This window comes from Kosakonia sp. MUSA4, assembly GCF_013085925.1.
Classification (GTDB): Bacteria; Pseudomonadota; Gammaproteobacteria; order Enterobacterales; family Enterobacteriaceae; genus Kosakonia; species Kosakonia sacchari_B.
Map to the genome: position 1 here is coordinate 1,794,781 of NZ_CP025697.1, position 56,421 is coordinate 1,851,201.

57 protein-coding genes and 1 pseudogene (1 of these 58 only partly in view) are annotated in these 56,421 nt (G+C 53.2%); 30 read left to right on the forward strand and 28 right to left on the reverse strand.

The annotated features are described in order from the left end of the window. From C0557_RS27650 to C0557_RS08430, 8 genes and pseudogenes are all read left to right on the forward strand, one after another. Positions 1–669, forward strand: a pseudogene (locus C0557_RS27650) (VENN motif pre-toxin domain-containing protein); the annotation flags it as partial. A 1,104-nt stretch (positions 670–1,773) separates the two neighbouring features. Next, positions 1,774–2,139, forward strand: a complete 366-nt coding sequence (gene cdiI / locus C0557_RS08400; protein ID WP_208658131.1) for a ribonuclease toxin immunity protein CdiI — start codon at positions 1,774–1,776, stop codon at positions 2,137–2,139. Between the two features lie 146 nt (positions 2,140–2,285). Continuing rightward, on the forward strand, positions 2,286–2,537 hold the full coding sequence (locus C0557_RS08405; RefSeq protein ID WP_253073797.1) for a hypothetical protein: 252 nt from the start codon (positions 2,286–2,288) through the stop codon (positions 2,535–2,537). 419 nt (positions 2,538–2,956) lie between these two features. Further along, positions 2,957–3,316 (forward strand): DUF596 domain-containing protein, encoded by a 360-nt coding sequence (locus tag C0557_RS08410; protein ID WP_208658133.1) that lies wholly within the window; start codon positions 2,957–2,959, stop codon positions 3,314–3,316. Between the two features lie 68 nt (positions 3,317–3,384). Further along, positions 3,385–4,143 carry a VENN motif pre-toxin domain-containing protein gene (locus tag C0557_RS08415; RefSeq protein WP_371813263.1) on the forward strand — a complete coding sequence of 253 codons (759 nt, stop codon included), beginning with the start codon at positions 3,385–3,387 and terminating at the stop codon, positions 4,141–4,143. Between the two features lie 298 nt (positions 4,144–4,441). Next, on the forward strand, positions 4,442–4,861 hold the full coding sequence (locus tag C0557_RS08420; protein WP_208658134.1) for a hypothetical protein: 420 nt from the start codon (positions 4,442–4,444) through the stop codon (positions 4,859–4,861). Beyond that, entirely contained in the window at positions 4,858–5,217 is a 360-nt protein-coding gene (locus tag C0557_RS08425) for an immunity 8 family protein (protein WP_208658135.1), read from the forward strand. Before C0557_RS08420 ends, C0557_RS08425 begins: the two co-directional genes overlap by 4 nt. Before the next feature lie 96 nt (positions 5,218–5,313). After that, positions 5,314–6,618, forward strand: coding sequence for a type II restriction endonuclease (locus tag C0557_RS08430; protein ID WP_208658136.1), 1,305 nt, complete (start codon positions 5,314–5,316; stop codon positions 6,616–6,618). Between the two features lie 105 nt (positions 6,619–6,723). Here the strand turns inward: C0557_RS08430 and C0557_RS08435 are convergent, their stop codons facing one another. Then, a complete protein-coding gene (locus tag C0557_RS08435; RefSeq protein WP_208658137.1) occupies positions 6,724–7,689 on the reverse strand; it encodes a PDR/VanB family oxidoreductase in 966 nt (321 codons plus the stop codon). A gap of 8 nt (positions 7,690–7,697) precedes the next feature. After that, positions 7,698–8,735 (reverse strand): aromatic ring-hydroxylating dioxygenase subunit alpha, encoded by a 1,038-nt coding sequence (hpxD, locus tag C0557_RS08440; protein WP_208662847.1) that lies wholly within the window; start codon positions 8,733–8,735, stop codon positions 7,698–7,700. A gap of 125 nt (positions 8,736–8,860) precedes the next feature. Here hpxD and hpxR point away from each other — a divergent pair, with 125 nt between their 5' ends. Further along, positions 8,861–9,781, forward strand: coding sequence for a LysR family transcriptional regulator (gene hpxR, locus C0557_RS08445; RefSeq protein ID WP_208658138.1), 921 nt, complete (start codon positions 8,861–8,863; stop codon positions 9,779–9,781). Here hpxR and hpxO read toward each other — a convergent pair. After that, the gene (gene hpxO / locus C0557_RS08450; protein ID WP_208658139.1) at positions 9,773–10,927 is read right to left on the reverse strand and encodes an FAD-dependent urate hydroxylase HpxO; all 1,155 of its coding nucleotides are present in this window, start codon (positions 10,925–10,927) and stop codon (positions 9,773–9,775) included. The genes hpxR and hpxO overlap by 9 nt on opposite strands. A gap of 268 nt (positions 10,928–11,195) precedes the next feature. Here hpxO and C0557_RS08455 point away from each other — a divergent pair, with 268 nt between their 5' ends. From C0557_RS08455 to uraH, 3 genes are read left to right on the forward strand one after another with little or no spacing between them, the layout of a single operon-like run. Further along, entirely contained in the window at positions 11,196–12,578 is a 1,383-nt protein-coding gene (locus tag C0557_RS08455) for a nucleobase:cation symporter-2 family protein (RefSeq protein WP_208658140.1), read from the forward strand. After that, positions 12,556–13,056: a 2-oxo-4-hydroxy-4-carboxy-5-ureidoimidazoline decarboxylase gene (gene uraD, locus C0557_RS08460; RefSeq protein WP_208658141.1), complete on the forward strand. Its 501-nt coding sequence runs from the start codon at positions 12,556–12,558 to the stop codon at positions 13,054–13,056. Before C0557_RS08455 ends, uraD begins: the two co-directional genes overlap by 23 nt. Continuing rightward, positions 13,053–13,376 (forward strand): hydroxyisourate hydrolase, encoded by a 324-nt coding sequence (gene uraH, locus C0557_RS08465; RefSeq protein ID WP_208658142.1) that lies wholly within the window; start codon positions 13,053–13,055, stop codon positions 13,374–13,376. Before uraD ends, uraH begins: the two co-directional genes overlap by 4 nt. On the opposite strand, the gene guaD is transcribed toward uraH, so the two are convergent. Next, positions 13,356–14,675 carry a guanine deaminase gene (guaD, locus tag C0557_RS08470; RefSeq protein ID WP_208658143.1) on the reverse strand — a complete coding sequence of 440 codons (1,320 nt, stop codon included), beginning with the start codon at positions 14,673–14,675 and terminating at the stop codon, positions 13,356–13,358. The genes uraH and guaD overlap by 21 nt on opposite strands. Positions 14,676–14,768: 93 nt before the next feature. Next, a complete protein-coding gene (locus tag C0557_RS08475; RefSeq protein WP_074775729.1) occupies positions 14,769–16,265 on the reverse strand; it encodes an NCS1 family nucleobase:cation symporter-1 in 1,497 nt (498 codons plus the stop codon). A gap of 145 nt (positions 16,266–16,410) precedes the next feature. Between C0557_RS08475 and C0557_RS08480 the strand changes: the two genes are divergently transcribed. From C0557_RS08480 to puuE, 3 genes are read left to right on the forward strand one after another with little or no spacing between them, the layout of a single operon-like run. Then, positions 16,411–17,127, forward strand: coding sequence for a GntR family transcriptional regulator (locus C0557_RS08480; protein ID WP_208658144.1), 717 nt, complete (start codon positions 16,411–16,413; stop codon positions 17,125–17,127). After that, the gene (hpxA, locus tag C0557_RS08485) at positions 17,127–17,867 is read left to right on the forward strand and encodes an aspartate/glutamate racemase family protein (RefSeq protein WP_208658145.1); all 741 of its coding nucleotides are present in this window, start codon (positions 17,127–17,129) and stop codon (positions 17,865–17,867) included. Before C0557_RS08480 ends, hpxA begins: the two co-directional genes overlap by 1 nt. A gap of 14 nt (positions 17,868–17,881) precedes the next feature. Continuing rightward, positions 17,882–18,814 carry an allantoinase PuuE gene (puuE, locus tag C0557_RS08490; RefSeq protein ID WP_208658146.1) on the forward strand — a complete coding sequence of 311 codons (933 nt, stop codon included), beginning with the start codon at positions 17,882–17,884 and terminating at the stop codon, positions 18,812–18,814. Positions 18,815–18,843: 29 nt separating this feature from the next. Here the strand turns inward: puuE and hpxZ are convergent, their stop codons facing one another. From hpxZ to hpxW, 4 genes are read right to left on the reverse strand one after another with little or no spacing between them, the layout of a single operon-like run. Continuing rightward, the gene (gene hpxZ / locus C0557_RS08495) at positions 18,844–19,230 is read right to left on the reverse strand and encodes an oxalurate catabolism protein HpxZ (RefSeq protein ID WP_090136427.1); all 387 of its coding nucleotides are present in this window, start codon (positions 19,228–19,230) and stop codon (positions 18,844–18,846) included. Then, positions 19,227–20,624 carry an AtzE family amidohydrolase gene (locus C0557_RS08500; RefSeq protein WP_208658147.1) on the reverse strand — a complete coding sequence of 466 codons (1,398 nt, stop codon included), beginning with the start codon at positions 20,622–20,624 and terminating at the stop codon, positions 19,227–19,229. The genes hpxZ and C0557_RS08500 overlap by 4 nt, the downstream gene beginning before the upstream one ends. Beyond that, a complete protein-coding gene (gene hpxX, locus C0557_RS08505) occupies positions 20,621–20,809 on the reverse strand; it encodes an oxalurate catabolism protein HpxX (protein ID WP_007374292.1) in 189 nt (62 codons plus the stop codon). The genes C0557_RS08500 and hpxX overlap by 4 nt, the downstream gene beginning before the upstream one ends. Positions 20,810–20,819: 10 nt before the next feature. Next, the gene (hpxW, locus tag C0557_RS08510; RefSeq protein ID WP_208658148.1) at positions 20,820–22,403 is read right to left on the reverse strand and encodes a gamma-glutamyltransferase family protein; all 1,584 of its coding nucleotides are present in this window, start codon (positions 22,401–22,403) and stop codon (positions 20,820–20,822) included. Positions 22,404–22,568: 165 nt separating this feature from the next. On the opposite strand from hpxW, the gene hpxU reads away from it, so the two are divergent. The 7 genes from hpxU to hpxK all read left to right on the forward strand — a co-directional run bounded on the left by hpxU (position 22,569) and on the right by hpxK (position 28,948). Next, on the forward strand, positions 22,569–23,408 hold the full coding sequence (gene hpxU, locus C0557_RS08515; RefSeq protein WP_208658149.1) for a MurR/RpiR family transcriptional regulator: 840 nt from the start codon (positions 22,569–22,571) through the stop codon (positions 23,406–23,408). 204 nt (positions 23,409–23,612) lie between these two features. Then, entirely contained in the window at positions 23,613–24,398 is a 786-nt protein-coding gene (locus C0557_RS08520) for a transporter substrate-binding domain-containing protein (protein ID WP_074775749.1), read from the forward strand. Positions 24,399–24,407: 9 nt separating this feature from the next. Beyond that, the gene (locus C0557_RS08525; protein WP_064567380.1) at positions 24,408–25,073 is read left to right on the forward strand and encodes an amino acid ABC transporter permease; all 666 of its coding nucleotides are present in this window, start codon (positions 24,408–24,410) and stop codon (positions 25,071–25,073) included. Next, positions 25,073–25,729 carry an amino acid ABC transporter permease gene (locus C0557_RS08530; RefSeq protein ID WP_208662850.1) on the forward strand — a complete coding sequence of 219 codons (657 nt, stop codon included), beginning with the start codon at positions 25,073–25,075 and terminating at the stop codon, positions 25,727–25,729. The genes C0557_RS08525 and C0557_RS08530 overlap by 1 nt, the downstream gene beginning before the upstream one ends. Then, on the forward strand, positions 25,710–26,447 hold the full coding sequence (locus tag C0557_RS08535) for an amino acid ABC transporter ATP-binding protein (RefSeq protein WP_035886236.1): 738 nt from the start codon (positions 25,710–25,712) through the stop codon (positions 26,445–26,447). Before C0557_RS08530 ends, C0557_RS08535 begins: the two co-directional genes overlap by 20 nt. Before the next feature lie 15 nt (positions 26,448–26,462). Beyond that, positions 26,463–27,701: an alanine--glyoxylate aminotransferase family protein gene (locus tag C0557_RS08540; protein ID WP_074775751.1), complete on the forward strand. Its 1,239-nt coding sequence runs from the start codon at positions 26,463–26,465 to the stop codon at positions 27,699–27,701. Further along, positions 27,701–28,948, forward strand: coding sequence for an allantoate amidohydrolase (gene hpxK, locus C0557_RS08545; RefSeq protein WP_208658150.1), 1,248 nt, complete (start codon positions 27,701–27,703; stop codon positions 28,946–28,948). The genes C0557_RS08540 and hpxK overlap by 1 nt, the downstream gene beginning before the upstream one ends. A 61-nt stretch (positions 28,949–29,009) precedes the next feature. Here hpxK and C0557_RS08550 read toward each other — a convergent pair whose 3' ends face one another. The 7 genes from C0557_RS08550 to C0557_RS08580 form a co-directional block, all read right to left on the reverse strand. Beyond that, a complete protein-coding gene (locus tag C0557_RS08550; RefSeq protein WP_074775753.1) occupies positions 29,010–29,492 on the reverse strand; it encodes a hypothetical protein in 483 nt (160 codons plus the stop codon). Continuing rightward, entirely contained in the window at positions 29,485–30,396 is a 912-nt protein-coding gene (locus C0557_RS08555) for a transcriptional regulator (RefSeq protein ID WP_208658151.1), read from the reverse strand. Before C0557_RS08555 ends, C0557_RS08550 begins: the two co-directional genes overlap by 8 nt. 296 nt (positions 30,397–30,692) lie before the next feature. Then, entirely contained in the window at positions 30,693–31,370 is a 678-nt protein-coding gene (locus C0557_RS08560) for a molecular chaperone (protein ID WP_208658152.1), read from the reverse strand. Continuing rightward, entirely contained in the window at positions 31,360–33,003 is a 1,644-nt protein-coding gene (locus C0557_RS08565) for a hypothetical protein (protein WP_208658153.1), read from the reverse strand. Before C0557_RS08565 ends, C0557_RS08560 begins: the two co-directional genes overlap by 11 nt. Beyond that, a complete protein-coding gene (locus tag C0557_RS08570) occupies positions 32,993–35,500 on the reverse strand; it encodes a CS1-pili formation C-terminal domain-containing protein (RefSeq protein ID WP_371813264.1) in 2,508 nt (835 codons plus the stop codon). The genes C0557_RS08565 and C0557_RS08570 overlap by 11 nt, the downstream gene beginning before the upstream one ends. A gap of 36 nt (positions 35,501–35,536) precedes the next feature. Continuing rightward, positions 35,537–36,205, reverse strand: coding sequence for a hypothetical protein (locus C0557_RS08575; protein WP_208658154.1), 669 nt, complete (start codon positions 36,203–36,205; stop codon positions 35,537–35,539). Between the two features lie 57 nt (positions 36,206–36,262). After that, the gene (locus tag C0557_RS08580) at positions 36,263–36,838 is read right to left on the reverse strand and encodes a common pilus major fimbrillin subunit EcpA (RefSeq protein ID WP_208658155.1); all 576 of its coding nucleotides are present in this window, start codon (positions 36,836–36,838) and stop codon (positions 36,263–36,265) included. 1,200 nt (positions 36,839–38,038) lie between these two features. Here C0557_RS08580 and C0557_RS08585 point away from each other — a divergent pair. Both C0557_RS08585 and C0557_RS08590 read left to right on the forward strand, forming a co-directional pair. Continuing rightward, positions 38,039–40,774, forward strand: coding sequence for a filamentous hemagglutinin N-terminal domain-containing protein (locus tag C0557_RS08585; protein WP_208658156.1), 2,736 nt, complete (start codon positions 38,039–38,041; stop codon positions 40,772–40,774). 103 nt (positions 40,775–40,877) lie between these two features. Further along, positions 40,878–41,633 carry an SDR family NAD(P)-dependent oxidoreductase gene (locus C0557_RS08590; RefSeq protein WP_208658157.1) on the forward strand — a complete coding sequence of 252 codons (756 nt, stop codon included), beginning with the start codon at positions 40,878–40,880 and terminating at the stop codon, positions 41,631–41,633. Positions 41,634–42,369: 736 nt separating this feature from the next. Here the strand turns inward: C0557_RS08590 and C0557_RS08595 are convergent. Continuing rightward, the gene (locus C0557_RS08595) at positions 42,370–42,954 is read right to left on the reverse strand and encodes a hypothetical protein (protein WP_208658158.1); all 585 of its coding nucleotides are present in this window, start codon (positions 42,952–42,954) and stop codon (positions 42,370–42,372) included. Between the two features lie 415 nt (positions 42,955–43,369). Between C0557_RS08595 and C0557_RS08600 the strand changes: the two genes are divergently transcribed. Continuing rightward, entirely contained in the window at positions 43,370–44,752 is a 1,383-nt protein-coding gene (locus tag C0557_RS08600) for a diguanylate cyclase (protein WP_208662855.1), read from the forward strand. 1 nt (position 44,753) lies between these two features. On the opposite strand, the gene C0557_RS08605 is transcribed toward C0557_RS08600, so the two are convergent. Next, positions 44,754–45,647 (reverse strand): AraC family transcriptional regulator, encoded by an 894-nt coding sequence (locus C0557_RS08605; RefSeq protein WP_208658159.1) that lies wholly within the window; start codon positions 45,645–45,647, stop codon positions 44,754–44,756. 162 nt (positions 45,648–45,809) lie between these two features. Between C0557_RS08605 and C0557_RS08610 the strand changes: the two genes are divergently transcribed. Together C0557_RS08610 and C0557_RS08615 are read left to right on the forward strand one after the other, a co-directional pair. Further along, positions 45,810–46,526 carry an SDR family oxidoreductase gene (locus C0557_RS08610; protein ID WP_208658160.1) on the forward strand — a complete coding sequence of 239 codons (717 nt, stop codon included), beginning with the start codon at positions 45,810–45,812 and terminating at the stop codon, positions 46,524–46,526. A gap of 10 nt (positions 46,527–46,536) precedes the next feature. Further along, positions 46,537–47,373 (forward strand): SDR family oxidoreductase, encoded by an 837-nt coding sequence (locus C0557_RS08615; protein ID WP_208658161.1) that lies wholly within the window; start codon positions 46,537–46,539, stop codon positions 47,371–47,373. Between the two features lie 147 nt (positions 47,374–47,520). On the opposite strand, the gene C0557_RS08620 is transcribed toward C0557_RS08615, so the two are convergent. Together C0557_RS08620 and C0557_RS08625 are read right to left on the reverse strand one after the other, a co-directional pair. After that, positions 47,521–48,303 (reverse strand): SDR family oxidoreductase, encoded by a 783-nt coding sequence (locus tag C0557_RS08620; RefSeq protein ID WP_208658162.1) that lies wholly within the window; start codon positions 48,301–48,303, stop codon positions 47,521–47,523. A 126-nt stretch (positions 48,304–48,429) separates the two neighbouring features. Further along, complete coding sequence (locus C0557_RS08625) at positions 48,430–48,879, reverse strand: helix-turn-helix domain-containing protein (protein ID WP_208658163.1); 450 nt, start codon at positions 48,877–48,879, stop codon at positions 48,430–48,432. 154 nt (positions 48,880–49,033) lie between these two features. On the opposite strand from C0557_RS08625, the gene agp reads away from it, so the two are divergent. Beyond that, positions 49,034–50,272 (forward strand): bifunctional glucose-1-phosphatase/inositol phosphatase, encoded by a 1,239-nt coding sequence (gene agp / locus C0557_RS08630; RefSeq protein WP_208658164.1) that lies wholly within the window; start codon positions 49,034–49,036, stop codon positions 50,270–50,272. 34 nt (positions 50,273–50,306) lie between these two features. Here agp and C0557_RS08635 read toward each other — a convergent pair whose 3' ends face one another. Both C0557_RS08635 and wrbA read right to left on the reverse strand, forming a co-directional pair. Next, positions 50,307–50,534 (reverse strand): YccJ family protein, encoded by a 228-nt coding sequence (locus tag C0557_RS08635; protein ID WP_007374322.1) that lies wholly within the window; start codon positions 50,532–50,534, stop codon positions 50,307–50,309. A gap of 20 nt (positions 50,535–50,554) precedes the next feature. Further along, positions 50,555–51,151, reverse strand: coding sequence for an NAD(P)H:quinone oxidoreductase (wrbA, locus tag C0557_RS08640; protein WP_208658165.1), 597 nt, complete (start codon positions 51,149–51,151; stop codon positions 50,555–50,557). 394 nt (positions 51,152–51,545) lie between these two features. Here wrbA and C0557_RS08645 point away from each other — a divergent pair, with 394 nt between their 5' ends. Beyond that, positions 51,546–51,719 (forward strand): general stress protein, encoded by a 174-nt coding sequence (locus tag C0557_RS08645; protein ID WP_071532050.1) that lies wholly within the window; start codon positions 51,546–51,548, stop codon positions 51,717–51,719. 128 nt (positions 51,720–51,847) lie between these two features. Continuing rightward, complete coding sequence (locus C0557_RS08650) at positions 51,848–52,771, forward strand: DMT family transporter (protein WP_208658166.1); 924 nt, start codon at positions 51,848–51,850, stop codon at positions 52,769–52,771. On the opposite strand, the gene rutF is transcribed toward C0557_RS08650, so the two are convergent. The 6 genes in view from rutF to rutA are tightly spaced (at most 11 nt apart) and all read right to left on the reverse strand, a layout consistent with a single transcriptional unit that may run on beyond the window. Beyond that, positions 52,752–53,249, reverse strand: a complete 498-nt coding sequence (gene rutF / locus C0557_RS08655) for an NADH-dependent FMN reductase RutF (RefSeq protein WP_208658167.1) — start codon at positions 53,247–53,249, stop codon at positions 52,752–52,754. The genes C0557_RS08650 and rutF overlap by 20 nt on opposite strands. Before the next feature lie 10 nt (positions 53,250–53,259). Beyond that, positions 53,260–53,850 (reverse strand): malonic semialdehyde reductase, encoded by a 591-nt coding sequence (locus C0557_RS08660; protein WP_208658168.1) that lies wholly within the window; start codon positions 53,848–53,850, stop codon positions 53,260–53,262. Further along, on the reverse strand, positions 53,847–54,659 hold the full coding sequence (gene rutD, locus C0557_RS08665) for a pyrimidine utilization protein D (protein WP_208658169.1): 813 nt from the start codon (positions 54,657–54,659) through the stop codon (positions 53,847–53,849). Before rutD ends, C0557_RS08660 begins: the two co-directional genes overlap by 4 nt. Before the next feature lie 7 nt (positions 54,660–54,666). Next, positions 54,667–55,053: a pyrimidine utilization protein C gene (gene rutC / locus C0557_RS08670; RefSeq protein WP_007374329.1), complete on the reverse strand. Its 387-nt coding sequence runs from the start codon at positions 55,051–55,053 to the stop codon at positions 54,667–54,669. Between the two features lie 11 nt (positions 55,054–55,064). Then, positions 55,065–55,757 carry a pyrimidine utilization protein B gene (gene rutB, locus C0557_RS08675; protein ID WP_074775784.1) on the reverse strand — a complete coding sequence of 231 codons (693 nt, stop codon included), beginning with the start codon at positions 55,755–55,757 and terminating at the stop codon, positions 55,065–55,067. Continuing rightward, a protein-coding gene (gene rutA / locus C0557_RS08680) for a pyrimidine utilization protein A (protein WP_208658170.1) crosses the window boundary here: on the reverse strand, positions 55,757–56,421 show its 3' portion. The gene runs 427 nt beyond the window's last position; only the last 665 of its 1,092 coding nucleotides appear in the window; the start codon falls outside the window, past its right edge; its stop codon occupies positions 55,757–55,759. Before rutA ends, rutB begins: the two co-directional genes overlap by 1 nt.

A 56,421-nucleotide genomic window follows, 5' to 3' on the forward strand; every position in this document is an offset into this window, starting at 1 on the left:
ATTTTCGACAAGGAGAAAGAACAACGCCGCCTGCAAACCGCGCAGATGATTAGCGAGATTGGCACGCAGGTGGCGGATATTGCCCGCACGGAAGGTGATATAGCTAAAGCGAAAGCTGTGAGCGATCCGGCGGCACTGGCGGCGGCAAAAGAAACGCTGATCGGCAAAGGGAATCTCAATCCTACGCAAGAGGAAATTAGCGATCAGGCGGGCCGGACAGCAGAAGCAAACTTTGGGACGGGAAGCACACTCCAGCGTGCCATCACCGCAGCCACCGCCGCGATACAGGCACTGGCGAGCGGCGATATCAAATCTGCACTGGCCGGGGCTGCCGCGCCGTATATTGCAAACGAAATTGCCGCGCAAATCCCGGAAACCGATCCTGCCGGGCGGGTTCTGGCGCACGCAGTAGTCAACGCCGCGCTGGCCGCAGCCAGCGGAAAAGATGCAGCCAGTGCGGCGGCAGGGGCGGCTACGGGTGAACTGACCGGGATAATAGCCCAGGAAGCATGGGGTATAAAAGATGTCAGTCAACTGAGTGAGGAACAGAAACAGACCGTTTCGGCACTGGCGGCTTTAGCGTCCGGGCTGGCGGGTGCGCTGGTGGGAGACAGTGGTGCCAATGCCATTGCAGCAGCACAGGCCGGGAAAACGACGGTTGAGAATAACTATCTGAGCAAGCAACAATTTACTCAGCGGGATAAAGAGTTTGAGGCATGTAAAGGAAGCATCACCTGCCAGATTCAGGTGGGCGCTAAATGGGATGCTATCAATATAGGCCAAGAGGCTGCCTATGGTGCTGGAATGTTGGTTGGTATTCCTCAGGGACTCAGCGACTCTGTTGAGAACTTATCAAAATCCATCACAAATCCTGTCGCAACTTTTGATGCCATCAAACAACTCTTAGAGAGCGACGCCATCTTTAGCACAATGACAGATGCTGTTAAGCAAAACTACATTGATCGTCTTGAACTGATGGAGTCTGAATATCAGAAAGCTGGTGCAACTGGGGCGTACAATGCAGGTGTCGAAGCTGGTAAACTGATATCAGATCTCGTTACCGCAATTGCTGGTGGTGTTGGTGTTGCGAAAACGGGTGGGATGCTTACTGAAAAAATTATTGCAAAAGTCACCTCTAAAGCAGAGGTAATTTTCCCTGACACACCGTCATTGACATGGACGGCAGGTGAAGGTGCATATTCAGGAATATCGAGCAAAGGTACTACAAATGTTGAATTTCCGAACGGGCAGTATGACGGAAATTCGTTGCCTTATGCGGTCAGTAAAGATAATGGTGTCACAACTGTCACTTACCCTGATGGGATCAGTTTCAGGATCGATCTGCCGGATCACTTGGCGACTGTTGATGGGTTCACACAGAAATATGGAATTTCAGGTGGTCATAATGCCAATGCATTTTATGACGCGGTTAAGGAATACAATGTGAAAATTGTCAGTGAAACACCCACAGGAGTTAATGGCATCACTGAAGTGAAGTATTTAGTACCAACTAAAGATCGGACAGGGAATCTTACCGGAGATTACAAATTACAACCGGAAACAAAAACCATCTATGATCCTAAGATATTTAGTGATCAGAAAATATTAGAACTTGGGCAACAGGCTGCAGTTAAAGGCTATAAAGAAGCAATGGCTAGCCCGAGTGGAACTGCCAATGTTGTCTCCGGTGGAATTAGCTTCAGGATATATGTTGATAAGTCCACGGGAATAGTAAAAAATTTCCATCCAAATTAATATGCTGGATAAGTGAATATGACTAAGAATTTATTTGAAATGTCAGACGTCAATGCAGGGCTAAATGAAATTGTTGTTAGTTATTTCAATATAATGGCATCTGGTAGAAATTTTTTAGAAGTAATTGAATGTATTATAGGGAGAATTGGGTTTAATACTGATGGCGCTTATTGTAATTTTCCTGACATGGATAGCTATGATGAAAGTGAACATTTTGAAGGGGTTGAGTTTGCAGTCGGTTATCCACCATCTGAAGCCGATACAGTGATTGTCAGTGAAAAAAACTGTTATCACTATGTTCGATTAGCCTGTGAGAAATACCTTAAGCTACATCCTGAAGATATGGAAAAAGTTAATGAGTTACTGGCTAAAATCCCATTATAAACAGCAAATCCCAGCCCTTAGCGGCTGAGATTTTAGAATTATGAGGTAGTTATGGGGTCTTTTTTTCGGTAGGCTTAAAACCTGAAGGTAAAAATAGTGGCGTGAGAAATTTGGATGTCGGCCTTAATCGACAGGCTTCTAATCTCATGGAAGCGTTATTTGATGAGGCCTTACAGGAAGCGTATCCGTCCATCCACGAAAAAATCATGGAAACGTTGCCGCTGGATCAAATCAATTTCGATGAGCTCTCACCCACCGATTTTAATATAGCAATCCATGCCATTCGCAATTGTCTGGCTCGCAGAACAGCGCCTAAAGATTGGCAGGAGTGGCAGAAAGAACTTTGGGAGCAGAATTTTGAACCCTTAGTCAGGCAAGATTTTCGTTATCAAGGATGAACCACGCTGAGGAATCAGCTACAACATCCCGTATCGGTGCTACGCCTGTTACAGGCATATCTGGCCGATGCCTGCGTATGTTAAAAAATGGAATGCGGAGTTCTGATTGTACGAGCTCTGGATATTATTTGTCCCACTCCTTTTTAAGAAAGAAATAATTAAATAGCTTTCTCTTCCGCCAACACCCCAACGGCCACCTCACGCAACCACTTTTGCGCATTGATGCCATCAGTGTGTCGATACCAGCAGCAGGATGTTGGCGCACTGAGTCGCGACACAGGGCACGCCAACGACAGTATCTCAGGTTTTCGATAAGCAAAAAGAACGGCGGCTGGAGACCGTACAGATGATCGGCGAGATCGGCACGCAGCAGGGGCGGCTATCGCATATAAATACAAAGATGTGGAGATAAAGTTTAAATGATGAAATCCCTTACTGAAGAACAGTTCACCGAATTATGTCTGGCTGCGCAAGGTCGTAATTTAGGTGCTGTATTTTCTTACTGTGAGCCAGAAGAACCACCACCTCCTAATTTTTCCTTTGATGATAGAAAAAATATTTTTTTTGATGTCCTGTCCCGCCTTCTGAAGGAAGGGCATATCAAACTTGCCAGGCACGGTAATTTCCTTGAAGGAAGTGTTGAGGAGCAGGTTGAACATTTCAGGCGGGCGTTCCCTCTGACAGAACCAGAGATGGAGGATGGTACCTGGTTCTTTGATGAGGCATGTCCGGGTGGGGCAGTTTGGGTACTCGAGGATGGTTCACTGGAGTGGACTTAAATGTTATTGCCTTCATGGCAATTGCATCGGCATGAATAATCACCACTGCAACAGCCTCGATACAGGCACTGGCGGCTTTAGCGTCCGGGCTGGCGGGTGCACTGGTGGGAGACAGTGGTGCCAGTGCGGTTGCAGCAGCACAGGCCGGGAAAACGACAGTTGAGAATAATGCACTCAGCCTGCCAGCCGGGATGATGAATTATGGCCAGGCTGTAGCCTCCTGGAATCAGTATGCACAGGACAATAATCTGACGCCTGAGCAAACTCAGACCGGGCTGGATAAACTGGCGAAAGGCTATTTGCCTGAAGGTGCCAATATCACTAAAGCTATTGTTGAAGGTTATCAGGATGGCGTGATGATTGCGGGTGCCTGGTATCTGGGACCTGCAGCATCAGTTGGTAAGGTGATTAGTGGTGGAGTTATTGCAGAAATTGCCAACGGAAGTTACCAGTGGTTTGACCTGAGCCGTCCGGGCAATGAAAACAAAACCTGGGATTACAAGAGCAGTATCAGCTCAGGGATTTCGGGGATGCTTGCCCCGGGAAGAACAGTATGGCAGAACGTTGGAATAGCGGCTGGCAGCGCATTTTTTACTGATGGACCTGATATTGGGTCTATTGGTGGGGCTGCTGCTGGAGCATGGGCCGGTGGAATGTTTGGGGAATATGCGCCAGGCATTGTAAATTCATTAACCGGCAAAGAAGTGCCTGGATTTATACTTGACGCGACAGGTTCCTTTGGTAGTGAAATTTTAGGTGGATACGTAAAAGATGCAGTAAATGGTCCACAACCATCTTCCGAAAGAAATAAAAAGGGGGGAGAATGATTTCCTGTATTAAGTTGCTTATATATTCATGTATCTTTTGCATTGTACTAGGTTTCCTCCTTATTGGTGGGGGAGCATTGTTTATCTATCTAACAAAAGGATACTTTTTTTTCCCTGTCTACCATGTGGAAAGGATTTTTGTTTTTGGGTGTATAGCTGGATCTGCGATTACACTGGCCACAATAGTATTTAATCTGATAGATAAGTTTAACGCTCGAAAAAAGCCACCTTCGGCCCCTGACTGAGTTCAACAACAATCCCAGCCGCAACGGTTGCGATTGTTGTTGAAAACAACGAGATGAGTAAGGCTGAATATGGTGGGGCCGGTTCTGGGACACCTGGAGGCTGGGGGCCAGAGGATGAAGAGAATACACGGAATACAGAGTCTCAACCAAATAAATCCGATATCAGTAATATCTCTTCCCTTCCTGTTGAAGAGCAGATTGGTATATTGAGAGATGCGGCAAAAGGAAATAAAGGTAATTTTGGTTTAGGTCAGGCAACTGCCAAGGATGCTAACGCATTGGGTGAAGCATGGGTAGGGCCCGGATATCGAGTATCTAGTGATGGCACTTCTTGGGTAAGTTCTGATGGGTTGAGAGTTTCATCTAAACCAAATAGTCCTTACGCCACAACGGGAGTTCAGGCTAATTTTGAACAAAAACTGACGCCAACGGGAAGACCTATTAGCAATGGGCATCTGGATATAACAAAATGAATATTGAATTGAAAGGCCTAAGATCGCTGGAACTGGAAGACAGTTTAATAAACTATTGGCCAACTGACCCTGTCAACTTCAGTTGTTGGGTTAGAGCAATGATAGGACCTAAAGATCAAGACGGTGCAGAAGCTTTTGATATGCTGGTATGTACGCCAATCTGGCTCCAACAAGAGCTGGCATCAAATAAGGCCCTGTCTGGTAAGGGAATGATCATTGTAAAAGTATATGATTATGATGAGATAGTTTCTTACTTAGAAAAAAAGATCATCGCCTGTAATGATAGGGATTGGTCAAAAGCTGCAATAAAATTGAGTAGATTCAGTTTCTGGGAATATGAAGATTATCAGCCATAATGCCCTTCCGGTTCGAGATGACATTGCTATGATGGCTATGAGGCCGGTATGCGGCTCGCACCGCTCTTCGATAATTAAAACACTCTGGTTATGGTCATGGAAAATGCTGTTCCGCCGCTTCAGTCAGTACATTCAGATCGCGTTCGTCGTTTAATTCAGCGTTGGCGCAACGATGCCGAAGCCACTTATCAGACGTGGTTTTTATGGGAGCAGAGGCTGAAAAACTTTCGCTCGATCCGCAGCGGTATTGCGGTCGTGGTGGATGAAATTGAGCAGGAAAAATTTGGCGTTGCTTACCGTGGTTCCTCGCTGGAGACGATTGTTCACTCCATTGCCGAGCAGAAGCAGATCTTCAAAGGTGCCGATCACGCTTTTCTGTGGAAACCGAAGCTGCGCATTCCGGATATTTATGAAAACAGCGCCAATCAGAAGGCCTTTGCCCGGCTGCTGCATCACTGCTCCTGTGCGGCGCGCGCGGATGAAATTGTGGAATATATCAATGCTATTGATGCGTTGAAAATTAAAGGGCTTGGCCCGGCGGTTGCGAATCTGCTCTATTTTCTTCATCCCACGCACATTCCCCCGTTTAATACCGCCATTGTAAATGGCTATAACGCTCTTACCGGCGCGAAAGTTAAGCTCGGCAACTGGCCGCATTTTCTCGCCATGCGTCAGGGGATCCTGAATTTGAATGCGCAGTACCGCGAATTACTGTCAAACGATTTGGGGGCGATTGGCGGGCTGCTTTTTGATATCGGTTCGGGTCGCTATCCTGCGCCGCCGCTGGAAAATTCCGCTGCTGCCGACGCAGACTGGAATGCGTATCTGGAGGCGGCTCGTCCGCCAGTGGCGCAAAATAAAGCGCAAATCCAGGACGGGGAAAATGAGCGTACGCACACGGAAATCCAGGCCTGGCTGCGCGATATCGGCAAAGCGCTCGGTTACGACGTATGGATTGCCGCCAACGACCGCAGCCGTCTGCATCAGGGCGTGGCGCTGTCGCATGGCTGTCTGAAAGCGCTGCCGGAACATATCCTGTCGGTAAACGGTTCTGAAGCGACGCGTCTGATCGATGTCCTGTGGCTGAAACCAGAAGGTGGCCAGGTGGCGGCGGCATTTGAAGTTGAGCATTCAACGTCCATCTACTCCGGGATCTGCCGGATGCTGGATCTGGCGCTCAACGGCAATGATTTGTCCGCGTCAACCGAGCTTTTTCTGGTGGCGCCGGACAGCCGCGAAAATGATGTCAGAAGCCAGCTGCAGCGCCCGGCCTTCAGCCGCATCACCGATCTCAATATGGCCTGGCTGCCCTACAGCGAGCTGGAAAAGCACCGCGACGCCATTATGCGTTTTGGCTCGGATCTGAAAGCCATCAAAGAGATTTCCCACGCCCTGTTGTAGCGCCTGCCGGATAAAGAGATGTGCTAAACGTGGTGTTGACGGTGAAAAATGGCGGGTGGCCGAAGCGTCCGGCTTCGGCCACGGAACCATGTGCCGTCACGGCCGCTACAGATCAATCACCAGATCCCGCGAGTGGCTGCGTGAACAACATAGCGCGATATGCTGTGTGGCGGCGGTTTTCTCCGCTGCCGATTGCACCGTATCGCGATGATCGACCACGCCATCAAGCACCGGCGTCAGACAGGCACCGCAAATTCCCATCTCGCAGGAAAGCGGCACCGCCACGCCATTATCCTGAAGCACCTGCGCAATGCTTTTATTTGCCGGAACGGGCCATTTTTCCCCACTGGAGGCCAGCGTAATGGTAAAGGTCTCTTCCTGTTGCGATGCCACAACGGGCGCGGCAGGCACAAATGCCTCGCTGTGGATCTGCGCGTCCGCCCAGCCTTTTGCCGCCGCAACTTCTCTTACCGCCGCCATAAAACCCGCCGGGCCGCAGGTATAAATGCGCTCCCCGTCGCCGGGCGCGGGAATCGTTGCCGCCAGCGTCTGACGCGGGCTTTTGCCTTCCGAGGAGCAGTGAATGAGACAAACGCCGTGCGTCAGCGAGCGGGAGAGTTCGCGTGCAAATGCCGCCTCTTCTCGCCGTTTAACGAAATAGTGCAGCGTAAACGGCGCGGCTTCCGCCTCCCGTTGCAGCAGCATCGCATAGAGTGGCGTAATGCCAATTCCGGCGGCCAGCAGCAGCACCGGGCCGTCATCACGTAGTGCAAACAGGTTGCGCGGTGATGAGATCATCAGCGTCTGGCCGGGACGTAGCGTCTGATGGATATAGCGTGAGCCGCCGCGCGACGCGCTTTCCTGCGCCACGCAGATCAAGTAGCTTTCCGTCGTGCTTTCCCCGGTCAGCGAATACTGGCGGATCAGGCCGCAGGGCAGATGCACATCAATGTGCGCGCCGGGCTGCCAGCCGGGAAGCGGTTCGCCACTGGCAGCGATCAGCCGCACGGCGAGGTTTTTATCGCCCTGGCGCCACAAGCCATCAACCACCACATTCAGCACCTCACTCATCGCGCACCTCACACCAGAAAGAACTCGCCAAAGCCCATTTTTTTCAGGCCACGGCGATAGGCAATCGAACTTCTGTCCGCCGGAATATGGGCTTCCAGCGTCAGATCCAGCGGCAGCCTTTCCGGCCGTTGTGTCTCCACCATCAGACGATCTTCTTCAAATACGCGCAGGTTGAAGGCGTGCACCTCTTCGATCGGGATATGCAGATCGAAATTGCGCGCGATCGGCGCAAACATGCGGGTAATGCGCGAGGAGACCGGCGACGCGGCATTCATGATCACCAGCCGCGCCTCGCCGGGAAAATGGATCGTCAGCGTGGCGGTAAACGGCAGGTGCATCTCGAAATGGCGCAGCCACTGAAAACCTTCCGGCGCGCGATAGTCAGAACTCGCCGGATAATTGCCGACCGAACTCCAGTAATCAGCAATAAAGCCAAACGCGGTCTCCTGCGGGCTGTAATCCGGGACGAACTGGTTATTGGCATCGGCAAAGGTGTCAGTGTGGATCCACGCAAAGTGGGCGACATCAAGAAAGCCTTCCACCTGGCGGCCAGCAAAGCCGTTCACCTCAAAGGCCGGGCAGTTGATCTGCTGAAAACCCTCATCATCCCAGTGCGGCATCGTCGGGAGCGGCTGCGGGTTTTCCGCGTCAAACGCCAGGCAGGTCCAGATCAGGCCGAAGCGCTCTTCAACGGCAAACGTCAACAGGTTGAGTTTTGCCGGTACCGGCTGATCGGGGCTGGAAGGAATGCGGTTACAGCGGCCATCTTCACCGAAACGTAGCCCGTGGTAGGGGCAGACGATGCCCTCTTCATCGTGGAAACCGAGCGTCAGCGGCACGCCGCGGTGCGGGCAGACATCGCGGGCGACCACCACCTGGCCCTTCACGCGATAAATCACCAGTTGTTCATCAAGCAGCGTGGCTTTCACCGGCGCGGCGCCAATATCGCAGGCGCGGGCGACGGGATGCCAGCATTTTGCCAGACGTAACCAGTCCTCCGGCTCGAAGGTGCAATGGGCGGGTGGGGTGGGGAGTGCTGTTTTCATGGTCGTCATAGGCTCACATAAAAGTAATTGTTTAATTGTTGTAACTTTATTGTTGTCATATTAGGGTGTTCACATCCATCGCCATTAATTCACTGTGGCGTTGCAAAAAAGTGTACAGGTGCAGCATGAGTCCATTTTCCCGTTTCGCCCTCTATTTCGCTGAAGTTGCCCGCAGCGGCAGCCTGCGCCGCGCCGCAGAAAAACTGCATATCTCCGCATCGGCGATTAACCGGCAGATTTTGCAGGCGGAGGAGGAGTTTGGTACGCCGCTGTTTGAGCGCTTGCCGGAAGGTTTACGCATGACCACGGCGGGAGAGTTGCTGTATGACAACCTGCTGCGCTGGCAAAAAGAGTTTCAGCTTACGCGGCAAAAATTTGATGAGCTGCAAGGGCTGAAACGCGGCACCGTCAGTGTGGGAATGGTGCAGGCGCTGGCGGAGGGGAGCTTTGCCAGCGCGCTGGCCGACATTATCACCGGGCAACCGTGGCTGGAGCTGGAACTTCAGGTGGCGGACAGCCATACCGTCAGCCAGAAAGTGCGGCAGGCCGATCTCGACTTCGGTTTGATCCTCGATCCAGAGGGGCAATCAGGGCTGAATGTGCTGGCCTTCGCCGAGCTGGAGATGGGCGTGGTGATGCGTCCGGATCACCACATGGCAAGCGCTCCGGCGTTATCGCTGGGCGAGCTGAGCGAGGCGCGGCATATTCTGCCCGGCGCGCCGCTGATTGTGCATGAACGTGTCGGCATGCTTTATCGCCACTACGATCTCGCCCCGTCGAATACCATCAATTGTAATGACATCCGGCTGATTAAATCGCTGGTGCTGAAGGGGAGCGGCATCACGGTGCTGAGCCTGCTGGATGTGCTGGATGAAGTGAAAAGCGGGCAACTGGCGTTTGTGCCGCTGCGCAACAAACTGCTGCGCCCGCTGACGCTGGCGCTCTGTACCGCGCCATCGCGCCAGCTTTCCCGCCCGGCGCAAATGGCGATCCAGAAGCTGACCCAGGTGCTGGAAGCGATGCAGAGCGTTGGCGCATCAGCCTAACGGCCCGCCCTGAATGGTCTCGCACAGGCCATTGATAATGCGCTCGCCGGTCTCCTCTTTCAGTTCCTGATACCACGCCTGCGTCAGCGCCATATCCTTGCCGTGAGTGATATCGCAGCGTTTGCGCGCCTTGAGCACCAGATCGCGCACCCGGTCGCAGCGTAGCGCTTCATACTGACGCAGCACGTTTTCGATGTCGCTCTGCTCGCGGAAAAGGTTTCCCAGCACCACCGCGTCTTCCATCGCCGCGCAGCCGCCCTGGCCGATATCCGGCGTGGTGCTGTGTCCGGCATCGCCCAGCAGCGCCACTTTACCGCGCACCAGCGTGTTGAACGGTTCGATATCATGGATCTCGATGCGGTTCGTGGTTTGCGGATCCAGCGCGGCAATCAGCCGTTGCACCGGCGGCGCCCAGCCGCTGAAGTAGCGCGTCAGATCGTCGCGCAGCGTGCCGCGATCTTCGGCCAGCCCGGCGGGCAGCGGCACGTCAAAAAAGAAGTAGAAGCGTCCGTCGGAGACGGGCATCAGCGACACCCGTTTACCTTCGCCCACGAACGTTGTCCACTGCTCGGCGGGCGCAATGGCTTCATCGATTTTCACCAGGCCATTCCAGTTAACGTAACCTGCATAGCGACGCTCCGGCGTATAGCCCAGCACATACGGGCGCAGCGCCGAGTGGCTGCCGTCGGCGGCAATCAGAAAATCACCGTGGGCGCAGGTGCCATCGGTGAACCACGCGGTCACGCCGTCGGCATGCTCTTCCGCTTCGTTGACCCGCTTGCCAAACTGTACCCGGTCGTGTCCCCAGTGATTGAGCATTTCGCGCTGCAACTCCGCCCGCGATACCGGGCACGGGCGTCCGCCCACCCGCTCGACCAGCGGCGCGAGGCTAAACTGCGTCATCGTTTCGCCATTGCGGTAATCCTTATAGGCCATAGAGCGCATTGGGCCGCCGTAGGTCTCCATCATCTCGCCCATGCCCAGATGGTTCATGCACTTCACGCCGTTGGGCCAGATGGAGATCGCCGCGCCGACCGGCTTGATCTCTTTCACCGCTTCGAATACCTGACACGCAATGCCTGCCTTCTGTAACGCCACCGCCGCACTCAGGCCGCCGATACCTGCGCCAATCACCAATGCTTTCATTCTGTTCTCCTTTTACTTGCGTGTGACAGATGGAGCAATTTGCGTACCAGAATGACGATAGGCGCTGGTGCGGGAGAAAGCGGGCGTTGCGAGGTTATGTTGCACTTTTGTAGTGCGTATTTGTATTAACGTTGCCTTTTTGTGAATCAAAAATTTCCAAATATGGTGCAAGGAATCTAAAGTTTCACAGCGCTGGCGCGGGAGTGGCGACTCTGGCCTGCTTTGTGCATCAGGGCGTTGACGTGAATTGACAACAGGATGGAACGCCATGTCTGATGAAAAGAACAGCAGCTTATTGTACGGGCTGGAGCAGCGGATCCCGCCGCTTCCGGCTTTCTTCAGCGCCTTACAGCACGTGCTGGCCGGGTTAGTCGGCATCATTACGCCGCCGCTGATCATTGGTGCGACGCTGGGGCTGGGCGAGTGGATGCCGTGGTTGATCAGCATGTCGCTGCTGGCCTCTGGGATTGGCACCTTTTTACAGTCTAACCGCGTGTGGGGCGTTGGCGCGGGCATGATCTGCATGCAGGGTACCAGCTTTGCCTTTCTCGGTGTCGCCATTGCGGGCGGGATGTGGGTGAAAGGACAGGGCGGCACGGCGCAGGATGTGATGGCGATGCTGTTTGGCGTCAATTTCGTGGCCGCGCTGGTGCCGATTATCGTCAGCCGCTTTATTGAGCCGCTGAAGCGCATTTTTACGCCGATCATCACCGGCAGCGTGATTGCCCTGATCGGCATCAGCCTGATTAAAGTCAGCGTGAATAACTGGTGTGGCGGCGTGCAGGCGAAAGATTTTGGCAGCATGAGCAACATCGGCCTCGGTGCAGGCACGCTGGCGGTGATTGTGTTACTGAGTTGCGCGAAAAACCGCTGGCTGCGTCTCTCCTCCGTGGTGGTCGGCATCGCGCTGGGTTGCATCGTCGCAGCCCTTATCGGTAAGTTTCACTTCAGCGGTCTCGGTGATATCGGGTTCCGTTTACCGGCGCTGTTCCCGTTTGGTTTCCAGTTTAATAGCGCCATCTTTCTGCCCGTGGCGCTGGTGTCGCTGGTATGTATTCTGGAGGCAGTCGGCGATCTCACCGCCAACTGCCTGATCTCGCATCAGCCCATCGATAACAGCGCGTTTCGTTCCCGGCTGAAGGGCGGCATTCTTGCTGACGGCATCAGTTGCATGATTGCGGCGATGCTGGGCGCCTTTCCCAATACTACCTTTGCGCAAAACAATGGCGTTATCCAGATGACGGGCGTCGCCAGCCGCTTTGTTGGCCGCTATATTGGCGTGATCCTTATCCTGCTGGGGGTGTTCCCGCCGTTTGGCGAGATATTACGCCAGATCCCGCTGCCGGTGCTGGGCGGCGCAACGATGGTGATGTTTGGCTGCGTGGTGGCGGCCGGGATCCGCATCATTACCCAGAATCCGTTGACCCGCCGCGACATGCTGATTGTCGGGCTGGCGTTTGGTTTTGGTATGGGCGTCGAAGCGGTACCGGCTTTTCTCGCCCATTTTCCGCCCATTATCGGTAATCTGTTTGGTTCGGCGGCGACCTGCGGCGGCTTAGTGGCGATTGTCCTGAACCTGATTATTCCCGAAGAAAAAACGGCCATCGCCGCTGACGCAAGGAGCAAGGATGATCGCGCTGAATCACTTTAATCAGCTACCGGGCGACGAAGCGGCTGCACTGTTGCAGCCGTGCGTGGCGATCCCCGGCTGGACGGCAGCGCTGGTGGCCGCGCGTCCGTTTGCCTCGCTCGCGGCGCTACACCAAACCGCGGGTGACATCGCCGGAGCCTGGGGACGTGCTGAGCTGGAGCAGGCGCTCAGCGCGCACCCACGCATTGGCGAAAAGCCTGCGGGTTCGCAGGCGCATGCCGCGTTATCGCGCCAGGAGCAGTCGGCGGTGGACGATCGCGACGCGCAACTGGCCGCGGCGCTGCGCGAGGGAAATGCGCGCTATGAAGCGCGTTTTGGCCGCGTTTTTTTGATCCGCGCCAAAGGCCGTAGCGGAGAAGAGATTCTGCACGCGCTGGAACAGCGGCTGACCCACAGCGACGCCGAAGAGATCGCGGCGGCGCTGGAGCAGTTACGGGAAATCACCTTATTACGACTGGAAGGAGCGATTGGCGAATGAACAGCCTCAGTACCCATATTCTGGATATTTCCAGCGGTAAACCCGCACAGGGGGTGACGGTTTCTCTGTTACTCGGCGAACAGACGGTGGCGAGCGGCGTCACCGATGCGAACGGGCGAATCGGTGCGTTTTCCTCTTCATTGACGCCGGGGCATTACCGGCTGGTGGCGCAAACGGGAGAATGGTTTGCACAGCGCGGCGTGGCGACACTGTTTCCCTGCGCGCAAATTGACTTTGTGATTACGCAAACGGCAGAGGAACATTTTCATCTGCCGTTCTTAATTGCTCCCGGCGGCTGGTCAACTTACCGCGGCAGTTGACCATGCGCACTGACCGTTAATCCACGTCTCGCTGATATTGCGCTCGTCGCCGAGGGTCATCAGCACAAACAGCTGCTCGTAGATGTCCTTGCAGCGCGTATTACGCAGGCGTTGCAAGGGCGTCACCGCCGGGTCAATGACCACAAAATCGGCCTCTTTACCGGGCGCAAAATTACCAATTTTATCGTCCAGACGCAGGGCATGCGCGCCGCCGAGCGTGGCGTGGTAGAACGCTTCGCTGGCCCGCAGGCGATAGCTTTGCAACTGGCCCACTTTGTAGGCTTCACCCAGCGTGCGCAGCATGCTGAAGGTGGTGCCTGCGCCCACATCGGTGCCAATGCCCATGCGTACTTTGTTCTGCCAGCAGGCGGGCAGGCGAAACAGCCCGCTGCCGAGGAACAGGTTCGAGGTGGGGCAAAACGCCACCGCCGAACCGGTATCGTGCAGGCACTGCCACTCTTCATCATGCAGGTGAATGCCGTGGGCAAACACGCTGCGCTCGCCGGTCAGTTGATAGTGGTGGTAAACATCGAGATAACGTTGATGTTCCGGCCAGAGATCGTTGACCCACGCCACTTCATTCGGGTTTTCGCTTAAATGCGTCTGCAGCCAGGTCTGTGGAAACTCTTCGCGTAAACGGCGTACCGCCTCAAGCAGCTCCGGCGAGGAGGTGGGCGCAAAGCGCGGCGTAATGGCATAACCCAGCCGCCCCTGATGCTGCCAGCGCTGGATCAGTTCACGCGTTTGCTGGTAGCTCTGTTCAGCGGTTTCGCTCAGGTACTCCGGCGCATGGCGATCCATCATCACCTTACCGGCAATCAGCCGCATATTCAGGCGCAGCGCTTCGCTAAACAGCGCGTTGACGGATTCCGGGTGCAGCGTACAAAACACCAGCGCGGTGGTGGTGCCGTGGCTCAGTAACTGGCCGATAAAGAATTCGGCAATCTCTGCGGCGTAGGCTTCATCCGCAAACTGGCTTTCAACCGGAAAAGTGTACGTGGTCAGCCACTCCAGCAGTTGTTCACCAAACGCGCCAATCATTTCGGTTTGCGGATAGTGCACGTGGGCATCGATAAAACCGGGGAGCAGCAGTTTGCCGCGCCGGTCGGTGTAGCCTTTGTGTGCATCGAGATATTGCTCGCCCTCCAGCCATGTCATTCGCGCCTGAATTTTGCCGTCGCGAATAAACAGCAGACCGTCTTCAATGAAACGTGCGTGGTGGGCGATATCGTCGGCGTTGTCGCAGACGTCGGCAATGTCAAACAGCGCGCCGCGGATCGCGGCATGATAATCAATCATCGTTCCTGCCCTGGTCGTTTCCATGATGGGTGAAGTATTGAAGCAAAATGAGTGCCAGCCGCGACGAGAAACGCCGCGGCCTGAGGTGAAGGGTTACTCTTTTTGTGCCGCGACGTTGGCGTTGAAATGTGATGTCGTAACAACAACGCGCTCTTCGCGCGCCAGCCAGCGATAGGTAACGCCGCCCAGCAGGACGCCGATAAACCAGCTAAAGTTAGCGACTTCATGCAGCGCCGGAATAAAGCTGATGATCAACCCGACGGCCACCGACGGCACCAGCGCGCCAATCGCTTTCGGGTTAAAGCCGTTGCGATACCAGTATTTGCCTTTTGGCGTATCATCAAACAGGTCATCGACAAACACCTGCCCGCGTTTGATCAGATAGAAATCCGCAATCAGGATGCCGAACAGCGGGCCGATAAAGGCGCCCAGCACGTCGAGGGTGTAGTGGATCAGTTCCGGCGAGTTAAACAGGTTCCACGGCGTCAGCAGAATCGAGCCGACCGCGGCGATCATACCGCCGGTGCGGAAGCTGATTTTCTGCGGTGAGCAGTTGGAGAAGTCAAACGCCGGCGAGACGAAGTTAGCAACAATGTTGATGCCAATAGTGGCGGTGATCATGGTCAGCAGGCCAATTGCCACCGCCAGATCGCTGCCGACGCGGCTGACGGTTTCAATCGGATCGGTGATCATGCGGCCAAACAGCGACTGGGTACCGGAGACAATCACCACGGTGACGATCGAGAACAGCAGGAAGTTGAACGGTAAGCCCCAGCGGTTGCCGCGACGAATTTCGCCCATGCTTTTGCCATAACGCGAGAAATCACCAAAGTTGAGCAGCGGCCCGGAAAAATAGGAGACCACCAACGCAGTCGCGGTGATCATCTGCCAGGTTTGTTCACCGGCGCTGAGTGACTTGCTGGCGAGGGTAAACGAGATCCCGTCGAAACCGGTTTTGTATACAATCCAGCCCGCCAGCGCCAGCATCACCACATACACCGCCGGACCGGCAATATCGATAAAGCGCTTAATCGCGCTCATCCCGTGCCAGAACACCATTGCCTGCAGGATCCACATCGTGGCGAAGCACAGCCAGCCAAGGTGCGACAGGCCGAACAGCGATCCCTGCGTTAAAGAAGAGAGCGACGGCCAGAACTTCAGCAGCACCAGCATTAAGGCATTCGCCGCCAGATAGGTCTGAATACCGTACCAGGCGAAGGCGATAAGACCACGGATCACCGCCGGAATGTTGGCGCCGAAGACGCCAAATGCCTGGCGGCAGATAACGGCATAGGGCACGCCTGCCATCTGGCTCGGTTTCGCTACCAGGTTAGCGCAGAGCTGCACGATGCAAATGCCCACCAGCAGGCAGAGCAACACCTGCCAGCTTGCCAGCCCGAGCGTAAAGAAACTCGCGGCGACGACGTAGCCGCCCATACTGTGTACATCCGACATCCAGAACGAAAAGATGTTGTACCAGCTCCAGTTCTGATCGCGCGTCGGCGCCAGATCCTCATTGCAAAGCCGTGGGCTGTATACCGCTCCGGAATCAGCGGCCTTAACCTGATGAGTGTTTTGTGTATTTGGCATGAAACCTGCTCCTGTCAATAAAAGCCCGTGAAAAGGGAGTGCTGAGGTTGTTGCAGGATCCAGGCCAAAATGATTAATCTTGTATCCAACAATTTAATTTTATGTATACGATCCGATATCGAAAAGTAAAAAAGCGGAGTGGTTAATGAGTAATGAAAACAGTCTGCAAGCCGCAACTGCCTTGCAGGACAAGGATGAAACCATCTACCAGTCGCTGATGACCGCGATTGTCGAACATCAGTTGCTCCCGGGGAGCAAATTACCGGAAGAGGCGCTGGCGGAGGTGTTTGGCGTCAGCCGCACCGGGATCAGAAAAGTGCTGCAACGACTCAATGCTGTGCAAATGGTCACCTTAACGCCCAAACGTGGTGCACACGTCGCCAGCCCAACGGTAGAAGAGGCGCAGGCGATCTTCCGTACCCGCACGCTGCTGGAAGTGGCCAACCTGCCTGACGTGCTGGCGCACTGCCAGCCGCCGCATCTGGCGGCGCTGGAAGCGATTATCCGCCAGGAGCAGCAGGCGCACGAAGCCTATGACGGCCCGGCGGCCATCCGCTACTCCGCTGAATTTCACATTCAGCTTCAGGCTATTTCCGGCAACCCGGTGTTGACAGAGATGGTCATCGGCCTGAGCCAGCGCTCTTCACTGGTGATCGCCGCCTGGGGATCGCCGTGGCGTCAGGGGTGTCGCTGTAACGATCATGAACAACTGGTTGATTTGTTGCGTAAAAAGGATCTGCAGACGCTAAGCGCGGCGCTGACGCACCATTTTGAACATATCGTCGACAGCCTCTGTTTCGAGCGGGCTGGCGTTTGTCTGCCGGATTTCGCCCGGCTGTTTGCCGGTCACAAGGAGGCGTAATGTCTGCCGTTTGTATACAAGTTATCAACCCGAATACCAGCCTGGCGATGACCGAAACCATTGGCGCGGCGGCACGGGCGGTGGCAGCGCCTGGCACCGAAATTGTGGCGGTGTGCCCGCGTGAAGGCGTGCCGTCGATCGAAGGGCATTTTGATGAAGCGATAGCCGCCATCGGCGTGCTTGAACAGGTGAAAGCCGGGCGTGAGCAGGGCGTTGATGGCCATGTGATTGCCTGCTTTGGCGATCCGGGATTGCTGGCGGCGCGCGAGCTGGCGCAGGGGCCGGTGGTCGGCATCGCCGAAGCCGCGATGCATATGGCGACGCTGGTGGCGACCCGTTTTTCCATCGTCACCACTTTGCCGCGCACGCTGATTATTGCCCGCCATCTGTTGCAGCAGTACGGTTTTCAGGAGCACTGCGCGGCGCTGCACGCCATTGATTTACCGGTGCTGGCGCTGGAGGACGGCAGCGGTCTGGCGCAGGAAAAAGTGCGCGCGCGCTGTATTCAGGCGTTAAAAGAAGATGGCTGCGGCGCGATTGTGCTCGGCTGCGGCGGCATGGCGCAGCTTGCGCAGGAGTTGACGCGTGAACTGCATATGCCGGTTATTGATGGCGTCAGTGCGGCGGTAAAAATGGTGGAATCGCTGGTGGCGCTGGGCTTATCGACCAGCAAGCGTGGCGATCTGGCTTTTCCGGAAAATAAAGCGTTGAGCGGTAAATTTCAGGCATTAATGCCGTAGCGAGTGGAGGGAGAATGGCACTTTTCGATGACAACTATCCGCGCGATTTGCGTGGTTACGCAGGGAAACCGCCGCACGCGCAGTGGCCGCAGCAGGCGCGCATCGCCGTGCAGTTTGTCCTGAATTTTGAAGAGGGCGCAGAGAATCATGTGCTGCATGGCGATGCCGGATCGGAGCAATTTCTCTCCGATATTATCGGCGCGGCCAGCTACCCGGATCGGCATATGTCGATGGATTCACTGTATGAATATGGCAGTCGCGCCGGGTTCTGGCGCATTCACCAGGAGTTCAGCAAACGCAGCTTGCCGCTGACGGTGTTTGGCGTGGCGATGGCGCTGGCGCGGCAGCCGGAGATCGTTGCGGCCATTAAAGCGGCGAATTATGACGTGGTCAGCCACGGCTGGCGCTGGATCCACTATCAGAACATGGATATCAATGAAGAGCGTGAACACCTGCAAAAAGCGGTGCAGGTGCTGCGCGATCTGTTTGGTAAAGCGCCCACCGGCTGGTACACCGGGCGCGACAGCCCCAATACCCGCCAGTTGGTGGTTGAGCATGGCGGGTTTGACTACGACAGCGATTACTATGGCGACGATTTGCCGTTCTGGAGCGAAGTCACCTGCCACGACGGCACGCGCAAACCTCACCTGATTGTGCCGTACACGCTGGATGCCAACGATATGCGCTTCGCTACCGCTCAGGGGTTTAATACCGCCGAGCAATTTTACACCTATCTGAAAGACAGCTTTGATGTGCTCTATGCCGAGGGCGAAAGCGCACCGAAGATGATGTCCATCGGCATGCACTGCCGCCTGTTGGGGCGTCCAGGTCGTTTTCGCGCGCTGCAACGCTTTCTCGATTATCTCCAGCAGCACGATCGCGTCTGGGTCTGTACCCGCCAGCAAATCGCCGATCACTGGCGGCAGGTTCATCCCTACGCGCAATAAAAAACGCCCGGAAAATCCGGGCGTTTTTATTAACTCATCAAACTGACCTGGGCGGCAACGATGCGCCAGCCGTAGGGGAAGCGCACCCAGCTTTGCTGCTGGCGGCCAATGCGATCGCTGCCTTCACGGGTGAATTCGGTGCTGCAAACGGCGTAATCTTCGCCGAAAGTGGTGATCACCGTATGGCGCAGCTCGCGCTGTAACCCGGCGGCCGGGCGCGCGGCGCGAAAGGCGCGGATCTCCTCAATGCCATAGAGATTCTCGCCTGCGCCGAGACGCACGGTGCTGGCATTGTGCCAGAACAGCTCATCAAGCACCGCAATATCGTTGCCGACCAGCGCGTCTTCATAGCGGTAAAACGCGGCTGTGACCTCCGCCAGTACCCACGGGCGGTTAATGTCGTCCTGATGCATCATACTGTTATCTCCGCAGGGCGGGCATCGGTGATGCCCTGTTCTTCCAGCACGCGGGCGGCGCGCAGGCAGGCTTGTTCATTAAACGGTGCAGCAATCAGTTGCAGGCCAATTGGCTTTCCGGACGTGGTACGCAGCGGCACGGTCACGACTGGCAGGCCTAAAAACGAAATCGGCTGCGTCAGCATGCCCATGCTGGCACGGATCGGCAGCGGCTGGCCGTTTATCTCCATCGTTTGCTCGCCGATTTGTGTAGCGCTGCGCGGCGTAGCCGGGGCGATCAGCACATCCGCATGGGCAAACAGCGCGCGGCTTTGCTGCTGCGCGTGGCGGCGAAAACGCTGCGCCTGTAAATACCACGCCGCCGGGATCATCGCGCCCGCCAGCAGACGTTCGCGCGAGTGCGGTTCAAAACGCTGTGGTTCGCGGCGCAGCGCGGGTAAATACTGATTACCGCCTTCCGAGGCGCTGATAATGAACGCCGCCGAACGCGAGAGTTCCGCTTCGGGAAAGAACACTTCTTCGCGCGCATCGAGAGCGTGCGCGACACGGTTGAGCGCGGCTCTGGCATCGTCGTCGCACCAGGTGGTGAAGTAACCGCCCAGCACCGCGCAGCGTAACCCCTCCATCCCGCGTGACAGCAGCGGTTGCGCCGCTTCACTGGCGGTTTCCGCCTGAAAAGCATCCTGCGGATCGCGCCCCTGTAAGGCGTCATAAACCGCAGCCAGATCGCTGACCCGGCGGGCGAACGGCCCAATATGATCGAGGCTGGCGACAAACGGGTGCGTTCCGGACCGCGACAGACGACCAAATGTCGGTTTAAGCCCGAAGATGCCGCACAGCGAGGCGGGCACGCGGATGGAGCCGTTAGTGTCGCTGCCGAGCGAGAAATGCACCAGCCCTGCGGCGACCGCCGCCGCTGAACCGCCAGAAGAACCGCCGGCAATACGTGCCAGATCGTGCGGATTGCGCGTCGCGCCGTAGTGGCTGTTTTCGGTGGTAAAACCGTAGGCGTAAGCGTCCATATTGACCATGCCCGACAGCAGCCCGCCAGCCTGCTGTAACTGACGTACGGCGCGGCTATCTTCTGTGGCGGCGGGGCGCTGGCTGAATAACTCCGCGCCCGCAAGCGTGGTGTGCCCGGCAACATCAAACAGGTTTTTCACCGCGTAAGGAATGCCTGCCAGCGGCGGCAGCAGTTGACCATTCTGGCGCAGGGTGTCGATGCGCTGCGCTTCGTCGAGCATGCGTGCTGCGGTTACCGTCGTCCAGGCGTTGATCTGTGGGTTGATTTGCTCGATCGCCGCCAGCGTCTGGCGGGCAATATCGCTCGCGCTCAACTCCCCTGCGGCCAGTGATTGTTGGATGTCGGCAATACTCATCTCATGCAGTTTCATGCTTTGTACACTCCGGCGATTTCCAGACGATCGTCCAGCGGCAGTGCCATCAGCGGTTCAGCCATCGCGGCAATGCGGCGAAACTGTAGCAGCAGCTCGGCGCGCCGCTCATCCGTCAGTTCCACACCATGAATGCGGATCATGGCGTCAAGATAGACATCCCATTCGGGTTGTGAATTGTTCATGGTTCTCTCCTCAAAAACCGGCGGCGGAGCCGTTACTGCGGGGATCGAATGCCCCTTCAAACAGGCCGTCAGGATGGCGGACAATCGCGCCTGCGTGGCCCATCGCTTCGGTGAAATCCGCCAGCACATCAACGTCATGGCCTGACGCGCGCAGGCGGGCGACGGTCTCGGGCGAGAAGCGACCCTCCAGTTTCAGTGAATCCGAAGTTTGCCCCCAGGTGCGCCCCAGCAGCCAGCGCGGGCGGCTGATTGACGCTTGCAGCGGTACGCCTTGCATCACGTAGCGGGTAAAAAGCGCTGCCTGGGTTTGCGGCTGGCCGTCGCCGCCCATCGAGCCGTAGACCATCACGCGGCCATCATGCAGCCGTGCCGCCGCCGGGTTGAGGGTATGAAACGGTTGTTTGCCTGGTGCAAGCGCCAGCAGGTGATCGGGGTTGAGGCTGAACGACGCGCCACGGTTTTGCCAGACGATGCCGGTGTCCGGCAGCACCACGCCGCTGCCAAACTCATGATAAATGCTCTGAATAAATGACACCGCGAGACCGCTGTTATCCATAACGCCCATCCAGACGGTATCCCCCGGCCCTTTGCCTGCGCCCCACGGCGCGGCCTGTTGATCATCCACACAGTTAGCTAGCGCCTGAAGTTCACTTGCGGTCAGCAGGCTTTGTATGTCGGTTTTCAGGTGGCGCGGATCGGTGATGTGGGCGTCGCGCAGGCCGAAGGCGAGTTTGGTGGCCTCTACAATACGGTGCACGGTGGCGGCATCGTCCGCGTTTTCCATCGCCAGACGGTCGGTAATCCCGAGGATCGCCAGTGAGACCAGCCCCTGAGTCGGCGGCGCAAGGTTCCATACGTCACCCTGCGAATGCTGCAAGTGCAGCGGCGTGGTGCGGCGCGCATGGTGCTGCTGAAGATCCTCCAGCGTCACAGGCAGGCCATATTGCGCCATGCCGCGCGCCAGGCTCTCTGCCAGCGGGCCGCGATAAAAACTCTCCAGCCCCTCTTCAGCAAGGCGTTGCAGCGTGGCGGCGAGCGCCGGTTGACGGAAACGGCTGCCCGCTTTTGGCGGCTGACCGTTGTGCAGATAAGTATCGGCAAAGCCAGGCAGATCGCGCAGCTCTGCCAGTTTATCGGCGGTGGCGGTGGCCTGGGAAAGTGTCACCGGCGTGCCGTGCCGGGCGTAATCTATCGCATCCGCCAGCAGACGCGACAGCGGCAGCGCTTTGCCGGTTATTTCGTGCGAGACCTGCAACGCTTCATCCCAGCCGCTGACGGTACCCGCGACAGTGAGCGCGGCGCGCGGGCCGCGATGTGGAATCGTCGGCAGATCGCTGTAGGCCGCCAGCGTCGCCAGCGAACCGGCAGCGCCGCTGGCGTCTATGGCAATCGGTTCGCCTTCCGGCGGCACAATCAGCCAGAAACCGTCGCCGCCGAGGCTGTTCATATGGGGATACACCACCGCAATTGTCGCCGCAGCAGCAACCATCGCCTCGATGGCGCTGCCGCCTTCGCGCAGGACAGACAGCGCACTTTGGCTGGCCAGATGATGGGGGGCGACCGCCATCCCGTGGGTGGAGACATTACTTTGCATTCGCTGTCCTCGTAAGCCGAAAAGTAGCCTGAAGTTGCAAAAGCCGTTCCATTTCTGAATAAAAAGTTTCATAGCGAGGGTAAGTGTCATTTTTTTGCCGGGCTGGCATGCATTGTGAAAGGGGAAATCGGTATAGTGCGATGAAACGAAAGTTACAGAGGTCTTATGGAACAGCTTGATGAACGTCTGAAAGGGCAATATGCCTCGTTATCGCCCCAGGAGCAGCGGGTGGCCGATTTTATCTTCGATCACTTTGATGACCTCATAAGCTACAACAGCGCGGAGCTGGCGCAGCTCAGCGGGGTGTCGAAGGCGACCGTCAGCCGCCTGTTCAAGCGTCTGGGGTATGAGAAATACAAAGAGATGCGCGATGAACTGCGTACGCTGCGACAAAGCGGGATGCCGCTGACGGATAACCGCGATGCGGTACAGGGCAATACGCTGCTGGCGCGCCACTATAAGCAGGAGATGGCGAACCTGACGCAGTGGGTTAACGCGCTGGATGCGCAGCAGTTTGCCGGTGCGCTGGAGGCAATAGTGAAGGCGCAACGCATCATTATTATTGGTATGCGCAACTCCTGGCCGGTGGCTTTGCACCTGCGCCAGCAGCTATTGCAGGCGCGCGGACACGTGCAGGTGCTGCCGCAGCCGGGGCAGAGCCTGAGTGAAGAGCTGGTGGATTTAACGCCGGACGATCTGGTGGTGATGGTGGCGTTTCGCCGTCGCCCGCGCATTATCCGCCCGCTGATGCAGCAGCTCCAGAACGCGAACATTCCGCTGCTGCTGCTGTGCGAGCCGCAGGCACACAACCTTTTCCCGCTGGCGAGCTGGCACCTTTGCGCACCGCTGGACAGCGTTTCCGCCTATGACAGCTATGCATCGGTCAATAGTCTGATCAACCTGCTGGCGAATGCGTTTCTGCATGAAATTCTCGATAGAGGTCGCCCGCGTATTCATGACATCGCCACGCTGTATCAGAAGCTGGATGAACTGGAACAGCGATAATGGGGCACCAACGTGGTGATTTTGCATTGTTTTGGTGCATCTGATTATCACAAAACGTTCCGGATTCAGGCGTCTTTTCTTTGTTTTCTCTGCGATAAATGCCGATTTCACCGTCGGCATTTTTATTGTGCATCGCTGGCACATTAGTTGCAGATATACATTTAAGGAATCTTTTGTTTCATGTTAACGTAACGGGTAATCACCATGAGAAAACTTTTGATCGCACTGGCCGGGGCCGCTTGTCTGTTCACCTATGCTGCGGCTGCGCAGGCCGACCAATTACAGGATATTGAAAAGCGCGGCGTGATCCGCATTGCCGTCCCGCAGGATTTCCCGCCGTTTGGCTCGGTAGGCACGGATCTGCAACCGCAGGGCTATGACATCGATATGGCGCGTTACCTCGCCAAACAGATGAAACTCAAACTGCAACTGGTGCCGGTCACCAGCGCTAACCGCGTGCCTTATCTGCAAACCGATAAAGTGGATTTGGTGATCTCCAGCCTCGGTAAAAACGCCGAGCGCGAAAAGGTGATTGATTTCAGCCGCGCCTATGCGCCGTTCTTCCTTGGCGTGTTCGGGCCGAAAGGGGCGGAACTGAAAGATGCCGCGGCGCTGAGCGGCAAAAGCATTGGGGTAACGCGCGGCGCGGTTGAAGACATGGTACTGACCAGCCTCGCACCGAAAGATGCCGATGTGAAACGCTACGAAGATAACAACACCACGCTCTCGGCGTATCTCTCCGGGCAGGTGCAGTATGTCGCGACCGGTAACCTTGTGGTGGCGGCGATTGCCCGACAGAACGCGGATAAAGCCCCGGTGCCGAGCTTTATGCTGAAAGATTCTCCGTGCTTTATCGGCCTGAAAAAGGACGAACCGGCGCTGAAAGAGAAGGTGAATGCGCTGATTGAGCAAGGGATTAAGGACGGTACGCTGAACAGCCTCTCTGAGCAGTGGCTGAAAGCGCCGCTGCCGGCAAACCTTGGCGCATAAGGCGTGTGAATGACGGAACAACTTCATTTTTCTGCACTCTGGCCGCACTGGCCAGAGTTGCTGGCGGGGATGTGGGTCACCGTGCAGTTGACGGTCATGGCGACGGTAGGCGGCCTGGCAATTGGCATTTTCGGCGCGGCGATTCGTAGCGGTCGGCCGACGTGGTTCAGCCGGATCTGGGGCGGTTATGTGGAGCTGATCCGTAACACGCCGTTTGTGGTGCAGCTCTTTTTTATCGTCTTTGGTCTGCCGAATATCGGTTTCAAGATGACGGCAGGCGAAGCGGCGCTACTGGCGATGATCGTCAACCTGGGCGCTTACAGCACAGAGATCGTGCGCGCCGGGATCCAGGTGACGCCAAAAGGGCAATGGGAAGCCGGGCGCGTGCTGGGGTTGAGCCGAAGCCAGACGTTTATCCGCGTGGTACTTCCCCCGGCGTTGCAGCGCATTTATCCGGCGCTGGTCAGCCAGTGCATTATTGTCATGCTGGGATCGTCCGTGGTGTCGCAGGTCTCTTATGAAGAGCTGACCTTCGCCGCCAACCTGATTCAGTCGCGGACATTCCTCAGCTTTGAGGTCTATCTGGTGACCACCGGCATTTATCTGCTGCTCTCGATCGCCATGCGTCAGTTGATGATGGCGGCGGGACGGAAATGGTTGGGGGTACAGGCATGATGACCACATTTACCGACTGGGACATTATCCGCAACCTGCTACTGGCCGGGCGCTGGACGGTGTTGTTGTCGCTGGTGGCGTTTGTGGGCGGTGCGCTGGTAACGCTGCCGCTGTTGCTGCTGCGACTCACTGGCGGGCGTCAGGTGAAACGCCTGATCCGCGCGTATATCGAACTGTTTCAGGGCACGCCGCTGTTGATGCAGTTGTTCCTCGCCTTTTTCGGTGTGGCGCTCTTTGGCATTGATGTGTCGCCCTGGACGGCGGCCTCGCTGGCGCTGACGTTCTATACCAGCGCGTTTTTACTTGATATCGGCTATGGCAGCATTCGCGCGCTGCCGAAAGGGCAGTGGGAAGCCTCGCGCTGCCTGGGGCTGAGCTTTGGCCAGACGTTATTCCGCGTGGTGGCGCCGCAGGCATTGCGCATCGCCATTGCGCCAACGGTCGGTTTTGCTGTGCAGGTGATAAAAGGCACCGCGCTTTCGTCAATCATCGGTTTTGTTGAATTGACCAAGGCCGGCACGATGCTGACCAACGTCACTTATCAGCCATTTAAAGTCTTTGCGCTGGTGGCGCTGGGCTACTTCATTTTGTGCTATCCGCTGTCCCGCTACAGCCGTTACCTGGAGAATAAATTCAATGCCTCTCATCACCATTAATCAGGTACAGAAGTACTACGGCGACAACCACGTGCTGAAGGGTGTCGATCTGGACATCGATATGGGCGAGGTGATCTCGATTATCGGTCGTAGCGGATCGGGTAAAAGCACGCTGCTGCGCTGCATTAACGGCCTCGAAGGCTACCAGGAAGGGAGCATTAAGCTGGGCGGCGTGACCATTACCGACCGTGATTCACAGGCGCGGGAGATCAGCCGCTCCATTGGAATGGTATTCCAGAGCTTTAATCTGTTCCCGCATATGACCGCGCTGGAAAACGTGATGCTGGCGCCGCGCCGGGTGCTGAAAAAAAGCGCTGCCGAGTGCCGCGAACTGGCGCAACGGATGCTGGAGAAAGTGGGGCTTGGCGACCGCCTCGATTACTACCCGGCGAATCTCTCCGGCGGCCAGCAGCAGCGCGTGGCGATTGCCCGTGCGCTGGCGATGTCGCCGAAAGTTTTACTCTGTGACGAGATAACCTCCGCGCTCGATCCCGAACTGGTGGGCGAAGTACTGAAAGTGCTGGAGCAACTGGCCGCCGAAGGGATGACGCTGATCCTCGTCACCCACGAAATGAATTTTGCCCGCGAAGTGGGCGACCGCGTGGTGTTTATGCATCAGGGGCGAGTGTGGGAGCAGGGCGACAGCAAAACGCTGTTTGCCAGCCCGCAGACCACCGAGCTGAAGCAGTTTATCTCTTCCGTGCGCGGTCTTAATTAACGTAAGGAATTTCAGATGGATATCGCTCAATTTCCGCAAATCAATCCGCCGCAACGTCTGCTGATGGGGCCGGGGCCAATCAATGCTGACCCGCGCGTGCTGCGCGCCATGTCGAGCCAACTGATTGGCCAGTACGATCCGGCGATGACCCACTATATGAATGAAGTGATGGCGCTTTATCGCGGCGTATTCCGCACGGAAAACCGCTGGACGATGCTGATTGACGGCACGTCGCGCGCCGGGATTGAGGCGATCCTCATTTCCGCCATCCGGCCGGGCGATAAAGTGCTGGTGCCGGTGTTTGGCCGCTTTGGTCATCTGCTGTGTGAAATCGCTCGCCGCTGCCGCGCCGAAGTGCATACGATTGAAGTCCCGTGGGGCGAGGTTTTCACGCCGGATCAGATCGAAGATGCCATTAAGCGGGTGCGTCCGCGCCTGCTGTTAACGGTACAGGGCGATACGTCAACCACCATGCTGCAACCGCTGGCGGAACTGGGCGCTATTTGTCGTCGCTACGATGTGCTGTTTTACACCGATGCCACCGCTTCACTCGGTGGCAACGCGCTGGAAACCGATGCCTGGCAGCTCGATGCTGTCTCTGCGGGGATGCAAAAGTGCCTGGGCGGGCCGTCCGGCACGTCGCCCATTACCCTGAGCAGCCGTATGGAAGAGGTGATCCGGCGGCGTAAATGTGTTGAAGAGGGCATTCGCACTGATGCGCATCTCGACGGCGTGGATGAGATGGTTTACTCCAACTATTTCGATCTCGGCATGGTGATGGATTACTGGGGGCCGGAGCGCCTGAATCACCACACTGAAGCGACTACCGCGCTATTCGGCGCACGTGAATGCGCACGCCTGATCCTGCAAGAGGGGCTCGATAAGGGTATTGCGCGCCATAAGCTGCATGGCGATGCGTTGCTGAAAGGGATTCAGGCAATGGGGCTGGAGGCCTATGGTGATTTGCAACACAAGATGAACAACGTGCTGGGCGTCGTCATTCCGCAGGGCGTGAACGGTGACCAGGTGCGCAAATTGATGCTGGAGGATTTCGGCATTGAGATCGGCACTTCTTTCGGCCCGCTGCACGGCAAAGTGTGGCGTATCGGCACCATGGGCTACAACGCGCGTAAAGCCTGTGTGATGAACACCCTGAGCGCACTGGAGTCGGTGCTGAATTACCTGAAATTCGCCACCACGCAAGGGGCGGCGATGCAGGCCGCATGGGATCACTATCGCTGCGAGGACGTGTGATGATTCAACCGGCACGCCTCGAGGCGGCAGTACGTGTGATGGCCCGCGCCGATGAGTTGGCCGCGATCAGTGAAACGCCGGATGCGCTGACCCGGGTTTATCTTTCCGCTCAACATTTACAGGCCAACCAGCGGGTTGCTGAGTGGATGCACCAGGCGGGAATGCTGGTCTGGCAGGACAGCGTGGGCAATATTTGTGGTCGCTATGAGGCGGCACAGGAGGGCGCTCCGGCGGTGTTGCTCGGTTCGCATCTTGATACCGTGCGTAATGCCGGGCGTTATGACGGGATGCTCGGGGTGCTGACGGCCATCGAAGTGGTACAGAGCCTGCATCAGCAGGGATTGCGTCTGGCACAGGCGATCGAGATTGTCGGTTTTTGTGATGAAGAGGGAACGCGTTTTGGTATCACTTTGCTGGGAAGCCGCGGGTTGACCGGAAGCTGGCCAACGCACTGGCTTACGCAAACTGATGCCGAGGGTATCAGCGTGGCGCAGGCGATGGTCAATGCCGGGCTGGATCCGCAGCGGATCCCGCAGGCGGCGCGCGATGCGGCGGCCTTCAGCAGCTATCTCGAATTGCATATTGAGCAGGGGCCGTGCCTGGAACAGGCGGGGCTGGCGCTGGGCGTGGTCGAGGCGATCAATGGCGCGCGCAGGCTAAATTGCCGCTTTACCGGCGAAGCCGGACATGCTGGCACGGTGCCGATGAGTCACCGGAAAGATGCGCTGGCCGCGGCGGCCGAATGGATGATCGCCGTTGAGAGCACCACGCAACAGCAAGGTGGCAATCTGGTGGCTACCGTGGGGAATATGCGGGTTCTGCCTGGCGCGGTGAATGTCATTCCCGGCGAGGTGTCGTTGTCGCTCGATATCCGTGGCCCGCAGGATGCGCCACTTGATGCGTTGCTCAATGAATTGCTGGCGATGGCGCAGGCCATCGCGGTGCGCCGCCATCTGCAATTCAGCGCCGAGGAGTTTTACCGTATTGCCGCCACGCCCTGCAATCAACAGCTGCAAACATTGCTTGCTGATGCGGTGCAGGTTGTGCAGGGTGAGACGCTGTCGTTACCGAGCGGCGCAGGGCATGATGCCATCGCCATGGCGGAACGCTGGCCGGTTGGCATGCTGTTTGTGCGCTGTAAAGGCGGGATTAGCCACCATCCGGCGGAATCGGTAGAGGTGGAAGATGTTGCGCTGGCCATTGATGCCTTTGACCGTGCGGTGAGTGTGTTGGCCGCTGCGGAATAACCTGTGCGGCGGCAGGTTTCGACCTGAAGGGAGGCAATGGACTGCCTCCCTGTGCTAAGCGTTAACGGGCGCATAAAAACAGCGGGCGCTTGCCGATGACAAACAGAAAGCCGTTTTTACCCTGTGGACGAATGGAATAGTTTATCTCTTTATTCGGATAGACATAAAAATCAGGCAGCACGCTCGCAATAACGTTATCGGTAGAGGTTTCGATACTGTCCACTTTATTCACCGCAGTTGACGTAAAGTGATAGGAACGACGATTTTCTGTCCATGTATAAGAGACGTCTCGCCTGATCGTTTCTGTCGGTTTGTTGTCCTCCATATAGCCACCGCTTACAGATACAACGCCGCGTTTAGCCTCTCTGTTATACATAAAGTCAAGAGTGAAATTAGCCTGTACGTTTTTGTGATAAACAATCACTGAGGCTGAGCATGTTTCCGTATAGCCGGATGATGCGACAAACAGATAATAAAGATAACCTACGGTTGCGCCAGCGATTAAAAATATAAAGCTGAACAGAATTGTTTTCTTACTATTCACTCTGCACTCCCCTGAAATAGAGTGAAATACAACCCGGTGAAACGGAGTTTTTAAAATCATTCTTACAGGCCAACGCAGTAAGCGTTGGTGAGGTTGCTGATACCGGGAAATAAACCCAGGGATAAATCTTACAATTTAATCCAGTATTCTTAATCAGATTTTTATATTTCTGATAATAATCTCTGCTATCATGTGTGTCATCTTTAGTATAAATCTGACAGCCATTATCATTTTCTACAAAATTATAGTTATCAAAGAAAATAGGCGTTTTACCGAACGGTAAAGAATATGCAATTATCAGTAAACCTGTAGCAAAAGCGGCAAATATAATGACTGCAGATAAACGCCAGCCAGCGGATCGCGCAGGTTTGCTGGCAGGTATTTTATGGCGGCCAGGCGTTACCAGTGGAGTTTGTTCACGCTCATGGACATGCGCGCTTATCGCGGACCACGTCGGTTGGTCTGTGGCGCTCTCGCGGGTAATAACAGGATCGTCATATTCTGCGTCTGCGGAAATATCGACGCCGGTAATGTCGGTTTCCGGCGTAACTGCTGCGTTAGATTTGTCCTGTTTTTTGATTTTCACACTGTCGTCAATTTGAAAACCTTTTCTGGGAATGGTTGCAATCAATCGGCTATCCGTTTCGCCAACAGCCCGCAATCCGCGACGCACGATCGAGATATTTTGATATAACGTATTTGTTGGAACCAGCATCCCTTCTTCTTCCCAGACTTTTTTGAAGAAATCTTGCTGGAGAACAATTTCAGGTGAAGCCTCAAGCAGAAGCAGCAAACAACGGCTGGCGGGGGCTGTCAGCGTGACGTTTATTTCAGGATTGCTCACTGAAATAAGCTTTTTCATTTCCGGTCTGAATTCAATGTTATCGTTAATAATCCAGTGCATATACGCTACAACACAGCCATTGGTTGTGTTCCTTTATAAATATTTTATCTGTGTGAAACTCTGTAGATAAATATTTGAACATACACAGGGTTTGTTTTCCATGCTTTTTATATGTAGTTCAGCTAACCTCGCTGTATTTATTGTAATGCTGAATGCTTTATTGTTAATGAAAAGGTTTTTCAAAGGCTTACGCTCTATGCTGGCGGTTTGCTCGGTCGGATTTATTGGCTTTTTATATATCTTAAATGCCTTATTAAGAATTAATTAAGATGTTTAAATACCCCTAAAAGGTGATATTAATTGCATGTGTTAATTACTTTTATAAAACTATCATTGTAAACAATATATATTTGTGCGGAAGTTTTGAGCGCTGGCGGGTGAATGATATCCCCTGGGCGCATATACCAGGATTTACCCTCCGTTTCCGTTGAGTCACAGTAGGGCTTCTCGATCAGCCTGAACCAGGTATTACCGCTGTTTTCGAAACGCCCTTTTTGCCGCTCAAAGTCCCACTCGAAATGGATTTTGCGGGGGCGGACAACCAGAATGGTGTCCATTGTGATGACAGGCATCATGCCGACGGCACCTTTAGAGGAAAGGCGCGTGGTGCGGTTTTGTGGTGGTATTTCCTGAAAAGAGACGCGGTAGTAGCGCTCTTTATCATCTGCCGGGCCATGATAAAAGAATTTGAAAAAATTACTTTCCCCAGGCTGGAGCGTTATCTGCCTCGGTGTGAACAACAGCTCTCCGTCAGCGGCACGCGAAGAGATCTCTTTCTCTCCTGGCCTGTCGATGGATCTGACATTCACGCGGTAGAGGCGTGCGCTTTTGTTATTGTTGACCACATATTTGGCGACCATGTTTTTTTCCGCTGGCATGGAAAATGTCATATCGCCAACCGAAATCGCCAGGCTGTACGCTGGCACCAGGAGCGCCAGCAGCACGAACAGAGAGGGGATAAATTTATCGCGCATTTTGCCACATCGCCATGACTGTGACGTTCCCCGAAGCACTGACATCCCCGTACCAGTCATCCTGATTGATGGTCTTCGTAGATTGCGGATCGTTCATGGGAATCGAAAAGCGCACATTCGATTTTTTGGTCACTCCGGTTTCGCCGGTGGATGTCATCCAGGGAGTTGATGACCATAGTGCGCTGCTCATACCACGCCACTGCCCGTCACAACCCACATCGACGACTTCACGGGAGCCGCTTTGGGTGGCAAAACTGATGAGTCCGGGGAAGGGAACCTGCGTTGTTCCATCTTTTGAGCTGAATATGCACCAGGCGCGACCATTTATATTTCGGGTTGGGCCACTAACGCTGACTAAGACCATATCCGCAGCCGTTTTACCATTCGTGGTAACAATATAATCAAAATCCAGATCGGGTTTACCTGGGCCAACGCGACCTGTACGGCTCGGATTGATGACATGGTCAGCCGAAATAATGCTGATGCTGAAGTTCGTCGGTTTGAAGATAAGCTGTGCTGAGGTGGAAAACTCATACCAGCCGGATTCCGGCGCAGTGATGCTTCTTACACGGAACGCCATTAAATCACGCAAGTTCGCGCCTTTAATACCCTGATTAATCATCTCCTTGAAAAAATTATTTGAGAAGAAGACGTAAATTGCGTTACTCCCTTTCAGCGCATTGAACGTGTAGTAGTGTGAGATGCCTGATACTGTCTGCCAGCTTCCACCATCAAGACTGAATTGCATATCCGCCGCTTTGATGGCGGATTGCAACCCGGCATGGGAGAGCGCCGGAAAGAAACGAACATCTGTGTCGCTGACGCCATTATGGTTTAATGTGTAAGTGACCACTTTGCAGGCAATACCTGACACAGTACCCACCATCTGCATCCGGCACTCGCGATTGCCATCGCCTAAAGTTGGCGTCCCGTCGGTATTGAAAAAAATCTCCGAGACCGAATTGGTGCTGTAGAATTTTAAATGTGCTGCTTTGGTATGAGAGACTTTTCGCTCATACCAGTAGCCTCTGTCCTGTTGAATACAGCGCTGTCCAATCCTCGGATTGTAAGGCTCCGGTGTCTGGCACGAATTCATGGTCATTGAAAATGTTTGCCCGACTGCAGAATTGTTCAGATAGTGATAAAACTGGTCCGACATTATACCGTGTGCCGCTTTCGCGCCGCCGGAGGTCACATCCACACCGTAGAAACCCTGACTATCAATGTGCGCAGCAGGAAGCATTCCCGTTGCCATATCGCAGCCAGTAAACCAGTTGATACAACGCATACCGACAAGCAGGTTTGGAGCGGGTGCATTGGTGAGCCACATATCATATTGATTGCCGGCACTCATTATGCCGTTGAGACCATTATCAATATAACCGAGGCTGACCTGATATACTGACCCCGAGCCGTTATATTTCAGACCCGTCCAACGGTTTGAACCCGTCATTCGGGGATCCAGATACCCAACTGGCGTAACAAAATAGTTCTGGTCAGTGTCGTTTTCGATGAAAATATACTGACGCGTCGGAGCATCCGCATAGGAATATTTGATTACCGCAGCATTAGCGGGATAAGCCATAACATAAAAAAACGCCAGAATAAGAAGGCGATAAACGTTAACTTTCATTTTTTCCTCCTGCCGGAGCCAGGTTGGCAAAGGATTTCAGACCCTGGCAAGTAATATCGCCCACCCATACCGCACCGCGAGCCTGGCTAATATCCAGTGCGGCTTCGCAGCTTTCATCATTGCCGTAAGTAAAATCAATGACCGGGAATTTTTTATCGATATCCATGACAAATTCACCATTGTTATCGGTCTGTGCCCGGCCAATATGGTTGTTAATGCGCGCATTAGTCAGCAATGTGCCATCTTCAGCGCGAATTCTGCCGAACACCGTCACCATTTGTTTTATTTCTGGATTAAGCACGACGACGTTGCCAGGGTAAAGTGTCAGATGACTCTTCTTACCCCTGGAAATATCGTAACTGTCCAAAGAATTTTTACTGTTAACAATCTCAATTTCGTATTTATTATACGGTTCCAGCGGTACGTAATTGTATTTACCAATCATCGGAACCGCCCGGCCATTAACATTTGCGGTCAGTTTTCCATCATTTGCAATATCGGATTGAATAATTACACCGGCATTACCTTCATTATCCCCGCTTGCGCCAATACCTTGCGATTGCCAGCCAAGGCTGCCGGTTGATGTCAGATTAGAGTTGATATAACCATTTGCACCGCTGCTGAGATTTAGCGTACCAGAAGAGTAGCGTGTTTCATAGCGGGTCCATGCTCCGCCACTCAGCGTTTTATTATCGCCGATATCACTGGAAACAGCGCGCGAAAGATCAGCGCCAACGGTGCGAATAACACCTTCATCAAATTGTTTTTGTGCAGAAAGGGTCGCCGTTGTATATCCACTTTGGTGTGTCATACCTGCCTGAAGCCAATTACCTAATGGCAGTGAAAAATTAAGAGCGATATATTTTTGTGTGCTGTTATTCCCGGGCTGGCTACCGTATGCGTATTGCTGTATTCCACCACGTAATCCCAGCGAACCATAACGGCCGCTATATAATGTCTGACTGTAATCAAGGGTATAATTATGACTTTTAAACCGGTTATCATTGTTGAAGCTGGCGTTCAGTGTCCCTAATTTCGACCACAGCGTGTTCATGTTCAGGGAGAAACCTATCGAGGTATTATCCGTACTGTTGCGGCGTAACATATTACCAATGGCCGTTTTTTCCCGGCTTAACCATACTGAACTGAATCCGCCCGGCAGCGTCGCATTTATATTACTAATAAAGCTCCACGAGCCATCCGTCGCAAACATGTTTTGCATATTTAACTGGAGCGCATTCGCGATCGGCCATGAAATATTGCCTTCACCAACCGCAATGTTGTTGTAATGATATCCTGTTGCCATCCAGTTGATGGTGCGCAGGCCACCCGACGCGGAGACGCCCATCAGCAGGGTGTTTTTGGCATTCTGGGTGCTTCCGTTCTCATTAACCCAGTCGTCCATGAACATATTACCGCCCCAGACCTGCCAGCTTAATGGCATATCCGCCGTGCGTTTTCCCGAGATGATTTTATTAACGTGCTGAACATTACTGCTCACGGTTTTGCCATTGACGATGACGTCAACCGTAACGTCGTAAATGCCGTATGGCAGATCGCGGGTATCAACTTCGTGGCTGCCCATACTAAAATTTTGTACGCTCAGCAGCTTTTCATTACGGTAAACATGCACTTCACCGGACGCAGGCAGAAAAGCGATAACTGGGGTGATGGAGTGTGAATTATCAAATTTGGTGGAATTCGCCTGGTTTCCCCATGACATTCCGTAAATTTTCCCGGAAGAAATGGCGGTCACTGGCCCGATAGATTGCAAATTCCATGCATCCAGCATCCCGCCAGCAAAGCGGTAGCCAGCGAAGTCGCGCTCATACATGGCTTTATAAATTTCGGTTTGCCGGTTGCCGGAACCCAGACCGTAAAGCGTACTATCCAGGAATATGTGATGCTCGCGTAATGCCGAAGTGCTCATTAAAGAGAGATAACTGGAAGTATTGTTATCGCCGCCTCGCATTTGGTTATTGTAAACGCCGAGATCATAGTTCAGCGTACCACTGATATTTTCAGCACTGGATGCGCCAATATCTTCGCTGCTGTCGTGTAATTGGGTGCCCAGCGCTTGTTGATTAACCACAAGCTGCAATATTAGCTGCTGAAAATTTAAGCGTAACGATGCGTTATCCGTCAACGGAATAGTAAGATCGTTGTTGAAGCTGGCGTTCAACAGTGCAACTAATTTCTCAAGTGTTTGCTTATTGACAGAGGCATTACCCTGCCTTTCTTCAAGCTGGATCTGGCGAATTTTTAATATATTTTCGTCCAGCCAAATTGCCGCAAGCCCTATGCGCTGATCGTCAGTTTTTTCCTCTGTATTATCTAAATGAAGATACAGAGGAATACTCATACCATCACGCAAAGCATTACTAAATGCTTCAGGGATCATCACACCATTGAGTTGTTGATAATCAGTAGGTTTTGCAACTGCGTCATTTACATCAGTAAAAAGAACCGCAGTACACGTGAGTATAGTTTGTAAAATCTTATTATTCACGATAACGGCTCGTCAGTGAAAGTTTTATTTGACAGATATAAAATTGTCGGCCTGCCAGAAAGCGAGTCGCGCTTTCTTATTTTCAATATCAACCTGAGAAAAGGTTCGGGTTTTACCAGGCATTAAATAATAGTTTTCTTTACACTCTGTTTTTTCAGAAACTTTTTTACAAGGGCCGTAAGCGATAAGGCGCAAAGTGGCGTTGCCCGTGTTTTTTATTTCACCCTTTGAATATTGGTAATCGTATTTCACTTTTCTTGGGGCGACGACAAGGATGGTGCTTATCCGCGCTGACGCGGTTGCAACAGCGTAGCGAGTTGCATTATTTTTTGATGCGTTACTGAGTGCCTGATCAAACCAAACTATCCGGTAATATCTCTCTTTATCGTCCTGTCGGCCGTTATAGTAAAAACGAATTGTTTCATTACTTTCTGCCGGAAGCAGCAGACTTCCCGGTGAGAGTAACAGCTCATCCTTACTCTCCATGGGGATTATTTTACCGTCGTCCTGCGGCGAACTTATTCTTTCGATGCGAATATTCACCAACCGCCCGGTAGTGGTAGGGTTTTTTATCGTTTTATTAAGGATAGTGGCATCACTGTACATAAATGAAGATATATCACCCACATCGAGTGCATATACCGGCATCACGCCACTTGCAAATAATAGAGTCGCCAGAATAGTTTTTTTCATAGAAATATCGCCGAAGAATAAAGCAGGAGCGAAATATCGCTCCTGCTGAAAAAAGAATTAGCTCCAGGTAGCGTCGAACTGAACGCTGATATCGCCGCTCCAGATACCTTCCGGCAGTTGGCTCATATCCGTAGCAGGCGTAGTACCATCAGTTGTGCCGTTTGCAATAGAGAAGGTGAACGCGTCTTGCGCGGTGACACGACCGGTTTTGCTGAAGTCGGTAGCCAGAATACTCAGGCCGCCATTTTTATTGCTGGTGGTATCCACCATAATGGTGTCCGCGTTCTGTTTAACTTCTTCGCCCATGTAATGCACGCCAACATTCAGCGTGGAGCCGGAGCCATCGAGCTGAGTCAGGGTGTTGCTGATCAGACGAGAAGAGAGTTTGAATGCGGTAGCTGTAGCGTCGCCTTCAATCGCGACATCAAACAGGCCTTTTTGCGAGTTAAAGCCTTTGACGCCATCAGCATACTGGAAGGTCAGGCTGCCGAGCGGAGTAACAACCAGCGTGCTGGTCGTATCTTTTTTCGCGGTAGCAGACCAGGTTGCGATAGATTGACCCATCTGGGCGGCCTGAACGGAGCCAGCTGCAAAGGAAGCCAGTAAAGCAAGTGCAATTACATTGCGTTTCATAAAAATACCTCAGTTATTTATATATCAGTTTATTATTTAATCGCTATGCATCAATGGTTATATCCATAGATGATACATGTGCGAACTCTATATTTCCGGAGAATGCAAGTGGTGCGCATATAATAAGCATTGCTCTTGGTTAGAATTAATGTTGATTTTATCTTCTAAAAAAGAAGATGCATTATTAATGCCACTCGATTTCGTGAAGTTATTATTATTCGATAAATTTTAATTAGGAAGAGAAAAGTTTTTAGACAGTGATCAAATAATCATTGTTGAATATTTGTTAAATTTAAAAGGTGTATTTTTCCCTGCGTTTTCAAGGTGAAGTGGTTTATTGTTAACATTTAAGTATCACTATTAAATCTTATACAGGGTGATAGTTCATATTTGGTGGTGGGATATAAGATTAGACCAGTGAGTAAGTTACCTACGATTGGTATATATAAGTCATGTGTAGTTATATTTTTCACAAATAATATTTGCGGCAGAATGTTTTTATCTAAATAAATGGCAAGACGGAAAGTCAAAAGTAAATGGAATAATTATGGGTGTTGTATTTTATTATAAAATGAATTTTACTCTGCAGAGTAAAAGTTATCATTTCTACCCTCAATCATTAACGATGATGGCTTTCTTTAATGTATGGGAAAAATATAATCGATAACAACCAGACGAGTTAATTGCAGTAAATAAGATCTTAACCTACCGATCATCGCTGCCAGGAACGATATCTTGCTGATTAAATGCTGTAATTACTGGTGCAGGGAAAGGGGCAACGTAATGATGTTGAAGGAATGTTTAAGACTAGTTCACTTGTCTTTATTCTGCCGGAGCGAATAATAAACATATTCAGACATGCTTTCGGTTTATCACGTGTCCGATTCTTTCTGAGTGAAATAGAAGATAAAACTATTTATTACTGATATGGCTTCACGCTTAAAGTTGCACTTTGAAGTATGTGTGAGGGGCCATACAGTAGCGCTAAAAAAGAATCGCTTCTTTTATAGAGATAGGAAGTACTGTCTACGCCTGGCATAGTCACTTCATCTTTGCCAGAAGAGGCCATTTGATTGGCGAAAATAGAAACAGATTTATTGACGATTAGCAGTAAATGGCAGGTGCAGTACATGTGCTGATAGTTAGTGGTTGCACATATATATTTTTGATGACTCAATGTTAAATATTACTGGATGAATAATGGAAATTAATAAAAATAAACGTGGAATGGTTAAATTGAACCCGCTCGCCGTGTCTGTCTTACTGGCGTTGCCTGTTCTTGCTGAGGCTGCTTCTGTCAGTATCCCCGGCGGACAAATAGTCAATGTAAACGGTGTTCCGGTTGTAAATATCAATACGGCGAATAGCAAAGGTATTTCCCATAATATTTATGACCAGCTTAATGTGGATAAAGAAGGGCTGATATTTAATAACAGTGCCAAAGATGTTGAAACGACCTTGGCTGGGCGTATTGCAGGCAACGCCAATCTGACTGCTGGTACGGCAAAAATTATCCTGAATGAAGTGACGTCAAACAATAAAAGTGTGATTGACGGAAAAATGGAAGTGGCAGGCGATAAAGCGCACCTGATCATCGCCAACCCGAATGGAATTACGGTTAATAATAGTGGTTTTATCAACACCGAAAAAACCACTCTGACAACAGGCAGGGCTGACATTAAGCAAGGTGAGCTGAAAGGGTATTCAGTTGCGGGTGGCGCCCTTGCTGTGAAAGAGATCACCAGTGATTCGCCCACCGAGATTCTGGCGCGTTCTGTTGTGGTTAACGGCGAGATCCGTGCCGATCAGCTTACCGTTATTGCCGGTAATAACTACGTGAACACGAAAGCACAGGCGATCGGAACGGTAACCGGCAGCGGCGCGAAAAATGCCTATGGCATCGATATTATTAAAATTGGCGGAATGTACGCTAATCGAATCACGCTGGTCAGTACGGAAAGTGGGGTTGGCGTACGTAATGCAGGCATTGTCGCGGGTGGAGCCCAGGGCGTGGCGATCGACAACTATGGTCACCTGGTGAACATTGATGCAGCGATCACTTCTGAAGGGGCTCTTTCTGTCAGGACGAACGGTACGCTGAATAACGAGTCAGGGACGTTACGCGGTACCGGGAAAGTCTCAATCGACACGGTTACCCATTCGCTTAATAACAGCAAAGCAGGAAACATTAGCTCGTTGTCTGCCGTCGATATTAACAGCGGTGAATTCAATAACAGTAATGGCAAGATCATGTCCAATGGTCAGCTGGTCATTAACACCCATAATAAGACATTGACCAACTCGGGAACCGCAAATGAAAGTGTTATCCAGGGGGGAACCGTGATGCTCAAAACGGCTACCCTGAATAACAGCAAAGGCCGAATAACGGGTAACTCAGTGGCTGCTGAATCCACTGTGATTAATAATACCAGCGGTGCTATTGATGCAGTCAATGACGTGCAATTGATCAGTGCCGGGAATATTGATAACAGCCGTGGTTTGATTCATTCCCGGCAGGGTCAGATTCAAATAGCTGCACAGAAGACGTTCTTGAACCGTGACACTCTTTCGACGGATGCTAATAACTCCGCCGCAATGGGCGTACAGGCTGATGCCGGCGACATAAAAATCATAGCCAGCTCGATCAATAATATGCGAGGCACGCTCAATTCAACAGGGAGTGTTATTGCTGAAAGCAGTAATGAACTGGTGAATGCTTACGGCAATATTTCTGCAACGGACAACGTCATTCTTTCCAGCGCCGCTTCGATAAATAACTACAGTGGTCGCGTTCACAGTGATAGCACCGTTTTTGTTGATGCTGCGTCTTTAGATAATAGCTCCTGGAAAGGCATGCTTGATGGGAAAAAAGGCGTGAGTATTGAACTTAGCGGCATGCTGGATAACTCCACCGGTCTTATCATCTCTGCCGAAGGGGATGTCGCGGTGAAGGTGAAATCGCTGGATAATATGGGAGGGGTTCTGTCCGGAAATAACGTAGATATAACCTCCGCCTCTACTGTATATAACGTGGCAGGATTGATTAATGCCAATAAAAAACTCAGCATCAATGCGCTTTCTGAAATCGATAACCGATACGGGGACGATTTCACTAACGGTTTTGGAAGCAATATAGATGCAGATTCACTTACGGGCGGAATATATGGCCGTGAGGGTATCAGTATCACTGCCAGAAATGTCAAAAACAACTATAGCAGCATCATTGCTGAAAAGGGTCCATTATCATTGAATGTTAATGACAGCATCATTAACGATCGTGGTTATATGGCGAGCCTTGCTGATATGTCGATTATGACGAAGAGTTTAAAAAATAATAATGGCATCATCGCGGCAATGGGGAATCTGTCGATCGATGTAGACAGTTTGTCAAATACAGGGTCGGGTTCGCTCAGTAATAATAGCGCTGCGGGTATCATTTCGTCAGCTCAGAAAATAGATTTAATGGTCAACGGCAATTTTACCAATAGTGGCTGGATCAGCGCGAAAGATGATGCCGTTATTAGTATTGTGGGTAAGTTGACGAACAATAAATCCATTACCGCTGATAAAGCATTAACTATCAGGGCGATTGATGGTATCGCCAACAACATGGATATCATTGCTGCATCTGATTTAATTATAGACACCAATGGCAGCCTGACGAATGCGGCTGCGGGTAAGATCTCGGGTAAGGTAACAAATATCAATGTTGCTACTGATATCAACAATAAAGGTAATGTGCTTGCCAGCGATGAGTTAACTCTCAGTGCCGGACGCACTATCACCAACACAAGCAATATGGTCACCGATGGGTATGCATCAATTACGGCTCAAACTGTAAATAATAGCGGTAACAAAGCATCTCTCGGTGGTAGTAAAGGTCTTGTGCTGGAAGCTGACAAAGTCATCGGCACAGGTATCCTGGTAGGGTTGTAAGTCATATCAACTCACATCGCCAGCGGAATCTGGCGATGTGAGTATCAGAAGTCTGTTTCTTAAACATTAATCTTTCGTAGCCACTCTAAGGATGGAGCAAGTTATGTACAAATATAGCGATCTGAAAAATAAAACCGTATTAGTTTCCGGGGCAAATGGCGATACCGGTCGCGCAATTTGCCAGCAATATCTGGAGCAGCATGCCGTGGTCTATGCACTGCATGAATCCTGTGCCGATCAACTGCACGTGCTGAAAGCTGAACATCCCGAGGGGCGGAACTTGCACATTGTTCCCTGCAACCTTGCTGATCCTGAGGCGGTGGCGGCAATCGGTGCCCGTTTGGCCAGTGAGGCCGGGAAAGTGGATGTGCTGGTCAACAATGCCAACGTGGTTAACGATAATCTCTTTGTATCCATGAGCTTCGATGACTTCAGCTCCACAATCGACAGCAATATGCTTAATACCTTCAGATTGACAAAAGAAATGCTGAGGCTGCTCAGAAATGCTGAGAATGCGTCGGTCATTAATGTGGCGTCAGTTGCCGCCATTATTCCAACGGTGGGACAGATTAACTACAGCGCTTCCAACGGCGCTCTGTTGGCCTTCACGCGTACGCTGGCGGCAGAACTCGCGCCGCACGGCATTCGGGTAAATGCTGTTGCGCCTGGCATGATTGAGTCAACGAACGGGAAAGAGCTCCCTCGTTCCCTGGTCCGCGAAATGACGGATGCGATTCCCTTACAGCGCATGGGGCGCAGCGCAGAAGTCGCCAATACTATCGTTTACTTAAGCTCATCAGCTTCCAGCTATATTGTTGGCCAAACGATTATCATCGATGGCGGCATGGTGATGCGTTAATTAACCTCGCGAGACGGTTTCCGCGTTTCTGTTGGCACGTAGACAAAGCGTTTTCAAAAAATAATAATGCTTATAATGCGCTGGTTTATATCCAGTATCGTGAGGCGTCTTGCCGGAAACCGTTTTTAAATCTGTGTACATGTAAATACGCAGCTAAAATATTTGCCTGCAAATATAAATAACAAGGATAAGATGCCCCGGCATTCTGTTTAGCCGCGTCTGATAATTTCACCCTGACAGGAGAATCTCAGCAGGCAAACATTCGTGACCAGTGGGCATTTTATCCTCGGCTATTGCAATCGTTTACTCACTCCCCTGTTCGAAAACCCTTGTTAAAATAGTTCGTAAATAGCTGGCAGGCCTTAGCTCTGCACAGCGTTCAGCGTAGCAACCTTCATTTAGCACTGAATTCTACTATGGCGTTCTGTGATATTTCCGGAGCGTGGTGTTCCGTTACCGGAATTAAATATGTTGTCTGGCATACTTACAAGCCAGCAGGACATTTTCCTGAACGCATGCAAGCGCAACCAATGACCGTCGGTAATAGCCTCTCATGGAGGTTGTATGGCTTATAGTAGCAAGCCATAAGCAGCCGCATGGGCTGCATCTGGCTGGCATATTATGGTAGATAGCTTCAGATTTGATGCGTGGCTAGAAGGAGGTACAGAGCGGTGCGTACTGGTAAAGATCCGTCTGTAGCTAAGAGGGACTACAGGCGGAGTGACTTTTCAGGTGATTACATCATTGCCATGCTGGTGGCGGAGGGAGCGAAGAAGGCGCTGGATTCTGCAAGCAGACTCTCTCTTATCAGCAGTAAATCGCTAATTTTTTTGCCCCCCAGTTTTTTACAGGCTTTATTCCGATAGGCATAGACCTTTTTGGCCGGCATATTAAGCGTATCGGCGATAAGATCAATATTCTTACCTTTCAGCGACTCATTGATAATCATATATTCGATGTCGCTTAGGTGATTGTCTTTCGGTGTCGGATTTTTTTGTTTTTTGATGATTCGCTGTAGCGCCTGGCTAAATTCAACAAGAGATACTCTTGATTTCAATACTTCATCAGCTTCATCAATGACAATATTACGTGCGCTGCGCATAATCACTAAAAGCTTACAGGTTTTATTCAGCGTCGATATAGCCCACGCACAAGAGGTACTTTTTATATCAAGATGAAGGATGACAATGTCATCGAAAGATAAATTATTAATCAATGTTGCATTCAGTTTATGTTCGATTATTTCGATATTTAGCGTGCTGGCAAAAGACATGATGCCATGCTGAAGATAAGCATCTTCGCTGATGGAGTATATTTTCATATTTTTGAATACCGTAAGAATTGTCGAGAAAATTAAATTTATATCCTGCAATTCTAATTAGGATTTTTTATTTCTGATAATTAAATAATCTTAAATCAACCTTAACTCGTTTCTGCGGTAAATAAGAATCTGCACAATGATGCGCATCATCAGACGGACTATACTTCCCGTGACGTGTTACTGGCGTCGATACTGACAGGTAATAAATGGTTTTTTTGGTTTCTTAACTGCCTGTTGTTGGTGTTTTATGCCTTAATTAATCGTATTTATGGTTTTTAAGTCTTAATCACGAAGGTGAAAGGGGCCATAACCTCAAGCAAAGTTTTCCAGCGATGATTATGTGCTGATAACGACGACAACTGCGCGCTGACGGTAACGGGCAAGAACAGCATCTACTACCGTAAGGATTTGAATGATGGAGACTTACCTTAAGAATATGAAGGCTGAGTGGGTCAATTTACTCGAGAGAACAGATGAACGCATTCGTCTTATCGCTGCTGAAGTTGGGAAGAATCATGCACAACAGCTGAGCCAGGAATTCTACACCGTTGTACTAACCGACTCGCAAGCGGCTGAATTTTTGTCTAATGAGCAGGTAGAAAGACAGCTTAAAGCTGCGCTTGCCCGTTGGATTGAAGAAGTGCTTGCATGCCAGATAAGTGACGTGGAGCGGTTGATCGAAGTGCAACAAACGATTGCTGCGGTTCATGCGCGCATTGGCATTTCCGTGGAGCTGGTAGAGATGGGGTTTCGGGTGCTTAAGAAGCTCCTTTACCCGGTGATTAATTCTGACGGTTATGCACCGGCAGAAAAACTGCAGGTCTACCATTTCACAATAAACAGTATCGATCTGGCGATGGAAGTTATGTCACGCGCCTTCTCATTCACTGAGCATAATGCGTCAAAAGAGGATGAAAACTACCGTATCTTCTCTTTGCTGGAGAATGCTGAAGAAGAGAAAGAGCGACAAATCGCCTCGTTATTGGCGTGGGAAATCGATCTTGTTTACCGAATTGTCCTTGATGCCGATTTAGGTAATAGCCTGTCCCTGAGCCAGGCGGATTTTGGTTTATGGTTTAACCACAAAGGGCGCCATTATTTCAGTGGTATTGCCGAGGCTGGCCATATTTCCCGGTTAATTCAGGATATTGACGAAATATTCCGGAATACTCGTGAAACGTCCAAAGCCTTAAGTAACCGCAGTCTGCGCACCAAATTCCTTATTCAGCTTAGAAAAAATGTGTCGCAAATCAGAACATTGCTGCGTGAACTTTTTGAAGAAGTCTCCCGTCATGAAGTGGGTATGGATGTACTGACACGCCTGCTCAATCGTCGTTTCTTACCGACTATTTTTAAACGTGAAATCGCCCAGGCAAAACGAGCCTCCACTTTCTTGTCGGTACTGGTTATTGATGTCGATAAATTTAAGCAAATTAACGATACCTGGGGACACCACACCGGGGACGAAATTTTGCGCAAAGTGTCGGCGGCTTTTTATGACAATGTGCGCAGCAATGACTATGTATTCCGCTATGGCGGGGACGAATTCGTGATCGTCTTAACCGAGGCTTCCGAATTTGATACGACACGTATTGCTGAACGCATCCGTTCACGCGTCGAAAAAACCGTGATCAAATCGCCCGACGGCCAGACGATCCCACTTTCGCTCTCCATCGGTGCGGCAATGTTTAGCGGTCATCCGGACTATGAACGGTTAATTCAGGCGGCGGATGAGGCACTCTATATTGCCAAGAAACGGGGGCGCAACTGCGTTGAGTTGTGGAAACCCGCCTCATGACTTATATCGGTGGAAACAGTGAAAATGCCGCTTTCATCGCTTTTGCCTCTTCGCCGGGGCTGCGGCCAAACAGACGGCGGAATTCACGATTAAACTGTGAGGGGCTTTCATAACCCACGCGGAATGCTGCGCCTGAGGCGGTCAGATTATCGCGGATCATCATCAGCCGTGCCTGGTTAAGCCGAACCGATTTGATGTATTGCAGCGGTGAAGTCCCGGTCACGGCCTTAAAGTGTTTATGGAAAGCTGGCACGCTTAAACCGATGTCGTTGGCAAGCCGGGTGACATGCAGCGGTTGCGGAAACTCTGTGTGGATGCGCTGCAGGACACGCGAGATGGCGGCGAACTGTCCCTGGTTGGTCAGTGCGGCCCGGATCGCGCCGCCTCGCGCCCCCATCAAAACCCGGTAATACAGTTCGCGAACGATCTGCGGGCCAAGGATTTTGGCCTCCTGCGGTGATGCCAGCGTGCGCAGCAACCGAAGCGTGGTATCCGTCAATTCGGGTTCCAGCGGCGTGGAAATGATCCCTTCCGGCGCGGCGGCGGCAGAAACGGCTGAAGGCTCCAGCTCGCTCATTAACTCCAGCAGAACCGTCATCTCCAGCCGTACGGCAATCGCCAGCAGCGGTTCTTCTGCGCTGGCCTCCGTTTCCGTAGAGAAAGGCAGCGGCACCGAAAGCACCAGGTAATGTTGCTTATCGTAGTGGTAAACCCGGTCGGCCAGATAACCGCGTTTATGTCCCTGGCAGACAATCACTATGCCCGGCTCATAGACGACCGGCGTGCGTCCCAACGGGCGATCCGAGCGCATAAAGCGTACCGTTTCCAGCCGCGAACAGGTGTAACCCTCGTTGGGCGCCAGGCTACTGAGCAGCGACACCATTTCAGCGCTCATTGCTTCTCTCCTTCTCACAATTAAGCAATTATTCTGCCGTTTTTCGCCCGTTATGTGAACAGGAAGAAGAGGAACAGGCAATCATCAGAGAAGAATGGGCCTGTTTTGCCTCTTCTTCGCCGCCTACTCTGTTGCTGGTGACACAACACAGGAGATCACCTTATGACGAAGCGCAAAATTATCCTGCTAACCGGTGCCAGTAGCGGTATTGGTGAAGCCACTGTGCGGCGGTTGGTGCAGGACGGACATCATTTGATTATCGGCGCACGGCGGCTGGCAAAGTTACAGCGTCTGCAGGAGGAGCTGGGCAATATCGATGCCTTACAGGTGGATGTGACGGAGGCTGGCGACCTGCAACAGATGGCGGATTTTGCCCTGTCGAACTACGGACGCATCGATGTGCTGATCAATAACGCCGGTGTGATGCCGCTCTCGCCGCTGGCGGCGCGGAAACTGGACGAGTGGCGACAAACCCTCGATGTCAATGTGCACGGCGTCCTTAATGGTATTGCTGCGGTGCTGCCGGTTATGGAGCAGCAGGGTGGCGGGCAGATCATCAATGTGGCGTCAATTGGCGCACATACCGTTTTCCCTTCATCAGCGGTCTATTGCGCCAGTAAATTCGCCGTCCGCGCCATCTCCGACGGATTGCGCCAGGAGACGGAAACGATCCGCGTTACCGTCATCAGCCCCGGCGTGGTGGAGTCGGAACTGGCCGATCACATCACGGATGACGGCACAAAAGCGGCGATGCAGGAATTTCGTCGCATTGCGCTGCCCGCAGACGCGATTGCCAAAGCCATTGCGTGGGCTATCGCACAGCCGGATGGCGTTGATGTCAGCGAAATGATTGTTCGCCCAACGCAAAGCCCATATTGAGGAGGCGCAGATGGATAAAAAAGTCTGGTTTATCACTGGCGCAGCGCGAGGCGTGGGGTTATCGCTGGCGCGTCAGTTGCTGGCGCGGGGAGATTTCGTCGCCGCCACATCGCGTACGCTACAAAGCCTGCAACATGTGCCAGAGGCGCAGAGTGAGCGCTTTTTGCCGCTGGAGGTCGATCTGCGATCGGAAGCCAGCGTACAGTCGGCGATCGGGAAAACGGTTGCCCGGTTCGGCCGTATTGATGTGGTGGTCAACAATGCAGGTTACGGCCAGTACGGCGCGCTGGAAACACTGAGTGATGTCGAGTTGCGCGATAACTTTGATATTAATGTTTTCGCGCCGCTGCATGTCATTCGCCATGTCTTACCCCATTTGCGCGAGCAGCAACGCGGGCATATTTTCAACATTGCTTCGATCGTCGGTTTTCAGGGCGGCTATGCGGGGTGGGGCAGTTACGTTGCCAGCAAATTTGCCCTGGCTGGCTTAACGGAGGCGCTGGCCGCCGAAGTGGCTGAATTAGGGATCACGGCGACGGTTGTCTACCCGGGCCCGGTTCGCACCGGTTTTCTCTCTGATGCGAGCCTGAAGGCGGCTTCACATACGCCGCCAGCCTATCGCGCTGCGCAGGCGTCGCTGGATTTGCACCTCAACGAGCTTGCTGGCAAACAGGCTGGCGATCCGGAAAAGCTGGCGCTGTTGATGATCCAGGCCGCAAGCGTCAGCGCGCCGCCGCTGCATCTTTTCTCCGGCAAGATTGCCCATCAACTGGCGCAGGAGAAAATCAGCGCGGTCAGTCAGGATCTTGCCCACTGGCAAGGTGCTGGCGAAGCAACGGATTATTAGGAAACGCAGTAAGCGCAGCGCAGGTTATCGCTGTGCTTGCTAAGCTACTACGCTCAGGGAAGGGCGACAGCGAATATGGCCGTTACCACACAGGCAAGCTTCTACTAAACCTTGATGGGAGTCGTTAGCGGCTCCCGGATAACATTATTACAGCGTATAACGGGAAGCCGGTTTGCCATTGCGTGAGGCGCTATACAGCGCCAGCCGGGCTTCATCAAAATTGTGCCACAGCTGCAGATCTTCCACCGGCGGCACGGTTACTAACTCCCCTTGATCAAACCCGGCCAGGGCGGCATCGACCAGGTTTTCGGCGGTCATCACGGAACCTTCCGGCAGCATATCCAGCGTGACGCCGGAATGGCCCCAAATTTCCGTGGCTGTTGCCGCAGGCAATACGGCCTGAATACGCACATGGCTGTCAGCAAACTCTTCCTGCAAACCACGGGTGAAATTGAGTACCCAGGCTTTGGTAGCACTGTACAAGGCGCTGTCTGCGCGGGCGTGAAAAGCAAGGACTGAAGCGATATTGATAATGGCACCACGATCATTTTCGACAAAGCGCGGCAGTGCCGCCAGCGTCAGGCGCATCAGCGCGGTGGTATTCAGCGTATGAATGGCTTCATGCTCTTCAGCGCTTGAAGAGAGAAACGACGCCATATTGGCGGCACCGGCATTATTGACCAGAAAACCGATGGACGCGTTTTCGCGCAGCACGGTTTCCACGCGTGCAATATCTGCTGCCTGGCTAAGGTCGGCAACCAGTGTCTCTACCTGTACGCCATAACGCTGATGAAGATCGGCCGCCAGCACCGACAAACGATCGGCACGCCGCGCAACTAACAACAGGTTGTAGCCACGGGCAGCAAGACGGTCGGCATAGATTGCGCCGATCCCTGAAGAGGCGCCGGTAATAAGAGCAGTGGTTGTCATTTTCAATTCCTCAAAGGTAAATGGTTTTATCATGCAACCACCACAGCATCGACTAAATGGTTTTATTATGCAACCAAATAAAATGGCAAAAAATGCGGTTTAATTTCCAGGGAAAGAAAACGTGGATTATTCGCTGTTGGCGACGCGCAACACCACTTCTTCCGGTTGCAGTTCGCGGCCGTCTTCCGCCTGCAACATCAGTTTGCGCAATGGACGACGTGACGCCTCATCAACCAGCATGCTGGCGGGTTCCCCGCGGGTAAACAGCCACGCATTACCCCATTGCGACAGGGCAACCAGCACGGTTTGCAGGGTGCGACCTTTTTCGGTCAGCACATACTCTTGCCAGGCGCTGCCATCAGATGCCGGTTGTGTCTGTAATATCCCTTCTTCGATCAGCAGCTTAAGCCGTGCGGTGAGCATATTTTTGGCGATCCCGAGGCTTTTTTGAAACTCACCAAAACGCGAAACGCCGGCCAGCGCATCGCGCACAATCAGCAGTGACCACCAGTCGCCGATAATATTCAGCGAACGGGCAACAGGGCAAAAGGTCTCTTCAATACGGGTACGTTTCATGGGGATCCTCCGGTTAATGGTTTTATTATAAAACCAGAAGGGCGGTGAAAACATCGCTTTTTGCGCCAGTGCACACTCCGGACAACCGTACCCGGCGAAGTGTCATAAATGTGTCACAATCTTGCTTTCAGACCGTGAAAAATGAGGGAAAAGAATGAAAAAGCTGATCAGGGTAAGCGCTATTGCCATTGCCATGTCTGCACCGGTCGCGCTGGCGCAGGAGATACCACAAGGGTATCAATTACAACAGGTTTTGATTATGAGCCGTCACAACCTGCGTGCGCCGTTAGCCAATAACGGCAGCGTACTGGAACAATCGACGCCAAACCGCTGGCCGCAGTGGGATGTACCGGGCGGCGAGTTGACCACCAAAGGCGGCGTACTGGAAGTGTATATGGGCCATTTTATGCGCGAATGGCTGGTCAAAGAGCAGTTGTTGAAAGCGGGAGAGTGTCCATCCGCGAACAGTGTTTACGTCTGGGCCAATAGCCTGCAACGCACGGTTGCCACGGCGCAGTTCTTCACCAACGGCGCGTTTCCCGGCTGTGATGTTCCGGTTCATCATCAGGAAAAAATGGGCACCATGGATCCCACTTTTAATCCGGTGATCACCGAAGATTCGGCTGAATTCAGCCAGCAGGCGGTCAACGCGATGGAGGCGCAACGACAGAAGTTTGCGCTGAATGCGAGTTACCAGTTGCTGGAAAAAATCACACGCTATCGCGCATCTCCGGCCTGTAAAGAGAAACAGCAATGCTCACTCACCGATGCGAAAGATACCTTTAGCGCAAAATATCAGCAGGAGCCGGGCGTGTCCGGGCCGCTTAAAGTCGGCAATTCGCTGGTGGATGCCTTTACGCTGCAATATTACGAAGGTTTCCCGCTCGATCAGGTCGCGTGGGGAGAGATTAAAAGCGATGCACAATGGCGCGTATTGTCGAAGCTGAAAAACAGTTATCAGGATACGCTATTCACTTCGCCGGAAGTGGCGCGCAATGTCGCGAAACCACTGGTGAAATATCTCGACAAAACGCTGGTGGAAGAGGCAAGCAACGCGCCGAAAATTACCGTCCTGGTCGGGCATGATTCCAACATTGCCTCCCTGCTGACCGCGCTCAATTTCGAGCCTTACCAGTTGCATAACCAGTACGAGCGTACGCCCATCGGCGGCAAAATTGTGTTCCAGCGCTGGCACGACACGGCGGGTAAACGCGATGTCATGAAAATTGAATACGTTTATCAGAGTACGGAACAACTGCGAAACACCGAGCCGTTATCGCTGGCCTCCCCGGCGCAGCGCGTCACCCTGGCGCTAAAAGGTTGCCCGGTAGACAGCAATGGTTTCTGCCCGGTAGATAAATTTAATGCGCTGATGCGTGATGCGGCGAAATAAAAAAAAGCCCCCGCGAAGGCGGGGGCGCGAGTGGTTACACATTTTTCCGTTCTATCGTCTGTTCACCCCAGAAGAGTTCATCTTTGTCGGTTTTATCAAAGGCGCGTAGTAACACGTCGTCGCTGCCTTCTTCCCAGATTTTCTCTGCCAGTACCTCGTCATAATCGGCGACTTCAAAGATAGCCTCGGCGATCTCCGGCGAAGTATTGCGTAAACTGGCCCATTCACCGACGCGATGGGCTTTCGCTTCTTGAGTTGGCATCTTTTTCCTCCTGATGAAGGTTAGCCGTTCAATTTTACTGCCAGGCCAGCAACATATTCGCCCTGGTAACGGGCAATTGACAGTTCTTCGTTGCTGGGCTGACGTGAACCGTCACCACCGGCAATAGTGGTTGCGCCATAAGGCGTGCCGCCATGAACCTGCGAGACATCGAACAATTCTTGTGTGGCATAGCCAATCGGCACGATGACCATTCCATGATGTGCAAGCGTAGTCCATGTTGAGGAAATTGTGTGCTCCTGGCCGCCACCCGTACCGGTGGAACTAAAGACACTTGCCAGTTTGCCGTACAGTGCGCCGGATGCCCATAACCCGCCGGTCTGGTCGAGGAATGTACGCATTTGCCCGGACATATTGCCGAAGCGGGTTGGCGTACCGAAAATAATCGCGTCGTAGTCGGCCAGCTCTTGTGGCGTGGCAACGGGGGCATTTTGCGTCTTACCGCCAGATTTTAAGAACAGCTCGGCAGACATTGTTTCAGGAACACGTTTGATGACCACGTCTGCGCCATTCACTTTCTGCGCGCCTTCCGCGACCGCATGCGCCATCGTTTCAATGTGTCCATACATGGAATAATAAAGTACCAACACTTTAGCCATTTGCATCACTCCTGATTAGCTGATTTCGGCAGCACATCGCTGCGTTCTTCTTAAGCGTATGACGTGATCGCCAGAGTGCAAGTAAGAGCGCCATTTCTTTGATAAATAACAAATTAAGAACAACCAGACTATTGGTTACAATCTGACACATATTTGCGGTCGCGTTATTTTGAAGCGTTAAGAGAGGCTTATCGGTTTCGCTTAGGGAATATCGGGTTTCAGGCAGAGAAGCTGTTGCAGAATATTACCATTCACTGGATGAATGATTGTGTTCCACTAAGCTTAGTTCCACACGGCGCAAATAAAGGCTCGGCCTTCACGTCGTGAGGTGAAAGAATCCTCTTTTACTGAATGCAGTATGATGTCTAACATTTCACTCATCTGGAGGTCAGACATGGCAAACCATCGTGGTGGAGCAGGTAACTTCGCTGAAGACCGTGAAAGAGCATCAGCAGCAGGCCGCAAAGGTGGGCAGCAAAGCGGGGGTAATTTCAAAAACGATCCTCAGCGCGCATCTGAAGCCGGTAAAAAAGGCGGCAAAAATAGTCACGGTAGCCGTGAAAGCTAACGTTCGATACTGACAGCCTGCTGGGTTGTCGTTCACGCCCGCCGCCGGGGAAACCCGGCGGTTTTTTTGCGCTTGCGCAACCCGTCGCGCCAACGCACACTACGGGTTTTTCCTCTGGTCGGTGTGTTATGTCCCTCTCTCGTTACGCCTTTTCCGTCAAACCTCAGGAAGCGTTACTGATCGTCATCACCCTGTTCTGGGGCGGTACATTTCTTGCGGTGCAATATGCCGTGACAATGAGCGGTCCGTTTTTCTTTGTTGGCCTGCGTTTTGCCACTGCCGGTCTGGCCGTGGCGCTCCTCTCGCTGCGGGTCTTAAATGGCATCACCTGGCTGGAAATAAAAGCCGGTGGGGTGATCGGTATCGCTATTGCCCTCGGCTACAGCCTGCAAAGCTGGGGGCTGCAATTTATTCCCAGCAGTAAATCGGCATTTATCACCGCCATGTATGTTCCGCTGGTGCCGCTGTTGCAGTGGTTGTGCCTGGGGCGGATGCCGGGGTTGATGCCGTGCATTGGGATCGCGCTGGCGTTTAGCGGGCTATTGCTGCTGGCCGGGCCGGAAGGCAATATGCTGGCGCTGGGGAAAGGGGAGATCATTACGCTTGCCAGCGCGGTGGCGATTGCCGCCGAGATCATCCTGATCAGCGCATGGGCCGGGAAAGTCGATGTCCGGCGGGTGACGGTGGTGCAGCTGCTGACGGCTTCGCTGGTCTCCTTTGCCGCCATGATTCCTTCTGGCGAATCTGTGCCGACGCTGTCGCCGGGTCTGCTGCTGGTCGCTCTGGGGCTGGGGATCTTCAGCGCCATTATCCAGGTGGTCATGAACTGGGCGCAGCGCAGCGTATCACCCACACGCGCGACGGTGATTTACACTGGCGAGCCGGTGTGGGCGGGCGTATTTGGTCGTCTGGCCGGTGAGCGTTTACCGCTGCTGGCGCTGTTCGGCGGGGCATTAATTGTGCTGGGCGTGCTGGTCAGCGAACTGAAGCTGAAAAAGAAAAAAGCGCCGTTGCCAGCGCCTGAAAACAGCGTTAAACAGTCGGAAGGTTAGCCGGCAGGGCGTGGTAGCGCCGGTCAAACCACACCAGCCCCTCCGGCGTTGGATGGCGGGCAATATCAACGATCTGGCAAAACAGAATATCGTGCGTACCGACGCTCACAACCTGGCTGATCCGGCAGTCAAACGAGGCCAGCGCACCGGTCAGTCGCGGACAGCCGGTTTCGCCTTGCTGCCAGCGTGCTGCGGCAAAGCGTTCATCCATCGGCGTTTTGCCGCCAAACAGATTCGATAAACCTTCCTGTCCCGCCGCCAGCGTATTCACGCACAGCGCCTGATTATTGCTGAATACCGGCCAGACGGACGCCGAACGGTTAAGACATACCAGCAGCGTCGGCGGTGAATCGGTCACACTGCACACGGCGCTGGCAGTGAAACCGGCACGGCCCGCCGGGCCATCGGTAGTAATAATGTTAACCGCTGCGCCGACACAGGCCATTGCGTCGCGAAATGTGGTGCTGTCGATACTCATAACCTAAACCTCATGCAAACTGACAGACATCAGCAAAGGGCAAGCGCGGCAGGCGATCGTAGAGTTTGCCGGGATCGCCGTAACCAATGTTGACCAGTAAATTGCTGCGCCAGGTGCTGTCGGCAAAAAATGCGCTATCGACAACGGCGCGATCGAAGCCGGACATCGGGCCGGTATCCAGCCCCAGCGCCCGACAGGCGAAAATCAGGTAGGCCGCCTGCATGGAACTGTTGCGAAATGCTGTCTCCTCCGCCAGTTGCGGGCTGGAGGTGAACCAGCTCCGCGCATCGCCATGGGGGAACAGCACCGGCAATTGTTCATAAAATTCACTGTCCCAGGCAACGATGGCCGTCACCGGCGCACTGAGCGTTTTTGCCAGATTGCCGCTGGAGAGCGCCGGACGCAGCTTCTCTTTACCTTCCGGCGTGCGGATAAACACCCACCGCGCCGGGCTACAGTTAGCCGATGTCGGCCCCATTTTCAGCAGATCGTAAACCTGTTGCAGCGTCTCATCGCTAACCGACCGTTCCAGCCAGCCATTGTGAGTGCGCGCCTGGTTGAACAGGGTATCCAGCGCCGCAGCGTTAACGGCTTCGCTCATAAATTCTCCTTCTGGGCCAGAGTCAAAACGGGCAGCATGCTGTGCAGCCCGTCGAGTAAAAGGGTATTAAATTCTTCGCTTTCGGTGACATTGCAGGCATGCGCGCCGCGTTCCATCACCTGTAATTGGCTACCGGGGATCGCTGCTTGCAGATCGGTTGAGCAAGTCCAGGGCACCAGCAGATCGTCCCGAGCGCAAATGATGTTTGTCGGGCAGCGAATCTCTTGCGCACGGCGGCTGAAGTTGGCATTTTTCAGCGCCGCCAGGCGACGCACCAGGTTCCCCGTGCCCTGAAAATGCGCCAGTGCCAACGCTTCCTCTGCTTCCATCCGGGGCGCATGAGCGGTCATCCAGTCCGCCGGGTAGAGGAACAACGGTTGCGCCTGTACCCAGGCTTCCGCGCCGCCCGCCGCCAGCAACCGCTCGCGCACGCGAAAGCAGCGTAGCGTATGGTCGTTCAGCCGTAGCCAGCCATTCACCAGCACCAGCCCGCTTACCGCCTGTGGATAGTCCAGCGCCAGTTGCAGGCCAATCAGCGCACCCAGCGCGTGGCCGATAAGGCAAAAACGGGTGATTCCTTCCGCCTGCAGCGCCTGGTACAGCTCCGCTGCCATATCCTGCATGCTATAACCATCCGGCAGCGTGGCCGGGTTATTGCCGGTTCCGCGCTGGTCGTAGCGCACCACCTGGTAATGCGCTTCCAGCGCCGCGAGTTGCGCCAGCCAGTAGCTGCCAGCACCGCCCAACCCGGCGCTCAACACCACCACTGGCGCGCCTGCGTACGGCGCATCGCTCAGGGTTAGCTTCATGGCATCCTCACTGGCCGATGTGCGCAACGGTGGCGATCTCCACCAGCGCATCGGGTTTCACCAGGCCGCATTGAATGCAGAAACGCGCCGGTTTATCGCCGGGGAAAAACTCGGCGTACACTTCGTTAATCGCGGCGTAATTTTTCCAGTCGGTGATAAAGATGCTGTTGAATGTCACATCCTCCATTGTGCCACCTGCGGTCTCGATCACGCGTTTGATCGTTTCCAGCACGTGGCGCGTTTGTGCCTTTGGGTCGCCAACAAACACCACGTTATTGTCGGCATCAAACGGTAGCGTGCCGGAGACATACACCACGCCGTCAGCCAGCGTGCCCGGAACAAACGGGGCGATAGGGGTGGTGGTGCCCGGCGGAATAATGACCTGTTTTGGCATGATGAGTCTCCTTACGCAATGTTGACCAGTTTTTGAGGTGCCAGGGCGGAGCAGAAAGTCTGCACATCGCTCACCCAGCCGAAGAAGGTTTCGATATTGAACAGCGCCGCTTGCTGGGCAAATTCAGGGCCAGCCTGATGGGTGGCGTCTTCCAGTACGATGCCGAAATATTCGAGAAAAAAGCCGTCGCGCAGTGTTGATTCAACGCAGACGTTGGTGGCAATACCGGTAAATACCAGATGGCGGATGCCACGGCTGCGCAGGAGGCTGTCCAGCGGCGTATTAAAGAAGCCGCTGTAACGCGGTTTCGGTAGTACGATATCGCCAGCTTGCGGCTTGAGTTCCGCCACCAGTTCATAATCCCAGCCGCCTTTTGCCAGCAATTTGCCCTGCAATTCCGGGCGTTTGCGCATGGTCTTTAGCGCGTTGGATTTGTGGTAGTTCGGCGAACCGGGGCCACCGGCTTCCACGTACTGATCATCCCAGCCGTTCTGAAACCAGATAATCAACATCCCGGCTTTGCGGGCGGCAGCAACGGCAATATTGATATTCTCAATCACCGGCCTGGTGGCCGAGACATCAAAACCGGCCAAATCCAGGTAGCCGCCGGGGCTGGCATAGGCATTTTGCATATCCACCACAATCAGGGCGCTGCGCTCAGGAGAAAAATCGACCGATTCCGGGCGTGCGTTGAGGGTAATCATCAGGCAACCTCGCGTTTTGGGGCTGGAATATGGCTACGGCACTGCATCAGCGGCTGAATGCGCTCGCCGAACATTTCGACGCCCTGTAAAAAATCATCAAAGGTCAGCAATACGCCGTCGGTGCCGGGGACGCTGGCAACCTCATCGAGTAAGCGCGCTACCGTGGCATACGACCCCACCAGCGTACCCATATTGATATTCACCGCCGATGTCGGATCGGCCATCTGACGCACGTTCGTGTCCGCGCCGGAACGGGTATCTTTCTGGCTCTGTTCGGTAAGCCATGCCAGCGCTTCGTCGTCAGCGCCTGCTTTGTAGTGCTCCCATTTGGCCCGTGCCGCCTCGTCGGTTTCATCGGCAATAACCATAAACAGCACATAGGAGCCGACATCGCGCCCGGTGGCGCTGGCCGCTTCCTGCATGCGTTTGGCCGTCGGTGCAAATGCGGTTGGCGTGTTAACACCTTTGCCGAAGCAGAAGTTGTAATCAGCGTATTGCGCGGAAAATGCCATTCCCGCATCGCTTTGCCCGGCGCAGATCACCTTCATCGGGCTGGCGGGTTGCGGGCTGACACGGCAATCATTCATGGTGAAAAATTCGCCTTTGAAATCGCTTTTGCCAGTTCCCCACAGATCGCGCAATACCTGTACGTACTCCGTCAGAT

Excerpts from the sequence above, each read along its gene's own strand:
- cdiI (WP_208658131.1), top strand. The coding sequence starts at position 1,774 with ATGACTAAGAATTTATTTGAAATGTCAGACGTCAATGCAGGGCTAAAT.
- C0557_RS08405 (WP_253073797.1), top strand. The coding sequence starts at position 2,286 with ATGGAAGCGTTATTTGATGAGGCCTTACAGGAAGCGTATCCGTCCATC.
- C0557_RS08410 (WP_208658133.1), top strand. The coding sequence starts at position 2,957 with ATGATGAAATCCCTTACTGAAGAACAGTTCACCGAATTATGTCTGGCT.
- C0557_RS08420 (WP_208658134.1), top strand. The coding sequence starts at position 4,442 with ATGAGTAAGGCTGAATATGGTGGGGCCGGTTCTGGGACACCTGGAGGC.
- C0557_RS08425 (WP_208658135.1), top strand. The coding sequence starts at position 4,858 with ATGAATATTGAATTGAAAGGCCTAAGATCGCTGGAACTGGAAGACAGT.
- C0557_RS08430 (WP_208658136.1), top strand. The coding sequence starts at position 5,314 with ATGGAAAATGCTGTTCCGCCGCTTCAGTCAGTACATTCAGATCGCGTT.
- C0557_RS08435 (WP_208658137.1), bottom strand. The coding sequence starts at position 7,689 with ATGAGTGAGGTGCTGAATGTGGTGGTTGATGGCTTGTGGCGCCAGGGC.
- hpxD (WP_208662847.1), bottom strand. The coding sequence starts at position 8,735 with ATGAAAACAGCACTCCCCACCCCACCCGCCCATTGCACCTTCGAGCCG.
- hpxR (WP_208658138.1), top strand. The coding sequence starts at position 8,861 with ATGAGTCCATTTTCCCGTTTCGCCCTCTATTTCGCTGAAGTTGCCCGC.
- hpxO (WP_208658139.1), bottom strand. The coding sequence starts at position 10,927 with ATGAAAGCATTGGTGATTGGCGCAGGTATCGGCGGCCTGAGTGCGGCG.
- C0557_RS08455 (WP_208658140.1), top strand. The coding sequence starts at position 11,196 with ATGTCTGATGAAAAGAACAGCAGCTTATTGTACGGGCTGGAGCAGCGG.
- uraD (WP_208658141.1), top strand. The coding sequence starts at position 12,556 with ATGATCGCGCTGAATCACTTTAATCAGCTACCGGGCGACGAAGCGGCT.
- uraH (WP_208658142.1), top strand. The coding sequence starts at position 13,053 with ATGAACAGCCTCAGTACCCATATTCTGGATATTTCCAGCGGTAAACCC.
- guaD (WP_208658143.1), bottom strand. The coding sequence starts at position 14,675 with ATGATTGATTATCATGCCGCGATCCGCGGCGCGCTGTTTGACATTGCC.
- C0557_RS08475 (WP_074775729.1), bottom strand. The coding sequence starts at position 16,265 with ATGCCAAATACACAAAACACTCATCAGGTTAAGGCCGCTGATTCCGGA.
- C0557_RS08480 (WP_208658144.1), top strand. The coding sequence starts at position 16,411 with ATGAGTAATGAAAACAGTCTGCAAGCCGCAACTGCCTTGCAGGACAAG.
- hpxA (WP_208658145.1), top strand. The coding sequence starts at position 17,127 with ATGTCTGCCGTTTGTATACAAGTTATCAACCCGAATACCAGCCTGGCG.
- puuE (WP_208658146.1), top strand. The coding sequence starts at position 17,882 with ATGGCACTTTTCGATGACAACTATCCGCGCGATTTGCGTGGTTACGCA.
- hpxZ (WP_090136427.1), bottom strand. The coding sequence starts at position 19,230 with ATGATGCATCAGGACGACATTAACCGCCCGTGGGTACTGGCGGAGGTC.
- C0557_RS08500 (WP_208658147.1), bottom strand. The coding sequence starts at position 20,624 with ATGAAACTGCATGAGATGAGTATTGCCGACATCCAACAATCACTGGCC.
- hpxX (WP_007374292.1), bottom strand. The coding sequence starts at position 20,809 with ATGAACAATTCACAACCCGAATGGGATGTCTATCTTGACGCCATGATC.
- hpxW (WP_208658148.1), bottom strand. The coding sequence starts at position 22,403 with ATGCAAAGTAATGTCTCCACCCACGGGATGGCGGTCGCCCCCCATCAT.
- hpxU (WP_208658149.1), top strand. The coding sequence starts at position 22,569 with ATGGAACAGCTTGATGAACGTCTGAAAGGGCAATATGCCTCGTTATCG.
- C0557_RS08520 (WP_074775749.1), top strand. The coding sequence starts at position 23,613 with ATGAGAAAACTTTTGATCGCACTGGCCGGGGCCGCTTGTCTGTTCACC.
- C0557_RS08525 (WP_064567380.1), top strand. The coding sequence starts at position 24,408 with ATGACGGAACAACTTCATTTTTCTGCACTCTGGCCGCACTGGCCAGAG.
- C0557_RS08530 (WP_208662850.1), top strand. The coding sequence starts at position 25,073 with ATGACCACATTTACCGACTGGGACATTATCCGCAACCTGCTACTGGCC.
- C0557_RS08535 (WP_035886236.1), top strand. The coding sequence starts at position 25,710 with ATGCCTCTCATCACCATTAATCAGGTACAGAAGTACTACGGCGACAAC.
- C0557_RS08540 (WP_074775751.1), top strand. The coding sequence starts at position 26,463 with ATGGATATCGCTCAATTTCCGCAAATCAATCCGCCGCAACGTCTGCTG.
- hpxK (WP_208658150.1), top strand. The coding sequence starts at position 27,701 with ATGATTCAACCGGCACGCCTCGAGGCGGCAGTACGTGTGATGGCCCGC.
- C0557_RS08555 (WP_208658151.1), bottom strand. The coding sequence starts at position 30,396 with ATGCACTGGATTATTAACGATAACATTGAATTCAGACCGGAAATGAAA.
- C0557_RS08560 (WP_208658152.1), bottom strand. The coding sequence starts at position 31,370 with ATGCGCGATAAATTTATCCCCTCTCTGTTCGTGCTGCTGGCGCTCCTG.
- C0557_RS08565 (WP_208658153.1), bottom strand. The coding sequence starts at position 33,003 with ATGAAAGTTAACGTTTATCGCCTTCTTATTCTGGCGTTTTTTTATGTT.
- C0557_RS08575 (WP_208658154.1), bottom strand. The coding sequence starts at position 36,205 with ATGAAAAAAACTATTCTGGCGACTCTATTATTTGCAAGTGGCGTGATG.
- C0557_RS08580 (WP_208658155.1), bottom strand. The coding sequence starts at position 36,838 with ATGAAACGCAATGTAATTGCACTTGCTTTACTGGCTTCCTTTGCAGCT.
- C0557_RS08585 (WP_208658156.1), top strand. The coding sequence starts at position 38,039 with ATGGAAATTAATAAAAATAAACGTGGAATGGTTAAATTGAACCCGCTC.
- C0557_RS08590 (WP_208658157.1), top strand. The coding sequence starts at position 40,878 with ATGTACAAATATAGCGATCTGAAAAATAAAACCGTATTAGTTTCCGGG.
- C0557_RS08595 (WP_208658158.1), bottom strand. The coding sequence starts at position 42,954 with ATGAAAATATACTCCATCAGCGAAGATGCTTATCTTCAGCATGGCATC.
- C0557_RS08600 (WP_208662855.1), top strand. The coding sequence starts at position 43,370 with ATGGAGACTTACCTTAAGAATATGAAGGCTGAGTGGGTCAATTTACTC.
- C0557_RS08605 (WP_208658159.1), bottom strand. The coding sequence starts at position 45,647 with ATGAGCGCTGAAATGGTGTCGCTGCTCAGTAGCCTGGCGCCCAACGAG.
- C0557_RS08610 (WP_208658160.1), top strand. The coding sequence starts at position 45,810 with ATGACGAAGCGCAAAATTATCCTGCTAACCGGTGCCAGTAGCGGTATT.
- C0557_RS08615 (WP_208658161.1), top strand. The coding sequence starts at position 46,537 with ATGGATAAAAAAGTCTGGTTTATCACTGGCGCAGCGCGAGGCGTGGGG.
- C0557_RS08620 (WP_208658162.1), bottom strand. The coding sequence starts at position 48,303 with ATGACAACCACTGCTCTTATTACCGGCGCCTCTTCAGGGATCGGCGCA.
- C0557_RS08625 (WP_208658163.1), bottom strand. The coding sequence starts at position 48,879 with ATGAAACGTACCCGTATTGAAGAGACCTTTTGCCCTGTTGCCCGTTCG.
- agp (WP_208658164.1), top strand. The coding sequence starts at position 49,034 with ATGAAAAAGCTGATCAGGGTAAGCGCTATTGCCATTGCCATGTCTGCA.
- C0557_RS08635 (WP_007374322.1), bottom strand. The coding sequence starts at position 50,534 with ATGCCAACTCAAGAAGCGAAAGCCCATCGCGTCGGTGAATGGGCCAGT.
- wrbA (WP_208658165.1), bottom strand. The coding sequence starts at position 51,151 with ATGGCTAAAGTGTTGGTACTTTATTATTCCATGTATGGACACATTGAA.
- C0557_RS08645 (WP_071532050.1), top strand. The coding sequence starts at position 51,546 with ATGGCAAACCATCGTGGTGGAGCAGGTAACTTCGCTGAAGACCGTGAA.
- C0557_RS08650 (WP_208658166.1), top strand. The coding sequence starts at position 51,848 with ATGTCCCTCTCTCGTTACGCCTTTTCCGTCAAACCTCAGGAAGCGTTA.
- rutF (WP_208658167.1), bottom strand. The coding sequence starts at position 53,249 with ATGAGTATCGACAGCACCACATTTCGCGACGCAATGGCCTGTGTCGGC.
- C0557_RS08660 (WP_208658168.1), bottom strand. The coding sequence starts at position 53,850 with ATGAGCGAAGCCGTTAACGCTGCGGCGCTGGATACCCTGTTCAACCAG.
- rutD (WP_208658169.1), bottom strand. The coding sequence starts at position 54,659 with ATGAAGCTAACCCTGAGCGATGCGCCGTACGCAGGCGCGCCAGTGGTG.
- rutC (WP_007374329.1), bottom strand. The coding sequence starts at position 55,053 with ATGCCAAAACAGGTCATTATTCCGCCGGGCACCACCACCCCTATCGCC.
- rutB (WP_074775784.1), bottom strand. The coding sequence starts at position 55,757 with ATGATTACCCTCAACGCACGCCCGGAATCGGTCGATTTTTCTCCTGAG.